Source organism: Oceanispirochaeta sp. M1 (assembly GCF_003346715.1).
GTDB lineage: Bacteria > Spirochaetota > Spirochaetia > DSM-2461 > DSM-2461 > Oceanispirochaeta.
The window spans coordinates 1-57,671 of sequence record NZ_QQPQ01000012.1 but is presented as its reverse complement, the minus strand read 5'-3'; the positions used below and the strand labels follow the sequence as shown (position 1 = coordinate 57,671).

General features: G+C 42.2%; 41 protein-coding genes (1 of these 41 running past the window's edge). 18 read left to right on the top strand and 23 right to left on the bottom strand.

From position 1 onward, the window contains the following. Positions 1-913: the start of a sensor domain-containing diguanylate cyclase gene (locus DV872_RS10240; protein ID WP_114629836.1), read on the bottom strand. 1,139 nt of this gene lie to the left of the window's left edge; the window shows 913 of its 2,052 coding nt (coding positions 1-913); its start codon is at positions 911-913; its stop codon lies beyond the left edge, outside the window. 231 nt (positions 914-1,144) lie between these two features. Between DV872_RS10240 and DV872_RS10235 the strand changes: the two genes are divergently transcribed. From DV872_RS10235 to DV872_RS10220, 4 genes are all read left to right on the top strand, one after another. Then, positions 1,145-2,866 (top strand): flavocytochrome c, encoded by a 1,722-nt coding sequence (locus tag DV872_RS10235; RefSeq protein WP_114629835.1) that lies wholly within the window; start codon positions 1,145-1,147, stop codon positions 2,864-2,866. A gap of 85 nt (positions 2,867-2,951) precedes the next feature. After that, positions 2,952-4,523 (top strand): ATP-binding protein, encoded by a 1,572-nt coding sequence (locus tag DV872_RS10230; RefSeq protein ID WP_114629834.1) that lies wholly within the window; start codon positions 2,952-2,954, stop codon positions 4,521-4,523. After that, entirely contained in the window at positions 4,523-5,206 is a 684-nt protein-coding gene (locus tag DV872_RS10225; RefSeq protein WP_114629833.1) for a response regulator, read from the top strand. The genes DV872_RS10230 and DV872_RS10225 overlap by 1 nt, the downstream gene beginning before the upstream one ends. Next, positions 5,203-6,588 carry a flavocytochrome c gene (locus DV872_RS10220; RefSeq protein ID WP_114629832.1) on the top strand — a complete coding sequence of 462 codons (1,386 nt, stop codon included), beginning with the start codon at positions 5,203-5,205 and terminating at the stop codon, positions 6,586-6,588. The genes DV872_RS10225 and DV872_RS10220 overlap by 4 nt, the downstream gene beginning before the upstream one ends. Positions 6,589-6,597: 9 nt before the next feature. Here the strand turns inward: DV872_RS10220 and DV872_RS10215 are convergent, their stop codons facing one another. The 3 genes from DV872_RS10215 to DV872_RS10205 are packed head-to-tail and all read right to left on the bottom strand — an operon-like array spanning position 6,598 to position 8,988. Continuing rightward, complete coding sequence (locus DV872_RS10215) at positions 6,598-7,338, bottom strand: ABC transporter permease (RefSeq protein WP_114629831.1); 741 nt, start codon at positions 7,336-7,338, stop codon at positions 6,598-6,600. Further along, entirely contained in the window at positions 7,335-8,045 is a 711-nt protein-coding gene (locus tag DV872_RS10210; RefSeq protein ID WP_114629830.1) for an ABC transporter ATP-binding protein, read from the bottom strand. Before DV872_RS10210 ends, DV872_RS10215 begins: the two co-directional genes overlap by 4 nt. Positions 8,046-8,055: 10 nt before the next feature. Then, on the bottom strand, positions 8,056-8,988 hold the full coding sequence (locus DV872_RS10205) for an ABC transporter substrate-binding protein (RefSeq protein ID WP_158546913.1): 933 nt from the start codon (positions 8,986-8,988) through the stop codon (positions 8,056-8,058). Between the two features lie 152 nt (positions 8,989-9,140). On the opposite strand from DV872_RS10205, the gene DV872_RS10200 reads away from it, so the two are divergent. Beyond that, complete coding sequence (locus DV872_RS10200; RefSeq protein WP_114629828.1) at positions 9,141-10,052, top strand: prenyltransferase; 912 nt, start codon at positions 9,141-9,143, stop codon at positions 10,050-10,052. 15 nt (positions 10,053-10,067) lie between these two features. Here DV872_RS10200 and rpsA read toward each other — a convergent pair whose 3' ends face one another. From rpsA to DV872_RS10175, 5 genes are all read right to left on the bottom strand, one after another. Then, positions 10,068-11,243: a 30S ribosomal protein S1 gene (gene rpsA, locus DV872_RS10195; RefSeq protein WP_114629827.1), complete on the bottom strand. Its 1,176-nt coding sequence runs from the start codon at positions 11,241-11,243 to the stop codon at positions 10,068-10,070. A gap of 309 nt (positions 11,244-11,552) precedes the next feature. Beyond that, on the bottom strand, positions 11,553-12,038 hold the full coding sequence (locus DV872_RS10190) for an HD domain-containing protein (RefSeq protein WP_114629826.1): 486 nt from the start codon (positions 12,036-12,038) through the stop codon (positions 11,553-11,555). Between the two features lie 81 nt (positions 12,039-12,119). Continuing rightward, the gene (pbpC, locus tag DV872_RS10185) at positions 12,120-14,423 is read right to left on the bottom strand and encodes a penicillin-binding protein 1C (RefSeq protein ID WP_147283148.1); all 2,304 of its coding nucleotides are present in this window, start codon (positions 14,421-14,423) and stop codon (positions 12,120-12,122) included. 20 nt (positions 14,424-14,443) lie between these two features. Further along, a complete protein-coding gene (locus DV872_RS10180) occupies positions 14,444-19,930 on the bottom strand; it encodes an alpha-2-macroglobulin (RefSeq protein WP_114629824.1) in 5,487 nt (1,828 codons plus the stop codon). Between the two features lie 166 nt (positions 19,931-20,096). Continuing rightward, entirely contained in the window at positions 20,097-21,017 is a 921-nt protein-coding gene (locus tag DV872_RS10175) for a sulfurtransferase (protein ID WP_114629823.1), read from the bottom strand. Between the two features lie 225 nt (positions 21,018-21,242). On the opposite strand from DV872_RS10175, the gene DV872_RS10170 reads away from it, so the two are divergent. From DV872_RS10170 to DV872_RS10145, 6 genes are all read left to right on the top strand, one after another. Beyond that, positions 21,243-22,943 carry an FAD-dependent oxidoreductase gene (locus DV872_RS10170; protein WP_114629822.1) on the top strand — a complete coding sequence of 567 codons (1,701 nt, stop codon included), beginning with the start codon at positions 21,243-21,245 and terminating at the stop codon, positions 22,941-22,943. A 10-nt stretch (positions 22,944-22,953) separates the two neighbouring features. Then, entirely contained in the window at positions 22,954-24,225 is a 1,272-nt protein-coding gene (locus tag DV872_RS10165; RefSeq protein ID WP_114629821.1) for a YeeE/YedE family protein, read from the top strand. An 89-nt stretch (positions 24,226-24,314) separates the two neighbouring features. Continuing rightward, complete coding sequence (locus tag DV872_RS10160; protein ID WP_114629820.1) at positions 24,315-25,100, top strand: ABC transporter permease; 786 nt, start codon at positions 24,315-24,317, stop codon at positions 25,098-25,100. A 15-nt stretch (positions 25,101-25,115) separates the two neighbouring features. After that, positions 25,116-26,141 (top strand): glycine betaine ABC transporter substrate-binding protein, encoded by a 1,026-nt coding sequence (locus DV872_RS10155; RefSeq protein WP_114629819.1) that lies wholly within the window; start codon positions 25,116-25,118, stop codon positions 26,139-26,141. Between the two features lie 6 nt (positions 26,142-26,147). Then, entirely contained in the window at positions 26,148-26,912 is a 765-nt protein-coding gene (locus DV872_RS10150) for an ABC transporter ATP-binding protein (protein ID WP_114629818.1), read from the top strand. Positions 26,913-26,953: 41 nt separating this feature from the next. Beyond that, entirely contained in the window at positions 26,954-28,504 is a 1,551-nt protein-coding gene (locus DV872_RS10145; protein WP_147283147.1) for a glycosyltransferase family 39 protein, read from the top strand. A gap of 58 nt (positions 28,505-28,562) precedes the next feature. Here DV872_RS10145 and DV872_RS10140 read toward each other — a convergent pair whose 3' ends face one another. The 6 genes from DV872_RS10140 to DV872_RS10115 all read right to left on the bottom strand — a co-directional run bounded on the left by DV872_RS10140 (position 28,563) and on the right by DV872_RS10115 (position 36,303). Then, positions 28,563-30,299: an ABC-ATPase domain-containing protein gene (locus DV872_RS10140; RefSeq protein ID WP_158546912.1), complete on the bottom strand. Its 1,737-nt coding sequence runs from the start codon at positions 30,297-30,299 to the stop codon at positions 28,563-28,565. 231 nt (positions 30,300-30,530) lie between these two features. After that, positions 30,531-31,499, bottom strand: a complete 969-nt coding sequence (locus tag DV872_RS10135; protein WP_114629815.1) for an ABC transporter permease — start codon at positions 31,497-31,499, stop codon at positions 30,531-30,533. A 17-nt stretch (positions 31,500-31,516) separates the two neighbouring features. Further along, complete coding sequence (locus tag DV872_RS10130; protein WP_114629814.1) at positions 31,517-33,007, bottom strand: sugar ABC transporter ATP-binding protein; 1,491 nt, start codon at positions 33,005-33,007, stop codon at positions 31,517-31,519. Between the two features lie 71 nt (positions 33,008-33,078). Next, positions 33,079-34,023: a sugar ABC transporter substrate-binding protein gene (locus DV872_RS10125; protein WP_114629813.1), complete on the bottom strand. Its 945-nt coding sequence runs from the start codon at positions 34,021-34,023 to the stop codon at positions 33,079-33,081. Positions 34,024-34,586: 563 nt separating this feature from the next. Continuing rightward, positions 34,587-35,276: a GDSL-type esterase/lipase family protein gene (locus DV872_RS10120; protein WP_114629812.1), complete on the bottom strand. Its 690-nt coding sequence runs from the start codon at positions 35,274-35,276 to the stop codon at positions 34,587-34,589. A gap of 85 nt (positions 35,277-35,361) precedes the next feature. Beyond that, a complete protein-coding gene (locus DV872_RS10115) occupies positions 35,362-36,303 on the bottom strand; it encodes a hypothetical protein (protein WP_114629811.1) in 942 nt (313 codons plus the stop codon). A 147-nt stretch (positions 36,304-36,450) separates the two neighbouring features. Here DV872_RS10115 and DV872_RS10110 point away from each other — a divergent pair, with 147 nt between their 5' ends. Beyond that, positions 36,451-37,164, top strand: coding sequence for a phosphatase (locus DV872_RS10110; RefSeq protein WP_114629810.1), 714 nt, complete (start codon positions 36,451-36,453; stop codon positions 37,162-37,164). Positions 37,165-37,328: 164 nt separating this feature from the next. Here the strand turns inward: DV872_RS10110 and DV872_RS10105 are convergent, their stop codons facing one another. Both DV872_RS10105 and ptsP read right to left on the bottom strand, forming a co-directional pair. Continuing rightward, positions 37,329-37,886: a GNAT family N-acetyltransferase gene (locus DV872_RS10105; protein ID WP_114629809.1), complete on the bottom strand. Its 558-nt coding sequence runs from the start codon at positions 37,884-37,886 to the stop codon at positions 37,329-37,331. Between the two features lie 84 nt (positions 37,887-37,970). Next, entirely contained in the window at positions 37,971-40,382 is a 2,412-nt protein-coding gene (gene ptsP, locus DV872_RS10100; protein WP_114629808.1) for a phosphoenolpyruvate--protein phosphotransferase, read from the bottom strand. A gap of 329 nt (positions 40,383-40,711) precedes the next feature. Here ptsP and DV872_RS10095 point away from each other — a divergent pair, with 329 nt between their 5' ends. Together DV872_RS10095 and DV872_RS10090 are read left to right on the top strand one after the other, a co-directional pair. Then, complete coding sequence (locus DV872_RS10095) at positions 40,712-41,425, top strand: DUF4386 domain-containing protein (protein WP_114629807.1); 714 nt, start codon at positions 40,712-40,714, stop codon at positions 41,423-41,425. A 55-nt stretch (positions 41,426-41,480) separates the two neighbouring features. Beyond that, entirely contained in the window at positions 41,481-42,146 is a 666-nt protein-coding gene (locus tag DV872_RS10090; protein ID WP_114629806.1) for a DUF4386 domain-containing protein, read from the top strand. 30 nt (positions 42,147-42,176) lie between these two features. Here DV872_RS10090 and DV872_RS10085 read toward each other — a convergent pair whose 3' ends face one another. The 6 genes from DV872_RS10085 to DV872_RS10060 form a co-directional block, all read right to left on the bottom strand. Next, a complete protein-coding gene (locus tag DV872_RS10085; RefSeq protein ID WP_147283146.1) occupies positions 42,177-42,806 on the bottom strand; it encodes a VWA domain-containing protein in 630 nt (209 codons plus the stop codon). Between the two features lie 140 nt (positions 42,807-42,946). Then, positions 42,947-44,185, bottom strand: coding sequence for an ATP-binding protein (locus DV872_RS10080; protein WP_230391522.1), 1,239 nt, complete (start codon positions 44,183-44,185; stop codon positions 42,947-42,949). 412 nt (positions 44,186-44,597) lie between these two features. Beyond that, positions 44,598-46,670 carry an ATP-binding protein gene (locus DV872_RS10075; RefSeq protein ID WP_114629804.1) on the bottom strand — a complete coding sequence of 691 codons (2,073 nt, stop codon included), beginning with the start codon at positions 46,668-46,670 and terminating at the stop codon, positions 44,598-44,600. Positions 46,671-47,053: 383 nt separating this feature from the next. Further along, a complete protein-coding gene (locus tag DV872_RS10070) occupies positions 47,054-49,327 on the bottom strand; it encodes an FAD-dependent oxidoreductase (RefSeq protein WP_230391521.1) in 2,274 nt (757 codons plus the stop codon). Between the two features lie 112 nt (positions 49,328-49,439). Beyond that, a complete protein-coding gene (locus DV872_RS10065; RefSeq protein ID WP_114629803.1) occupies positions 49,440-50,483 on the bottom strand; it encodes an AraC family transcriptional regulator in 1,044 nt (347 codons plus the stop codon). Positions 50,484-50,574: 91 nt separating this feature from the next. Then, positions 50,575-50,937, bottom strand: coding sequence for a helix-turn-helix transcriptional regulator (locus DV872_RS10060; RefSeq protein WP_114629802.1), 363 nt, complete (start codon positions 50,935-50,937; stop codon positions 50,575-50,577). A 140-nt stretch (positions 50,938-51,077) separates the two neighbouring features. Between DV872_RS10060 and DV872_RS10055 the strand changes: the two genes are divergently transcribed. The 4 genes from DV872_RS10055 to DV872_RS10040 all read left to right on the top strand — a co-directional run bounded on the left by DV872_RS10055 (position 51,078) and on the right by DV872_RS10040 (position 57,333). Then, the gene (locus DV872_RS10055) at positions 51,078-52,970 is read left to right on the top strand and encodes an alpha-glucosidase (protein ID WP_199563460.1); all 1,893 of its coding nucleotides are present in this window, start codon (positions 51,078-51,080) and stop codon (positions 52,968-52,970) included. 23 nt (positions 52,971-52,993) lie between these two features. Next, positions 52,994-54,379, top strand: coding sequence for an MFS transporter (locus DV872_RS10050; RefSeq protein ID WP_114629801.1), 1,386 nt, complete (start codon positions 52,994-52,996; stop codon positions 54,377-54,379). Next, positions 54,376-56,268 (top strand): glycoside hydrolase family 127 protein, encoded by a 1,893-nt coding sequence (locus tag DV872_RS10045; protein ID WP_114629800.1) that lies wholly within the window; start codon positions 54,376-54,378, stop codon positions 56,266-56,268. Before DV872_RS10050 ends, DV872_RS10045 begins: the two co-directional genes overlap by 4 nt. A gap of 141 nt (positions 56,269-56,409) precedes the next feature. Beyond that, positions 56,410-57,333 carry an NADP-dependent oxidoreductase gene (locus DV872_RS10040; RefSeq protein ID WP_114629799.1) on the top strand — a complete coding sequence of 308 codons (924 nt, stop codon included), beginning with the start codon at positions 56,410-56,412 and terminating at the stop codon, positions 57,331-57,333. The last annotated feature ends 338 nt before the right edge of the window (positions 57,334-57,671 follow it).

Sequence of the window (57,671 nt, the reverse complement as noted above, 5' to 3'; positions counted from 1 at the left end):
GCTTATATTGAGCCAGTGCTCCCGGGGCATTTCCTTTGAACTCTTCAAGCTGAGAAAGAAGTAAGTATATTTCTCTGTGACTGACTCTGTTTGAATCACTGATCAACTCATCAGCATTTTGAAGATTATCTTCTGCCATATGGTAATCTTTCAATTTTAAATACTGTTCGGCTATATGAATATATAGGTCGGGTCGCTGTCTTCTGTTACTTCCGGCACAGATATCAAGAGCACTTTGCAGTTTCAATATTCCCTGTTTATAATCATTCATCTGACCGTATGTCAGTCCCTGCTCTTCCAATATGGCAATCCTGGCATCCATCATCCCCTCTTCTCCAGCCTGATATAAAGCCTTATTGAGAAATTCCAGAGCCTTTTCATTCTGCCCCAGGGCACGGTATGTACAGCCAAGATTGTTTAAAACATTCACAGTCTTGTCTTCTGTTTTTAATTTAATAGAGTTCTGAAAGAATCGAAGGGCCTGATTGTATCTGCCTGATTTGTACTGAAGTATTCCCAGATAGTTCATTGCTGTATATTCCATGGATTTCAATGAATATATCTCGCAGTATTCCAGAGATTCCTGCAAATGTATAAATGCCTGCTTCATTTTACCAAGGCGAATATTTACAAGTCCGAGAGAATTAAGGACTGCAGCGTTCGCTCTGAAATCTGTTCCGATTTTATTAAAAATATGCTGTGCCTGTTTGAGTTTTTCAAGTGATTCTACAAGCTGTCCACGCTCCATATCAACAAGTCCGGAGTTCAACTGTCCCCAGGCGATACCGATGGTGTAATTTAAATCTGCAGCCAATAAAACTGCTTGTTCTGTCAGAGCTGCGGCCTTTTCAATATCACTGTAAATAATATCAAAGGCCTTTCTATTCAGCTTGTCTATTTGTAATTTATTCAAGTTTAACAATCCATTATTAAATATTGATTCACATTACCTTTACTGACTCATATTACCTTTAATAAGAGATCAGTAAAAGAGTTTCAGGGTATTCTCTAATCTAATATTTTCAATAATCTGTGAACAATAAGACCATAAAGCACTTAATGGATATAAACATTGTTTTAATATTCAACTCGTAGTATTTTCAATTCGTTATTTATTTATCTAATAAATCAGGAGATTGTTCAAATGAAATCATTTATCCGTTTAATGAGTGTGCTGCTGACAGCATCACTTCTTTTAATCAGCTGCGGAGGCAAAGACCTTTATACAGCTGGAACTTATACCGGTGAAGGACAGGGCCACGGTGGAACCATCGTGGTATCCGTAACCGTAGACAGCAAAGCTATCCAGTCAATCGAAGTTGTTGAGAACCCCGAATCAGAATTCAGCCTGAAACCAATTCAGACTCTCATCGAAAGAGCTGTTAAAGCCAACAGCGGCGATATTGACGCTGTAAGCGGTGCATCTGAAACTTCAGCAGGCATGCTTGCTGCAATTAACGGTGCTCTGGCAAAGGCTGCTACAGGAAATACTGCAGCAATATCAGATAATAAAGATGCAAAATCTACTGCAAAAGATGAGACAACAGATATCGTTATCATCGGAGCAGGTGGAGCAGGTTTATCCGCGGCAAAAATTGCAGGAGATGCGGGTGCCAGGGTTATTGTTCTTGAAAAAATGCCCTTTGTAGGTGGAAATACCAACTATGCAACCGGAGGCCTTAATGCCGCTGAAACCGAGCAGCAGGCTGCCCTGGGAATCGAAGACTCTGTAGAGCAGTTTTATGAGGACACTATGAAGGGTGGTAAAAACCTGAATAATCCTGAACTGGTAAAGGTTCTGACACAGAACTCTGCAGATACAGTTAAATGGCTGATCTCCCTGGGTGCAGATCTTACAGATGTAGGCCGCCTTGGTGGAGCCACAAACAATCGAACACATAGACCCACCGGTGGTGCCGGTGTAGGTGCACATATTGTAAGCGTACTTGATAAGGTTGCCGAAGAAGTATCTGATATCAGAACTAACAGTAAAGTAGTTGCCATCACTTCTGACGCAAACGGTGTAACCGGTGTTGATGTTGAGAGTGAAGATGGAAACTACCATATAACTGCTAAAGCAGTTATCGTAGCTACCGGTGGATTCGGAGCCAGTCAGGAAAAAGTTGTCCGTTTTAAACCTGAATTAAAAGGATTCGGAACTACAAACCATCCCGGTGCAACAGGTGATGCTTTTGACCTGGTAAGACCTCTTAATGTTGCACTTGTTGATATTGAGCAGATCCAGACTCACCCCACAGTTGTTCCTGTTAAAAACAAGATGATTACAGAAGCAGTCCGTGGTAACGGTGCAATTCTTGTAAACAGAGATGCTGTACGTTTCATATCTGAACTGCAAACAAGAGATGTTGTTTCTGCTGCAGAACTTGAGCAGACTGGAAAAACAGCCTTCCTGTTCTTTGATCAGGGAGTCAGGGAATCTCTTTCAGCCATCGAGAAGTATGCAAAAGCCGGATATCTTACAGAAGCTGCTTCCATTGCCGAATTGGCTGGAAAGATGGAACTGAATGCCGCTGCTCTTGAAGCAACTGTGAATCAGTACAACAGCTATGTAGACGGTGGATCTGATCCTGACTTTGACAGATCCGACCTTCCCAGAAAACTGGAAACCGGACCCTACTACATGGTAGAAGTCGGTCCTGCAGTTCATCACACAATGGGTGGTCTTAAAATTGATACTGAGACCCGTGTCTATACAGAAGACGGAGAATGGGTCAGTGGACTCTTTGCAGCCGGTGAAGTTACCGGTGGAGTTCACGGAGCCAACAGACTGGGTGGAAACGCCATGGCTGATATCACAACTTATGGACAAATTGCAGGAGCCCAGGCTGCCGCGTACATAAAATAATTTAAGTTATTCCTTCGGGGGGCGGCACAGCTCAGCTGAGCTGCCCCCTTTTTATTTACCGGCTCTATGCCTATACTTTAATACGATGAAATTGAATCAGAAAATATCCCTCTCTTCTGGAATTTACACAACCACCATGATCATTCTCATCGGTGTATTAGTATTCCTGCAGTGGTTCAGCACCCTTAAAAATCAGCTGGAATTATCAGCAAGTGATCTTGCAGTAACCATTTCAGAGATGGAATCCATACAATATAACCTCACCCGTTCCAACGGGAGTATTCCCATACAGAGGAAGACTGAAGAGCTTAAGCTCTCCACCAGAACCCAGTACATTCATGTACTCAATAAAAGTGGAATATACTATGCCCATACCTACCCGGTATTCCTGGGCAGTGCTGAATCAGATAAATTTCTCCTTGATAAACTCTCAGACCCTATGCAGGGCGTTTCCATCAGACAGACAGAATCATATCCCCTTCCCTCGGTTGAAGCCATTGCACCTGTCTACTATCAGGGTGAGCTTGTTGGACTGGTTATTACCGGGATGCTCAACGGCCGTGCCTATCAGGATATCAGGATGAATCAGGAGACCCTGATTCTGTTTCTGATCCTTGCCGTATTTATAAGTCTCTACTCTTCCGGACGACTCTCATCCAATATAAAGAAATCGATGCACGGAATGGAACCAAGTGAAATCTCTAGACTTCTCGGTCAGCGGGCCATGACTCTTGAGAATCTGAAGGAAGGGATCATCACCATTGACCAGGATGGCAGAATCATCTATTTCAATGATTCTGCCAGAAAGCTTGCCGGTATGACTGATGCGGATCTAAATCGTCCTGGGGAGCAGTATTTCTTCGGCAAGGAGTTTTTTGAATGTCTGGATCAGAAAAATCCACTGGATACTGAACTGATCACAGCAACAGGACTGACTCTTCAAAGCCATTTTGAACCCATATTGGGAGATCAAGGTTCTACTGTATTGGGTGCGACTGTATTGATTGAAGATCTGACAGAAGTAAGGGCCAGAGCAGAAGAACTGACCGGAATAAGACAGATCAATGAAGGACTTCGTGCACAGAATCATGAGTTTCTGAACAAACTCCACACCATATCAGGTTTGATCCAGCTGCAGGAATATGATGAGGCCATCGGGTTTATCAATGGAATAAGTCATAAAAGAAAAGAGATGACCGTGAAACTGGGCAGCAGAATTAAAGACCCCTCAGTGGCTGGTCTGCTTCTTGGAAAATATAATAAATCACAGGAACAGAAAACGGGTTTCTATGTGGATGATTCAAGTATTCTCAGAACCGGTAACGGAATGACTGATATGATCAATCTGATTATGGGTAATCTTATTGAGAACAGCCTGGAAGAACTGAGTAATGTCAGCGGAGGATCTATCAGAGTGAGGATTCATGAAGGTTCATCATGGCTTACACTACAGATCAGAGACACAGGTTCGGGAATAGAAGATCAGGAACAGGTCTTTCAGAAAGGATTCAGTACAAAGGGGCCTGACAGGGGAATTGGTCTCTACCTTATCAGGAAGAGGATTCTTCGTGCAGCCGGAACAATCGAAATTCAGTCAGTTCCGGGGGATACTCGTTTTACTGTAAGACTCCCCCTCGTTAACAGGAAGGAAATATAATGAATATTCTCATAGTCGAAGACGATCCCATGGTTGGACAGATCAATATGAAATTTGCAAGAAAACTCCCGTTTGTAATGGATTGTGATATTGCGATAGACCCGGAAGAAGCGAAAAAAATGCTTATTGAGAACTCATATGATCTTCTATTGCTTGATGTCTATTTCCCTTCAGGAAGAGGTCCCGATCTTCTGCAGTGGATACGCAATGAAGCAATTGCTATACAGGTTATCTTTATCACCGCTGACAACAGCCAGGAAACTGTGGAGCGTGCAACTCATCTGGGAGCCCTGGACTATCTTGTAAAACCTTTTACCTTTGAGCGCTTCAGTATTGCACTGGAGGAAGCACAGAATATTCTCCACTCTATCAGCAGCAGTGGAGAATTTAACCAGGAGAGCCTGGACAGGGTCTTTCAGAGAGATAGTGAACACTCTCCTGTGCAGAACAATGACCTGGATAAAGGAATGAGTTACAAAACCTATGAAATGGTTAGAGGAGAGATATCTCTGATGACTGACTTCTTTACCGCCGAAGAGATGGGAGAGAAGCTCGGGATGGCCAGAGTCACAATAAGACGCTATCTGGACTTTATGGAAAAACAGGATCTACTGGATGTCTCACTCCAATATGGAAAAGTGGGAAGACCCCAGCATTACTATAGATTAAAGAGGAAAAAATGAGGGGCCTTACTGCCGCATTCCTGATAATCCTCTCAGTATTTATTATTGTAATTTCTCCAGGGCATCTGCCGGAAAGGACAGATGTTGTGATTATCGGTGCAGGTGCAGCTGGAATGAGAGCCGCCATAGAGAGCAGAAAGTATACAGACAATATTATCCTGCTTGAAAAAATGTCCTATCCCGGTGGGAACAGCAATAAGGCCACTGCCGGATTCAATGCTGTAATGGATACAGATGATCTTGATGATTATATTCAGGATACCCGGGAGGCCGGGGGATATATAGGAAACAGCAGTCTTATAAAAATTCTGGGAGAAAAGAGTTCAGAAGCTCTGTCGGATCTTAAAGCCATGGGAGCTGATATGGAAGACCGGGGACTCCTTGCAGGGCACAGCAGCAGCAGAACCTACCGTCCATCAGGAGGTTCACCTGTAGGACGTGAAATCAGTTCTATTCTGTATAAAACTGTCAGAGAAAATGAGATTGATATACGTGTAGAAAATAGAGCTCTCTCCATAACCCGTTCAAAAAAGAAACTACAGGTACTGGTTAAAAACCAGACCGGCAGAGAATACAGGATTCTGGCGGATTCAGTAATAATTGCAACGGGAGGCTTCGGAGGAAGCCCTGAAATGGTTGCCCGATTCAATCCTGATCTCAAGACATTCCACACCACCAACAGTGCCGGTGCTACAGGAGACTTTATCACCCTGACACAAAACCTTCCGGTTCAGATGATAGATCTGGGGGAAATTCAGACTCATCCAACAGTCGAACCTGAGTTCAGTATCCTGATCACTGAAGCTCTCAGGGGAAACGGCGGGATACTCCTGAACAGCAGGGGCCAGCGCTTTACTGACGAAATGGATTTCAGGGAAGAGCTGAGTGCTAGTATTCTGAATCAGAAAGACAGATTTGCCTGGCTGATATTTGACCAGAGTGTCAGGGAGAGTCTCAAATCATCTGAATACTATATCAGCAACCAGCTGACCAGAGAGGGAGAGACAGTCGGGGAACTTGCAGAACAGATTGTCCTGCCTGCTTCGTTTCTAAGTTCCAGCCTTGAAAAATGGAATTTATCTGTTCTAAATGGAGAAGATAAAGACTTTCACAGAAGAGACCTCAGAGTCCCTCTTGAAACGCCTCCCTACTTTGCCATCAAGGTTACTCCGGGGATTCACTACTGCATGGGAGGCCTGGCAATTGATGAGAAGAGCAGAGTCCTTGATACAAATGGCACTCCTCTTGAAGGCCTCTATGCAGCCGGTGAAGCAACCGGCGGGATTCACGGAATGGACCGACTGGGAGGAAACTCCCTTACCGATGCCCTGGTCTTTGGGGAAATAGCCGGTTATGAAGCGGCCCATTATGCATTGAAATAGTGAAGCTGCCTAATCGTTCCAGGGGCATAGCCGTGTTTCAATCATATCAAGACAGCTTAGTAACAGATAAGATAAGAGTCCCAGAGCAAGAATCCCCGAAAACATCATTGGGTAATTGATCATAACCCAGCTGTTCATAATGAAATAACCAAGACCATAACTGGTAGCATAGTTCTCAGCAAAGAAGAGTACTGCCATCCCTATGCCTACAGAGATTCTCAAGGCACTGAATAGACTGGGAATGGTACTTGGTAAGTAAAGTTTCAAGAATTTTCTTCCAGGAGAAAGTCCGAGAGTATCTGCTGCAATATGATATTCCGCCGGAATGCTCTTTACCCCATCCCGTACAGCAATAAGAAGCTGAAAGACAATGACTGTCCAGAGCAGTAGAATTTTGGAAAGATCACCTAATCCGAAAAGGACCATAAAAATCGGCAGAAAAGCGATCTTGGGAAGTGGGAAAAGAAGATACACAACCGGAGACAGCAGACGGTCGGCACGGGGAAGAACTCCTGCTGCTATCCCAAGGGGAATGGCGGGCAGCAGAGCCAGAAGAATGGCGCATACAAACCTCATCAGACTATATAAAGCATGGAGTATAATGGTCCCCTTCATTACCAGAGAGCCGAATAGTATAAGCACTTCATGAGGAGGTGGAATGAGTCTCTGATCCACCGAATAGCTCAGGATATACCAGAGAACCAGGATAATGAACAAACCATAGAGATGAGCTGAAAGTTTCTTTTTCATACAGCAGCCACCTCTTTCAGAGACTCCCGCAGTTTCAGAACTTCGGAATAGAAACTCTTATGATCTCGAGCAGCAGTATCAGGATAGAACGGATTTTTGTGAACAGCATGAATTCTTCCCTCTCCCATGACCAGAATTTCCTGTCCCAGAAAGAGTGCTTCTTCCATACTATGGGTAACAAATAAAGTTGTCACAGGATTCCGGGTCTGAATACGAAGAAGAAGATTCTGCATAGCTTCTTTGGAAAACTCATCCAGTGATGCTGTCGGTTCATCCAGAAGAAGAAGATCAGGTCTTTGTATCAATGTTCTGGCCAGAGAAATCCTCTGCCTCTCACCGCCGCTCAATCGCGAAGGATAACGGGAAGCCGTCTCTGCCACTCCAAGCTCATCCATTAAATCCATCGCCTGAACCTCAGTCTCTCCGCTCTTTCGATCTACTCCCAGCAGGACATTATCGAGGGCCGTAAGCCAGGGATACAGAGCATCCTTCTGCTGCACCAGACCAATCCGGACTGTTTCACCACCGGTCTCAACTGAACCGCAATCGGGCTTAAGCAGCCCGGCCATGGTATGAAGAAGAGTGGTCTTTCCGCAACCTGATGGGCCGATAACTGCACGGGTCTCACCACGGGGAATGGTCAGATTAAGGTTAAAAATACCCCGGGAAGAACTGTACTGTGTGGTCAGATTGCGGATATATACCATGGTTATGAGTTTATTGCTTCACAAAGCTCCTGTCCACCATATCCGAGGGAGAGACATCAAGCTTCTGGTCCACAATTCCATTTGTCCAGCTGATAATTCTGTTCAGGTATGCATCATCGGGCAGTCTTGCTTCATGATATTCAGGCAGATTCATAAGATCCCGGAGTCCAGGCTTAAGATTAGGAATTGATTTAATAAGAATATCCCTTGCTGCATCTTCTGACCCGCGTATATCAGCAATAGCCATATTATAAGCCATATGAAAGCGCTGAACAGCTTCGGCCTTATTATTAATTGCATTACCCGTAAAAACCATAACATCAGGACTGAAGCCATCAACTGGTTCATAGATCAGTTTTTCAAGTCCCTTCATGGCTCCAACTGAAGCTATTGGTTCGGGAAAAAGCCCCATATCCAGCTGCCCGGAAGCAAGGGCTTCGAGTCTGGCGGGAATTGAGTTTATATAAACCTTTTCTATCTCATAATCAGATCCGATCCACTGATCAACAAGAAAGTTGGATACACTGATCTCCATCATTCCCACTTTCAATGCTTTCTTATCTGCTGCTCCGGGAACAGCTAAAAGTGGAAACATACCGTCTGTCAGCATGGTGGCTTTGAAATCAAAACCGCCTGAAACATTGACTGCCACCGCTACAAGATCTGTCATGGTTCCGTCAATTTCACCGCTCTGCAGGGCACTCTGCCTGTTCTGGGCATTGGTAAAAATAGTAATACTCAGATCAAGACCAAGTTCATCAAAGTAGCCTCTCTCCTTTGCAAGAAAAATCGGCGCCGTATCCACTGCGGGCATCAATCCGATACTCAGGGACAGAACTTCAGGTGCAGTATTACGATCCTCTACGACAGTAGAAGTTTTTTTTTCACAGGAGGCAAAAGCTAGTGCTGTTACCAGTAGTGGAATGATCCATAGTTTTTTCAAGGTTATCTCCATATTCAAATAATGTAATTTCAGTCGAAATATAACATTTTCATTTAGATCAGAACAGACATTTTCAGGAGATCAAAAAGATCAAAATTCTATAAAGGCATAACACTATTTACAGAAAGCTCCGGATTCCCTATTATCAGCCTATGTCAATTTCATATAATAATATAAGTACCTGGTTTAAAGAATTTATAACTGCTCTCAGAGTCCTCTCACTGACTCTCGCTCTTGGGGCTACCAATATCGGAATTATAGCGGCCTACCGGGATGGGACTATGAAAGATCCATCCTCACTGAGGACGATTATCCTTGTATTACTTATCACAATTGCCGGACTGGCATCCCAGGCGGGAGCGAATCTTATAAATGACTATTTTGAAGGTTCATTCAAATATAAAGATCCATCTATAAAGAAGTTTCGTTTTCTGGGACAGAACAGATCAGTCTTTGATATTTTCGTATTTATTTCCGGACTGGCGGCATTGGGCCTGGCCGCTCTGATCGGGATCTATCTGATATATATTACTGACTGGAAAATGCTTGCCATCGGTCTGACAGGAATAATCGGCTCATATGCGTATACAGGAGAGCCCTTTGTCTATAAGACCAAAGGACTGGGTGTCATACTCTCTTTTATTCTTATGGGCCCTCTTATGCTGCTGGGAGCCTACTACCCTTTTTCAGGTACTCTCAGCTGGTATCCCATAATTATAGGTATGCCCATCAGCATGCTGGTTCCGGCAATGATGCTCAGTAATGAAATGAGGGATTTCAAGAGAGATAAGAGATTGAGTATGGGAACTCTCAGCACCCTGATAGGGAGCAGAGCCAGTTTGAAACTTTTTGACATACTTGTATTTGGAAGTTTTGCGTTGACAGTTCTCTATACAGTGCTGCATATCTATCCGATTCAGACACTGATGATATTCCTGTTCTTTCCTATCGCAGTAAAGGCACACGGCCTTGTAGCACGCTTTGAAAGACTGAGCATTCCCTGGACCAACAGACTGCATCTGGCTTATCTGGGCCTTCTGACAGTAACTCTGCTGATCTTTTAGGGCGCTCTATCTTTTTTATTTCTTTTTAGTCTTCTTTGCCTTGTCCTTTAACAGATCTGCAAAGGGATTGTAGGTATCAGTTTCCGGTTCAAGATACTTCTTGTACTCAGCTGATTCCTCAGTCATAGAAACAGGTTTCAAAGAGATTCTCTTTCTCTCAACATCAACGCTGTTAATCTGTACTGAAAGGGTCTGTCCCTGTTTCAGAATATCCTCGGGATTATCATCTCTGGAATCTGTTTTAAGATCAGAAATATGAATAAGTCCGTCCAGACCTGGTTCCAGATTTACAAAAGCACCGAAATCGGTAATACGAACTACAGTTCCGCTATGTTTTGAGTCAGCTTTATATTTATTTTTTGCATCATCCCAGGGGTCGGAAAGAAGAGCCTTCATACTCAGAGTAATACGCTCGCTCTGCCAGTCCAGTTTTATAATAGAAGCTTCAACTTCCTGTCCCACAGTAATAACTTTATTAATATCATGCACTCGGCTTCTACTGATCTCAGAAATAGGCAGAAGAGCCTGAACGCCGTCAAGATCCACAAAGGCACCAAAATCCTGAACCCGTGTAACAGATCCTTTTATAACCATCTTCTCTTTTAATTTCTTTTTAAGTACTTCAACCTGTTTCTTATGCTCTTCTTCAAGAATCGCTCTGTTTGAAACAAGAATATTGCGGCCATTCTCACTATGTTCCATTATTTTGAAGGTCATATGTTTACCAACATATTCAGAAGCATTCTCAACACGTTTCTGACCCATCTGAGAATAAGGGCAGAAGGCTCTGGATTCACCGATTTTTACTGCAAATCCACCTTTAATTTCTTTTTCAACAACACCTTCAACGGGTATTCCGCTGTTGAAAGCATTCTCCAAAATGGCCTGTCCGGCCTTATTGCCGCTGATTTTAGTAGTGAACTGCATTTCACCGTTCTTTGCCTGAAGAAAGTAAACCTTGATCCGATCCCCTTCTTTAACAGAAAGAGTTCCGTCTTTATCGGTCAACTCCTCTTTTTCAAGGACACCTTCACTCTTTCCGCTTAACTGCAGAAAAATACTGTCACCTGAAATTGAAACAATGTCTGTTTCTATGGCCTGTCCGGGCTCCATTGATTCTATCGCGGAATAGCTGTCTTCAAAAAGTGCTGCGAAATCTTCCTCAGCAGCATCTGGTTTATCATTACTCATATCTTTATTTTCTCCATATATTTATTTAGAATTTAGTAGTATCTATTATATCAGTAAAACATAGGTACATTACAATATACCTTTACCTGTCTAAAGGACATGAATTGACATAGATTTAAGCTTTTTCCGTTTTATTGGACTTGAATGCATATTTGGAGAAGGAAAAAGGGATATCCTTCATTTATGATCCCACCCGGTAATTACAGCGAAACTCCCGGAAAATGACTTCGACTTCCAAAGTAAATTTCGAAAGGATTTCATAATCAGAATCTGTTCAGTATAGTGAAATAAGTAAAGCCTGACGATATTTTATCTATTTTTAAGATATTGAAGATAGTGAGGTATTTCGCCGATTGATACCAGTTTATCAATAATCATAACCAGCCAGCTTTCCGGATATCGGGGAGGAATAAGTGTCAGGGGAAACATATGGCGGCGTATTATATCCTGCTCTTTCCTGTTTAACTTGAATCTTTTCTCAGCATTATTGAGAGCTGTCAAGGGATGAGTAAAACCATGTCTCTTATGGATTTCGTAAAACTTTCGGTCCGGATAGATACAAACCTTATTCCAGTCATATAAAAAGAAATCATGAAGTAAGGCCCCTCTGGCCAGAGAGACAGCATCCATATTCAGACGACGTCCCCATTTCCATGAAACAAATGACACCTTAAGACTGTGGTGAAGAATACTCTGCCCATGATGATTGATATGACCCAGCTTCTGTACATCTTCATTTTTCATGATTTCCCTGGTGATACTATAAAATTCCGGATCTAATATTTTATTACTCATATGATTTCCCACTCAATTGCTCTCTAAACAATACTAAAATATAAACAATAAGGAATTATAAACCCAGGCTAATTACATACTTCACTCAGAAAATTCAAACAGCCTCTCTGCACTGTTTCCCTTCTCATCAACAATACTGACCCGGTGCGTACCTGGTTCAGACTGTATTCCCATCTGATGATTAAATCTTGTATATCCGATGTAATTTCCATCCAAATGCCAGTATAACAAGCTCTGATTGTCTCTAAGGGCAGCTTCAAAGACAACTTCTCCCATTTCACCATCAAAAAGCCTCGGTATTTTAACTACAGCAGCATCAGAGGGAGGATATATGAAAGAGATACCCCGACCCTGTTCCACATTCCCCTTAAACGGCGGTAGAGGAATATAATTGTTATGGATACGGCGATAATAATACTCCTGGACAGGTGGCAGCACAAACCAGTTCAGATGCGTCATATCACGTACAGAACTTGTACGGCTATCGACCCGATATACCCCCTCCTTATCCAGATGAATAAGAGTATGGTAGGGACAGGTTACTGTACTGACTCCCTTGATAGGTATAAGCCGTTCTTCAAAGGGACAGTTCGGACCGGCTTTATACCCGCTGACCGTACAAATTTTCTCCAGCTGCATTCCATCAAGAGATCTGTTGAACCAGTCCTGATCATTTGATGGATCAAAGGGTAATTGCCGAATCAGATCAAAGAGAAGAGGAGCTGCAGCCTTCAGACCATTTATGCCGGGCCGGCCTTCACCATCAGCATTTCCTACCCAGACACCTACCGCATACCTGGGAGTAACTCCTATTGCCCAGGCATCCCGTCCTCCCATACTGGTTCCCGTTTTCCAGGCTACATCCCGAGAGTTCTGAAAATATTCCCATGAAGCTTCCGGGCGCACAAGGTTTTTCATGGCTTCAAAGGTAAACCACAAAGAAGCGGCATCAGGAGAATCAAGCTCACGATGGACCGGTTCATTATCAGGATCATACCGCAGATCAAAAAAAGGTGCCTTGTCATCAGGGTTCTTCACCCTCCGTCCTAACCCGGCAAAGAGTGCGGTGAGCTCCCAGAGTGAAGATTCTGCTCCCCCTAGAATAAGAGCAAGCCCGTAATGATCTGCCGGCTGTGGAAGGGATAATCCCATAGCCTTCAATTCACTGTGAAAACGGTGATAATTATAGTCCTGCAGAAGATACACAAAAGGCACATTGAGGGAGCGGATCAGGGCATTTGATGCCGGAACAGCCCCATCAAAACTGTGATGAAAATTCTCAGGTGAATAGGTTCCGAAGGAGACTGGAGTGTCCTTTATCATCTGATCCGGAAGAATCAATCCGTCCTGCAGACTTAAGGCAAAAAGGATGGGTTTAAGAAGGCTCCCGGTACTTCTGGATGCAGTAATAATGTCAACAGAATGACCATGTATACTGCTGCCGTCATCAGGACTGTTTCCTGCATAGGCAAGAACATCTCCACTCTCCAGATCTGCTACCAGAACGGCTGCGTTGTAGATACCCCGGTAACTGAGACTCCTGCTATGACGCATGACCTCTTTCTGTACTGTGGCCTGAAGAGAACGATCCAGGGTGCTCTTCTGCAGCAGCCCTTCACCCTTCTCAAGGATAACTCTTTGAAGTAGATGGGGAGCCATAGATGGTAGTGGCAGCGGCTTTTCCGGTAAAGGTTCCTCAAGAGCCAAAGAGAGGCTCAGGTCATCAAGTTCTCCCCTGGAAGCCAGTGATTTTAAAAGATTATTCCTTTTTTCAATCAGAAGGTCTCGATTCTTTCCGGGATGCATAAGTGAGGGGGCATTGGGAAGAACTGCAAGGAGTGCAGATTCAGCCCAGGAGAGCTCCTCACTGTTTCTATTCCAGTAGCGCCATGCCGCAGCAGAGAGACCCACCGTATTCCCGCCATAGGGTGCGTTGGAAGCGTAATAGAGAAGGATGTCTTCCTTACTATTAAGGAGTTCCAGTTTCAGGGCCTGCATGGCTTCAAGAGCCTTGACAGGAACTGTCCGGGGACGCTCGGGGTGAGCAAGACGTATGACCTGCATGGAGATAGTGCTGGCTCCGCTTAATACTTCACCGGCCCTGATATTGATATAGAGGGAACGTAACACTGCCGGAAGATCCACACCCGGATGATAATAAAACCTTTTATCTTCAAAGCGGATAACACAACTCTTATACTTATCCGGAATATGAGATTCCGGCGGAAAGCGCCACTGTTCATCCGCTGCAATCCTGGCACCCATAAGTCCATCTTCCCGATCCAGCAATACCGTGGACCGGGGAGTATCAAACAAAGGCCGCGGCAGAGGAATCAGCAGGATCAGTATAAAAAGCCCCGGAACCGCGACAGCAGTATATCTCAAAAGCTTTTTAAACCTGTGGTTCACCTAACCTCAACTTTCCGGCCGGCCTTAACAGCTGATACCGTATCATCATACATGGCACTGCAACGGATAGAGGGTTGATAGTATGTTCCACGGTATGATGCATTTAGAAGAACACTGAAAACCTTTGTTTCTCCCCGGGCAAGATCAAAATAAGTGTAAATCCTGTCATCTCTGATATCCTGATAATCGAACTGACCTTTATTTCCTCCACTCTGTGATGTAAAGAGTCTTGGATTTATGATTTCCCATCCCGCAGGAAGGATCTGTTCCAAGGCAAGGTTTTCACGTTCAGGCTGACCATTGGGATTAGATATCTTAATTTCCATAATAAAATCAGTACCTGATGTAATGCTTTCTGATGAGAATGATTCTCCGCTATTCTTAGGTTTATAAGATACACGCAGATTCAGATTTGATTCTTCATCCCGGTCTTCTCCCTGAAGGGGTATTCCACTTGATACAAGGTTTATATACAGTAGATCTCCCCCTTTGTTCTCAAGATTCAGAGCCCCTTTCTTTGATGGCAATTCGACAAAAGAGTATTGTGATTCAGCTTGAACCCTTTCCTCAGAACCTGAATCAATGCTCCAGCTGAAAACAGGATGTTCCTTACCTGCATCTTCTCCCAGCCACTTACTGATACTCAGCAATGTATAAGCTGTGGTCTGTGTACTCATCCACTCATTTGATCCAAGTTTTGCAGCCAGTGAATTAAACAGTTCTTCACCTGCTTTCCTGTTATTCATCAAAGTCAGTGCTTCCAGAACAAGAGCCTGATCCCTCTGGGCTGTACCGAAACTGTCAGTTTCAAAACTGGTACTGATCCGGGTAGAAGCCCCTTTGGTCAGTTCCTTAGCGGCATCTGTACGACCAGCAAGAACATAGGCAGAGGCCAGTTTCCAACGGGCTGCATCGGTGAGGGCATCAGAATCTTTCAGACGGTTCATACCGGCCATATCAGCCTGACCGGCAAGGCCCAGAGTATAGAGTCTGTATGCCTGGTTCAAAGAACTCTCATTTCCTCCGGGACGCCAGAGATTTGATGCTGTTTTCTGGTAGGAAATGAAGTCTGTAATAATACCAGAGGGAACATGGTATCCCGCTTTCTGAGCCTCCAGCAGGAAGTGTCCGGCATAGCTTGTTCCCCAGGGGCTTGGATTCGATGATCCTGACCAATAGGAGAACGCACCATCTTTTAACTGAAAGCGTTTAAGCTTCTCAATTCCATCCCGAAGATTCTTCTCCAGATCTGTAAAACGGGTTTCTGATAGCTCAGCCAACTGAGGAAGGTATAGTTGAGGGAAGATAGAAGATACGGTCTGTTCAACACAGCCATGGGGATAGCGAATAAGGTAGTCCAGTCTTTTCTCAAGGTTGATAGGAGGGAGAGATGAGACTTCCAGAATTTGTGAAAATTGATTTTCCAGACCGAAAGGCTGGAGAGGAATAATCATATTCTTTCCGGGTTCAAGAACGACTGCGGTGATCCTTGTGGTGGGAGGATTTGAAGGGCGGACATTAAACTCAATCTTCTGTTCTGCTTTTTCACCGTCCATCTCTGCCATGAAATGAACCCGTACAGGACCAGTTTCACCCCTGGATCTGGCTTTAAAATATACATAGTCATCTGAAGGACTGTCAAAGACGATATCCTTACTGCTCTCTTCAAGAATTTCGAGAGGACCACTGACAGAAACACTTACCCTGGCGACTCCTCCTTTCTCAGAGAGAGAAAATACATTTACAGGTAATAAAATCTCTTCATCAGGTCCCAGAACCCGCGGCAATGTACCGAGAACCATAAGATCACTACGGACAGGAACTGTTTTTTCTGTATGCCCGTATGAGCCCTTTGCAGCTGCAACAGCCATTATTCTGACGGATCCCACATAGAGGGGCATCTCAAACTCATGTTCGGCAGTCTCCCCTTCTTCCAGTTCAAAGGGACCGAAGTATCGGACAACCGGTTCAAATCGGCTGGCTTTTTTGGGGGGCTCAGGATCTGCTCCTTCACCTCCCCCAATGGATAAAAGAGTTCCGAAACTACCCGCCCTTGCTGCAATAAGATCATCAAAAATATCCCATGTTTTTACACCAAGGGTCTCTTTGGCATAGAAAGTAGACCAGGGATCAGGAGTTTTATAATTAGTAAGATCCAGTAAACCATCGTCAACAACAGCAAGGGTATAGGCCATGGACCGTCCCTGTTTCTCTGAAACAGTAATTGAAACCTGCCCCTGAGGTTCAAACTGAGAAGCCGACTTCAATACAGGTTCTAATCTGGTAGCCGGATCGCTTACATTTAAAGGTATGATTCCATACATCCTGACAGGCAGATCATTTGAGCTCCCCCCATAGGGCTGCACATAACTTGCATGGACATAAACCGTAGGAGCCATAGAGGGCTCAATTGGAAATTCAACTTTCGTCTGGCCACTCAAAGAGGGCACCCACCAGGAATTAAGGACTCCCGTTGCATCTTCAAGACTGATTAGAATCCGTCCGCCCTCCTCACTGGGGATAGTGAAAACGGCCTGTTCTCCGGTTTTATAATCTTCCTTCTCTGCATAGAAACTCAAACGGGATATGGAACTTCCTCTTTGGGGAGAACCTGCCCAACCGGGCCAGTCAATATAAACAATTTTACCCGTTGAATGACCGGAAACAGGATCAATTACCCTGATTAGATAACGTCCCCATTCAGGATAGTTAATCTGGAATGACCAGCTTCCTTTTCCGGCATCAAGTTCTATCTTTTCTCTAACCAGGGCCTGCCGGTAATTCCTGGAAACAAACCGGGCCAGATCTTCTTCCGAACGATCCCACCACCACTTCCAGTCCAGTTTGTACATCTCAACATCCAGAGTTTCCCGCTCAGAGAAACTGCCGTCTCTATTCAGGCTGATAATATCCAGTTCGTGATCTTCATCTGTAAGAAGCATGCCCCGCTGTATATCTCCAGCAGGTGTTTTGATTCCGACATAAGTCTCATAGGGAGACAATGAAAGAATATTCCGCGTGATGCTGAAGTCACCACCTTCCTCAAAGACCTTGGTCTGAAGATCTACCTTCATAAATCCGGCACTTTTACCTTCAAAAGGGATGGGGAGACGAATATCCGCATGTCCCTGAGAATCAATCTGCCCTGAAAAAACAGTTTCTGCGGGAGAATAAAAAGATTTTCCCGGATCATCAAACTCAAATGAAGAATAACCTTTGAAACTTGTTTTTCGTGAACTGAGAATCATATCTGTCTCTGTTTTCATATTCCTGGCCACGGCTCCGTGTAGCCAGCGGACTTCCATGGGAATAAGAGTTAATTCTGAAACAAGGGGTTCTGCGGGACTGTCCAGAATAATTTTCAATCTATTGGGTTTTACAGTCTCAATCCGGATAACTTTTGTAAAGACACTCCCTCCGACAGTAACTTCAGCGGTCCAGAATCCTGTTGGCGCCTCTTTGTCTGTCTTAACCTGAAACCTGTACATTCCACCCACTGATGATGTGGAGATCTTCTTCTGGACTCTTTTACCATCGGGATCCAGGAGTTCAAAAACAACCGGATGATCTTCAGGAAGTTTACTAAGTTCATCCTGAAGAATAAATCCCATATAGATGTCATCACCGGGACGCCAAACTCCCCTCTCACCATAAATAAATCCCTTAAGACCTTCCTTGACATCACCGCCCTCAACCTCAAAATCACTAACAGACAGAGAGGAACCATCATCAACACGCATCCAGCTGCTCATACCATCACTTGATGCCTGCAGGGCAAAGGGTACTCCTTTGGGAGTTAGGTAGATATAACCTGCCGAATCACTGATCCCCCGGGCTATTTCCTGCTGTTGATAATCAAAAAGAACAACATCGGCACCGGCCACTGGCTCTGCACTGTTGAGATCTGTAACATAAACAGTCATACCGCTCACATCAGATTTCTTGGCAATAACACCAAGGTTGGATGAGAGAAAACTGACTTTATCAGTGCGTCTGGCATAATAAGTATTGGAACAGGGATCATCCCGGTTCTGCCAGTCTGAATAGTAATAATTATCCCAATTACTGCCATAGGAAGGACCTACCCACTCCGACTTATTCAGAGGAAGATCGTCCTCTTCACTGTGATTTCCCTCACAGGGATATAGAGATTGAGAGCGTCTGAATGATAAGCGAAGCTGGTAGAGAGCTCCCGGCTCCGGTGAAACCCAGGGTGAAAGATCCAGTTCAAATGTATTTATTACATTCAGGTTATCAACACCTCGCCCCTCAAGACTCACTGTTCGAAAGGCAATAGGCTGACCTACCCGGTTCATATTGTAGCCGCCCTTTATATCCATGTTATCCTGGAGAAACTGAACCATATTGTTTTCATACACTCTGATTATTTCGATATCAACGGCTTTGAGTGAGACAGCTTCCATGGGAATAAGAAACCCCTCTCCTGTGGGAAGCAGACCGCCCTTGGTAAGAAACTCCGCCATGGGTTTTTCCTGAGATGTTGGAATCTTAAAAGCTACATCACGCCCCAGGAGAGTTCCCTTCTCATCCTTCAGAGAGGAATTGATTATAAGCTCTTTATTATTGATACTCAGCCTTTCATAGAAGATGATGATACGGCTGTCCTGGATTTTTAGACTATGAATCTCCTGATTTCCGATTCTCACAAGACCTGTTGTTTCCTGCTGCGTATCAAGGGGCATCGAAAAATGGAGTTCAATTGTCTTTCCGGGATTGATTGTTTTTTTCCAGCTCATAAATCTGTATACATTTAATGCGGGGACTTCAATATTTTCTTCCCCTTCCCGGTCTACTCCGATACTCTTAGCTGACCATTTAATCTTATAAACAGATGCTTCCTCTTCACGGGGAATACCTGTAAGAACAAAGCTGTGATTCTCTCTGCTGTGTTCCCAGCTGACAGCGCTGTTTTCATTGTACCCGGTAAGGATTTTCTCAATATCACTGTCTTCTGCACTGTCTGCTGTTTTGATGCGTCCCAGGACTGTCATTGTGTCTGAATCATCCGGATCGATCCTGTCAATAAGCAGCTCCAGATCCTGGACTATGGTAGAAAAAGAAAAACTGAATTCTTTTTTATCTTCAGGAACATCCATGATTTTCCCCAGATTCAATCGGACAATATAAAACTGACCGCTTTTCATTGCAGTTTCAGGTTGAAACTGCAATGTTCCACCATCAATAAGGCTTGTGACGCCCTTTACAGCCGGTTCAAACTGAAAAAGATCCTTAAGCTGATTCTCTGATAAATCCTGTACCGGCTGCTCAGCAAGAACAACTTTGACTGTATTTTCACGGCTGAGAATACCTGCTGTATATGAAGAAATCAGCCCCGTATAATCTGCTGAATTAGAGACAATGACCTCTCCCTCAGGAAGATCGGAAACCTTAGGAATATCCCCCTTTTCACTGCAGGAAATCATTAACAAAGCAGTCATAAGTATAAGTACAGTTTTTTTCATGGGGTTATCCTTAAAAGGTTAATTATTGAGATATAACAATTGTAGCAATTATTTAATATAAATCAAACATGAGTATACTTATTGAAGATCAGGAGCGATAGGCTGGATTGGCAGGTATTAATATTTTCCTCTCATTTAGCTGAGAGGAAAATATATAAAAAACGGATTAAGAGTTATCCTCTGAAGCTGTGGTTGTATCAAGAGTTGTTTCAGGAATGAAAATAGGTAATTTTCCGGATTCCCATTCCAGCCAGGCTCCGTCATAAATCTTTAAATTACGATAACCCGCATTATAAAGTGCAGCATATGTATTTGCAGCTCTGACCGAACTCTTACAAAACATGACAATCTCACTTTCAGGCGTAATACCCAGTTCCTTATAAAGGATTCTATTGTGAGAGACAGGGCGGAAAGTACTTCCCTTATCATCATTTATAAAAAGATTTTTTTCATGGTTTATATGAATAGCCCCTGGAATGGTTCCTTCTGCGTATTCTTCATCAGAACGGACATCAATAAGTACAAAATTTTCATCGGGATCATCAATCATACTCCAGATTTTACCTTTACTTTCAATCATGGATTTATCCAGGGTCCCTGTTTTATATGTTGCAGGGCTTGGTTCTGTTGCTGTCCCGGTTTCATTAAGACCGGCATCCAGGAGACTGAAAAATCCACCGGAGACAATAACAATGTCTCCCTTGTGTCCCCAGATCTTCAATGTCCAGTAGAGACGAGAAGAATCCATATTCTTGTTATCATCATAAATTACAAGATCAGAGTTTTCGGTTAATCCGGCATTCCCCGCAGCTTTAGCAACTATATCTGCTGTAGCGAGAGTATTTGGAACAGGATCTGAAATCATAATCGCTTTCCGTTCAATATTGACTGCTGACTCAATATGACCCTTGGCATAAGACGTTGCTTTCTGCGCATCAACAAGGATATAACCCTTGTCCAGTAGTTTTACTGCATCTTTAGCACTGACAATCAAAGTATCAGATTCAGCATAATCCATAAATGTACATGAAGTAAAAAGCAGTAAAACACAAAGTGCTAAGCCCGAAAATAATCTATTTTTTCTCATTGGATGATATCCTTTTTAATATTTAGCTCTGTTAAAAAATTATCACTTAATCTCTTCAATTGTCAACAAAGTTCAAAAATTACTGAACATGGCATGTAATTTCAATAAAATACTGGACATGGCATGTATTTTACAGTTATATGAATGTATAAGGTTAAATAAATAAATATATATACATAAAAATGTATCAATTAAATTTTATAGATTCTTTCGAGGAGAGGTCATATGCCAAGAAAATTATTAGTAGTTGGTGGAGTTGCCGGTGGAGCATCAGCAGCAGCCAGATTAAGAAGACTCAGTGAAGAAGATCAGATTATCGTATTTGAAAAGGGACCTCATGTCTCTTTTTCAAACTGCTGCCTGCCCTATCATTTGAGCGGCACTATTGAGAAAGCAGAGGATCTGGTTTTAATGACTCCCGAACTCTTTAAATCACAGTATAATATCGACGTCAGAACTGATAACGAAGTGGTTTCCATCGACAGGCAGGCAAAAGAAGTTGTTGTAAAGAAACTGACCACTGGCGAGGAGTATAGAGAGTCCTATGACAAACTCGTTCTCTCTCCCGGAGGAAAACCCATTGTCCCCCCCATTCCAGGCATTGAAAAAGTAAAGTCTTACACCATCAGAAATGTTGTGGATATCGCCAAACTTGCAGAAGCAGTTAAAGGGGAGAATGTTAAGAATGTCTCCGTCATAGGCGGTGGTTTTATAGGAATTGAAACCGTTGAAAACCTTAAGGAAGCGGGATATAACGTAACTCTGGTCGAGGCAATGCCCCAGATCCTGAGAATCCTTGATTCCGACATGGTTCAGATCCTCCATAAAGAACTTTATGACCAGGGTGTAAATCTTATCGTTAACGATAAGGTCAGCGCCTTTGAAGAAAACAAGATCATTCTTGGTTCCGGTAGAAAAGTGGATGCTGATGTGGTTGTACTGGCTATCGGAGTATCTCCTGAAATTGATCTGGCTAAGGGTGCGGGTCTTGAGATCGGAAAAACCGGTGCTATTAAAGTTGATCAAAACTACAGAACAGTCGACAGGGACATCTACGCTGTGGGAGATGCCATTGAGGTATACAGTTATCTGTTCAACGACTACTTTAAACTGCCCCTTGCAGGTCCGGCACAGAAGCAGGCCAGAGGTGTTGCGGATCATATCAACGGTATGAAAATTGACAACAGAGGTTATATAGGATCCTCCATCCTGAAGGTCTTTGATTACAATGCAGCCTCAACTGGTATGACAGTTGATTTTATCAGAAATTTTAAACATAACATCGATTTTGACTGCGTCAGAGTTATCCCGGGTGACAAGGTCGGACTGATGCCCACAGCAAAAAACTTGCATTTTAAGCTGGTATATGAAGTACCCACAGGTAAGATTCTGGGAGCCCAGGCTATCGGTAAGGGAAATGTGGACAAGAGAATCGACGTTATCGCAACGGTTATCAAATTCGGAGGAACCATCAGAGACCTACAGGATCTGGAACTCTGCTATGCACCTCCCTTTGGAACTGCCAAGGATGTTGTTAACTTTGCCGGTTATGTAGCCACCAACCGTCTCCATGATGTCTTCAAACAGGTCAATGTCGACGATGTCAGAGATCTGGTTGAACACAGTGCGGCCATCTTTGATGTAAGAGAAGAGAATGAGTACGAACTGTCCCATATCAAGGGTGCCAAGAACATTCCTCTGAGCCAGCTCAGAGACAGAATTAACGAATTTCCCAAAGACAGGAATATTTACCTCCACTGCAGAAGTGGACAGAGAAGCTACAATGCCGTATTGGCTCTGCAGAACCTCGGTTTTAAAAGGGTTTACAATGTCTCCGGCGGTTTTATGGGAGTATCCTTCCATGAATTCTTCCATGATAAGATGTCCGGCAGAGATACAATTTTAACAGATTATAATTTCGACTAGGAGATTGTTGATGAACAACAAAGTAGAAAATATTATAGGATTTGCACTTGTTCTGCTTATCCTTATATTTGGAGGGGCATTTCTGGGATCCCAGATGCTTCTCCTCAGACTTATGGCTGGTATCGGGTTTGGATACGCCCTGACCAGAGCCTTTATGGGTTTTGCAGGAAGTGTAAACAGACCCTATAGAACAGGATCATCAAAGTTGATGAGAATCCTTATGTGGATGTTCCTGGGAACAGCGGCATTATCTGTTGCTCTCCTTTATGGCAGGGATGCGACTACTTACAATCTGTGGGTGAACCCTATTAACCTGGGACTGATCCTGGGTGGATTATTTTTCGGTTTTGGTATGACATTTTCATCATGCTGTGCATCCGGTGTTCTTACAGACCTTGTTACAGGCCTGCCGAGAGCAATAACTACACTTATATTCTTCGGCCTTGGTGTTTTTATCGGATTTCCCGTTCAGAAAACAGCGTCCTGGGTTACGGACTCATGGTTTTCCTCAGTAACAGGAGAACAGCTCTCCGGAGGTGTTTATATGCCGGACTGGTTCATGTGGGATGGAATGAACGGTTACCTGGGAGCTACCCTGCTGACCGCTTTCTTTGCAGCTATAGTCATATACCTGTCCAGACGATTCGAAGACAGCCGTAAGGCAAGCGGTAAATTTTCCGGTGTGGGTTCAGAAATTGAACAGGACAAAGAGATTGAGAAAAAACCCTTTAAATTGTTCAGTAAAGAAACATATGAAATGGTATTTGTCACTCCCTGGAAAATGAGAACCGGCGCTGTAGTTATAGCAATTGTATTCACTCTCCTAATGGGTGTAACAAAAGCCGGTTGGGGAGCCTCAACAGTATACGGTTTCTGGTTTGGTAAAGTACTTATGGTATTCGGAGTCTCATCTAAGGCTCTGGCATCATTCACACATTTCCCGGCATCATTCTTTCAGACATCTATTTTTGCCAATCCTGTATCTGTACAGAACTTCGGTATTATTCTTGGAACCATTATAACCCTCTTACTGGCAGGAAGCTTCAAAGCAACATTTCTGTCAGAAATCAAGGTCAGGTTCAAGGATATTCTATTGTTTGCCATGGGTGGACTCTTTATGGGATTTGGCACAAGGCTTGCCAATGGTTGTAATGTGGGAGCACTCTACACACCAATAGCTAACTTCTCTCTTTCAGGATGGATCTTCCTGATCTTCCTTGTTGGTGGTGGTATTATCGGTAACCGCGTTGCTAAAATGACCAGCTCCAGCTGTGTAAACTGATTCTTAATCAAACATTTTATATTGTTCAGACAGTCGTATTTCCATACGACTTGTCTGGATAATTTATTTATAACTATAATTAAAGCAAAATGAACAAATATACCAAGAGAAAAATAATTGAATTGTCTATTTCTTCAGCTACTGTTCTCGCAATTTTCATTTTGTGGTTCATCGTTGCAGAATTAAAAATATTTCCCGAATACTTCATCCCGGCACCATCAAGCGTTCTTGATGCCTTTCTTGAAATTTCTGTTTCAGGTTACAGAGGTGGAACACTGCTTCAGCATCTGGGAGACAGCCTGTTCAGGGTTGTATCCGGCTTTATATTTGCCTGTTTTATCGCCGTACCTCTGGGTATGTTTATGGGATACAACTGGAAAGTAAAAGCAATATTTGACCCCATTGTTGAATTCTATCGTCCCCTCCCCCCCCTGGCCTATTACACTATTCTGGTTATATGGCTGGGAATCGGGAATGAATCAAAAATAACGCTTCTTTTCCTGGCAGCTTTCCCACCTTTATCCATTAGTGCCATGTCTGCAGTAGCCGCTGTGCCGATGGAAAGGATTCAGACTGCCCAGTCACTGGGAGCCAGTAAGCTGAAGATTTTCAGCCATGTGGTTTTCCCCTCATGTATGCCGGGAATATTTACCGGAATGAGAGTCAGCATAGGTTTCACTTATACAACTCTTGTCTCATCTGAAATTGTTGCGGCTACCTCCGGTATAGGCTGGATGGTTCTCGATGCGGGAAAATTCCTGAGAGGAGATGTTATGTTTATGGGAATTTTCGTAATGGGTATCACGGGCATAATATTAGACCGCCTTATAAGAATTGCAGAAAGATTAATAATCCCCTGGAAGGGAAAAGGATAAAAGAGGTTCTTATCAATGAAAAAGAAAAGCGTACTACTTTGTTCAATGCTTTTAAGCATAGCTGTAATCGGTGTTTCAGCTATGGGAGAAAGTGATTCGACAGGATTGCCTGACAAAATTGTAATTGGTTACCAGGCCATCCCCAACGGTCAGATCATCTCAAAAGATTTCGGCTGGTTTGAAGAATCTGCGGGAATCCCCGTCGAATGGGTACAGATAAACTCGGGTTCTGAGCTTAATACAGGCCTCGCAGCAGGCAGTATCGATATCGGTTTATCCGGGAGCAGCGGCATTGCAGCGGGCATAGCTAATAAGGTTCCTTTTGATGTTATCTGGGTTCACGATATTATTGGTGACAATGAGGCACTGGTTGTAAAGAAAGATGCGGGCATCACAGATATAAAGAGCCTTGCCGGGAAAAAAGTTGCTGTACCTTTCGGTGCAACTACACATTATCATCTCCTGGCTGCCCTGGAGCTTGAAGGTGTTGATCCCGAAACCGTTGAAATCTACGACATGCAGCCGCCAGACGCTCTTGCCGCATGGCACAGAGGAGACATTGACGGTAGCTTTATCTGGGAGCCTACTCTTGCAAAAATGCTTGAGAGTGACGGAGAAGTACTTATCTATTCCAGAAAGCTCTCTGAAAATGGGTATTTGACAGGTGATATTACTGTGGCAAGAAAGGGTTTTTCTGAAAAGTACCCCGAACTTGTGGTTAAATATATCGCTTCAGAAATCAAGGCCGTTGATTTTTACAACAGTGATAAAGAAGCTGCGGCAGATGCTGTGAGCCGTCAGTTTGATATTCCTCAGACAGAAGCCCTCAGGCAGATGAAAAGTCTTGTACTTCTTACAGGAAATGAACAAATCTCTTCAAAATACATGGGAACAGCTGGAAATATCGGTGATCTTGCGTCTGTCCTGAAAGCTACTGCTGACTTTCTTGTCAGTCAGAACACAATCAAATCGGCTCCGGATTTAGATGCTTTCAAGGCTGCCCTGCGTCCTGATTTTATCCAACAGGCACTGGAGCAGTAAAAGCTGATGAATCTTCTTGAACTGAATGATATATCAGTTGATTTTACAACTAAAAAAGTCACTCTTTCCGCAGTCAAAGATGTATCTTTGACCATCGGAAAGGGTGACTTTATCAGTATTGTCGGTCCTTCTGGTTGTGGAAAATCCACCCTGCTCAATGTTCTTGGAGGATTTCTTCCTCCCTCTGGCGGAACTATTTTCCAAAAGGGAGAGGCTCTTAAAGGACCTGGCAGAAACAGAGGCGTAGTTTTTCAGAAACCTGCCCTCTATCCATGGCTCAATGTCGAACAGAATGTGGGTTTCGGCCTGAAGATGAGAGGCATCGGAAAAAAAGAGAAACTGAAGATTGTCGAAGAGAACCTGAAAAGAGTTCAGCTCTCAGATTTCTCTCACATGAATACATATGAATTATCCGGCGGAATGCAGCAGAGAGTGGCCATCGCAAGGATTCTTGCCAATGATCCCGAAATACTCCTGATGGATGAACCTTTCGGTGCCCTCGACGTCCTTACAAGAGAACACCTGCAGGATGAACTCCTGAAGATCTGGCGTGAAACACATAAAACAGTTGTTCTGATCACACACAGTGTAGAAGAGGCCATTTATCTATCAACCTCGGTTTATGTCATGTCTGAACTTCCGGGACAGCTGATAAAAAAAGTTGAAACACCTTTCAGCACTGAATATTCAGAGATGAACAGTCGAAAGATTAAATCTTTGCCGGAATTTGTGGCACTGCGTGAAGAAGTTCTCAGCTATATATGGTCATAAAGGACTTAAAAAATTGCAGTACCCCTGTTAAAGTCTAATCAGTGAAATTGAAAATACGAAAGAATCATTTCATTCTTATCTATCTCTCTCTCTGGCTGTTTATTAATCTCTTTTTTCTGACGGATTACCCTTTCGTCCACAGCGACGAACCCTGGTTAAGCGGCTTAAGCCGCAGCATGATTGAAAACTCTTCACTGAGCAGTACTGAAGATTTCTTCGACTTATATGAAAGAAATCCTCATGCCATAAAACTTCTCTTCCACCTGATTCAGATTCCGGTTATAAAAACATTGGGTTATTCTATTTTATCAGTCAGGCTCATATCTCTTCTGACCGGATTCCTCTCTCTTTTTCTGTTCTATAACCTGATATTAAAACTTTACCGATTTGACAATAAGCACTGGGTTGCTCTTTTCACCACCATCTGGCTCTCTATAGATATTCAGTTTGTATATATCTCTCATCTGGCGAGACAGGAGATCATTCTGATTTTTATCCTCCTATCCATGCTGAATCTGCTCAGTACTGAAAATATGCCGATATTGAAAAGAGGAGCTCTCACAGGATTAATGGCAGGGCTGGCTGTTGGATTCCATCCCAATAGTTTTATCATAGCCTGGCCTATAGGACTTTTTCTGATACTGGAAATTATAAGAGGAAAAAGAAAATGGACCGAGGGTCTCTCATTTCTGCTGGCAGCAGGAATGATTGCTGCACTTTTTATTGCCCTTTCTTTTCACTTCAATCCTGATTTCATAAGAGATTACAGTACTTATGGCGAACCCCTGGGAGTTCTCGATTCACCGGATATGAAAATTATAAAGCTCCCGGGATTCTACTCAAAACTCTTTCATCAGATCAGTGGTACTTATCATACTCCCAATATAAAAATGCAGATGATCTTATTCCCTCTGCTTCTGATTATCAGTTTTCTGAAAAAGGATAAAAGAATAGGTAATTACAGCCTGATAGGGTTTATCGGATTCAATATCGGCCTGCTGATAATCGGTAAATATAGCCAGCCATCGATCAGCTTCCTCCTCCCTTTCTACTATCTATCTGCTTCTGTTCTTATTCATTTTCTGATCTCCGGCAAAAAGAAGAGATTTCTGAGAGCTCTCCTGATCATTCTTCTTACAGCTACTTTATTCTTTACAATAACTGAAATCAATAAAGAGAAAGAGAATTACAAAGACTATCTGTCTCAGATACAAAACAAAATCCCACAGGACTCTGTTGTACTCGGCGGTCTGTATATGGATTTTGCGATTCCCGATGGTCAGTTCTATGACTGGCGGAATCTTTATTTTCTTAAAGAGAACAATCTGTCCCTGGAAGAATACATAGAGAAACGGGAAATTCAATATATCGTAGTACCCGAAGAACTGTCATTTATCTATAAAAACCGCCCCTATTGGAATGTCCTCTACGGGAATATTGCTCACTGGTATCCACAACTGATTGAATTTACAGAAAATGAATGCAGCCTTTTAGAAGAAATCAACAGCAGTGCCTACGGAATAAGAATCGCAGCATACCGATACAGCAAGCCATGGTATGTCAGAATATACAAAGTAGACGGTACAGAATAGATAGGAATGGATCTCAATTCTATCCATTGTTAGACTGTATATATTTTATCTATGAATGTTATTTTCCAGGGTTTATTTCTCTTTGAATGACCTTAAAACCTCTGAGACGATTTAATGCAAAAGCTAACTCGAGAGATCTAAAACAGGCAAAATGTCCAGAAATCTTATGGCTGATAACATCAATACCATGCTCATCAATATCCTGTGTTATTTGATTAACCACCTCACGTAACGTCATTTCTTCATTCATGATTTTTTTTGCGTATTCAATTGCAAAACCTAATGCTTTTGTTTGCGATAATTCTATAAGCTGCTCTAAATCGCTGAGATCAATGACCTGATTTCCAAAGTTCAAACGATGAGTCTCTTTTGCATAGATAGCAAATTTACCATAATCGTTGTAAGGATCAATACTCTCAGAGATTGGAATCCTCTCACGAATAGTAAATGTAGACCCTTCATCTTCATTTTTACGTTTCCCTGGAAACATTTTCACAATTTCCCGGGACCTGGAAGTCACATCTGTCGGCTGATATTTCTTCATCTGTATAACCAGATCAGAAATATCAAAATAATCTCCAACGCCTCCTAAAACAATTACAGTTGAAATATTCATTTCAGAATAAAGCTGCTGAGCTTTATCTATAAATGTTGTTATGGGTTCATCCTCTTTATTCACCAATTGCTGCATTTTACTGTCACGAATCATGAAATTGGTAGCACATGTATCCTCATCCATTAAGAGCAGCTCAGCACCGACTTCAACAGCTTCTATAATACTCGCGGCCTGCGAAGTACTTCCACTGGCATTTTCAGTACAGAATAATGTTGTATCGTTTTGATAGGGAAGATTCTTAATAAAAGGAGAAATGTCCGTTTTCTCAACAGATCTTCCGCTATAGGCTCTTATTTTCACTGATTTTTTGTTAGATACACAACGTTCTCTACCATCCCCGGGAATATGATTGTAAATACCGACTTCCATGGCCTTAAGAAGTGTAGATTTGCCGTGATAACCTCCTCCGGTAATCAATGTGATCCCTTTAGGAATCCCCATACCACCTATCTTCCCGGCATGTGGAAGCACTATCTCCTTCATAAGACTCTGAGGCGAGAAACAGGGGATTGCAGATAGATCTGTCATTGGTTTATCACTTGTACCGCTTTCACGCGCCAGGATCGAATTGTCTGCAATAAAGGCAATTAAACCGAGTGACTTTAGTTTATTGCGAAGATATTCAGCATCCTCGGCTACAGCAATATGCTTTTCCAGTGTCTTCTGATCAAGTCTTGCCTGGAGTAAAGATTTCTCTACTATACTCGTGAGTTCATCAATCAACATGCTTTCGGCTATTTGAGAAGTGATTTTTCTCCCTTTAGCAGGCAAACCCAAAAAGCAACGTATTTCGATCATATCATTTGTAATGAGCACACTATTTCTCTCCAGAATAGCTTGTCCCGGTTGATTAATTGTTATGATTCCACTGAATCCCGTTCCTCGAATACCCTTGGATATTTGTCGGCTGGCTTCGAAAAAACGTCTTGCTAAAAAATCAGAGCATGCAATATTCTGATTTTTATTTTCTGTTGTCAGCCGGATAATCCGATTATCATTTCGAGGAATCTGAATCCGATAGATGCCGGTGTGTGGTGGAGCGTATGGGTCTTTAGGTATCTGCTGAATGATTAGAGTAAATAGATTGAAATTATATGTTCCAATCAATGATTGATAGGCTGCATAATCCTTACCGTCAATAGCAGCTAGTTTATTCCTGATGATAATTTTATCTAACATAATCATCTCCTCCTATACAGTACCTTGATTCGTATCAATCGGAGGAATCATCATACAAAATTAAGAGCATTTCTCATCCCGACATAAGATAAAGATAAATTCTGCTGAACCATATATATTATATACCAACAACTATCGTTAAATTTCAAATAAATATATTGATCTGAGTCTGAGATAGGAAAATAAAAAACCGGACCATAAGATGATCCGGTCGATTGATAACAGATTTATTTATGCGGTCTGTTTAGTACTGTGTTTCATGGTTTTACCCAACTGATCCACACCAACGGCCAGGAGCAGGACAAGACCCTGAACAACCATTTGCCAGTAGGAGTCAATACCCAATAGAATCATACCATTGCTTAGTATTCCGATGATCAAGACACCTGCCACAACACCGCCTAGTTTACCTTCTCCTCCGGCTATGCTGATTCCACCAAGAACGACAGCTGTAATTACATTCATCTCAAATCCGGCACCAGTGGTAGGCTGAGCACTGAAGAGTCTTGAAAGCATTACAATTCCGGCAATTCCTGCACACAGAGCTGAGAACATATAGGTCAGGTATTTAATACCACGCACATTAACACCAGACAGTCTGGTGGCTTCTTCATTACCACCCAGACCGTAGATATATCTGCCGTATCTGGAGCGGTTCAGAAAAAGATGACCCACTATAAAGATGACAATCATTATAATAACAGGAACCGGAACAACACCTAAATATCCCTGTCCAATGACCTTGAATGCTTTTGAAAAACCGTAAACTGGTAATCCTCCACAGAGGATATACAGAATTCCCCGAAGGGTTCCCATCAGTCCCAGGGTTGCAATCAGCGGTGGGATACGGACGGTGGTTATCAAAAAAGCACTGAGCGCACCGCAAAGGCAGGCTGAGAGCAGGGCTAAAACAACAGCCAGTACGGGATGTAATCCGCCTTCTACCATCAGTTTGGCACAAATTGTTCCAGTGAGTCCCATTATGGAACCTACGGTCAGATCGATTCCCGATGTTATAATGACACAGGTCATTCCCACTGCACAGATCCCAAGCATGGAGACCTGTCTGATAACATTCACCAGATTATTCTTAGACAGGAATGCATCAGAAGCTATGGAAAAGAATAGAAACACGAGAACACAGACATAAAATATCCCGTGTTTCTGGATTGATTTTTTAAAACTAAATTTATTAAGCACTTATTCCTCCCGGATGATTACTTACTTCCTGATGCAAGATCAAGAATTTTTTCCTGAGTTACATCTTCAGATGTCAACTCTCCCTCAATTACACCCTCATGCATAACAATGATCCGTTCGGACATTCCAATCAGTTCCGGCATTTCAGAGGAGATAAGTATTATTCCTTTACCTGACTCGGCAAGCTCCCTGATAAGGTTGTAGATCTCCTGCTTGGCACCTACATCGATTCCCCTGGTGGGTTCATCGAAAATCAGTACATCACAATCACCGGCAAGCCATTTTGCCAGGACTACTTTCTGCTGATTCCCACCACTTAGATTGGATACCCGCTGTTCTACTGAGGAACACTTGATGGCCAGTCTCTTTGTAAAGTCATCAACCAGCTTTTTTTCTTTTCTTCTGTTGATAAAGATTCCATCGGAGATCTTTTGTATGAAGGTATAGCCAATATTTTCACGGATCGACAGATTGAGCAGGACTCCCTGATCCTTCCGGTCTTCAGGAATCAGACCAATCCCATTTGCAATAGCAGCTCCGGGGTTTTTGTTTGTGACCTTGCTGCCATTCAGGAGAATCTCTCCGGATTCCAGACGGTCAAGTCCGAAAAGCGCCCGGGCAATCTCAGTCCGTCCCGCACCCACAAGACCACCGAATCCAAGGATTTCACCTTTTTTCAGTTTGAAATTAATATCTTTCAGAAAGCCCCGTGTATTCATGTTTCTGACTTCCAGAACGGTATCACCCGTTGATTCAGGCGGTTTTGGAAAGTCTACTCCCAGATCCCGGCCGACCATGAGACTGATAAGTCCTGCACGGTCTATATCTTTTATATTTACTGTATCGATATATTGCCCGTCACGTAATACTGTGATTCTGTCGGCAATTATCTGAAGTTCTTCAAGCCGGTGTGAAATATATATGATAGATACACCCTCGTTTTGAAGCTTCTTGATCAGTTTGAATAAATTTTCAGTTTCACTATTTGTAAGAGCGGCAGTAGGTTCATCAAAAATCAGAATACGTGAATTCTGACTGACCGCTTTAGCAATTTCTACAAGTTGTTTATAGGCAACGCTGAGTTCGGATACCTGTGTTCCAGGATCAATATCAACACCCATAGATGCAAATATTTCAGATGCCGACTTATTCATTTTTTCCATATCAAGAAAGCATGATTTTGTGAATTCTCTTCCAAAATACATATTTTCTGCAACAGTCAGGTAGGGAATAAGATTGAACTCCTGATAAATTGCAGAAATTCCGCAGGACATGGCTTGATGGGGATTCATATCGGAGAGTTTTTCTCCTTCCAGAATAATCTCACCACCATCGGGCTGATGTGCTCCGGTCAATATTTTAATTAAAGTTGATTTGCCTGCGCCATTTTCGCCGATCAGCGCATGAACTTCTCCCTTGTGGAGACTGAACCCGACATTTTTCAATGCCTGTACACCAGGAAATCCTTTACTGATATTTCTGGTCTCAAGAATTATATTTTCAGCCAAAATGAACTCCTTTTTAAATATGCAGCCACAGCAAAACGCCGTGGCTGCATTAGAATCAGAAAAGAACTGTTCTATTTTGTTGAAAGGTATTCGTCCAGGTTTTTCCAGGTTACTCTTTCAAAGTCAATATTATGATCTTCAACTTCTTCACCATTGATAAGTTTCACCATCATTTCAATATCATTTCCTGCTTCAGCAAAAGGCATCATATCAACAGTTGCTCTGAAAATCCCTTTCTCCTTCATTTTATCAAGTGCAGGAGGAGTGGCATCAATTCCACCGATGAAGAAGCGTTCACTTCCACGGTCTGCTGCCATTACAGCTTCCAGGGCTCCAAGAGCTACCGCATCACTGTGACAGATGATAACTTCAAGTTCTTTGTTAGCCTGCAGGAGGATTTCAGTACATTTCATTCCGTCTGCGGTGTTGTTGGCAGACTGGTTGTCAGAAACAATATTTGCAGCAGGGGCGATAGACAGCAGTCCGGCTTTCATACCGTCAATTCTGTATTTATTCTGAGGCATCTCAGGATATCCGAGAATAGCGCAGTCTGCCGCTCCTCCCAGTTCCTCTTTTACCCACTCACCGGCATTGATTCCAGCCTGAAAACCATATTCATATTCATCAAGAATACATTTGGCGGAAGACCCTTCAACAAGAGTAATCACCGAGATTACAGGGATTCCTGCTTCTGTTGCCTGACGAACAACATCTGTCATGGCGGTAACATCAACTGTAATCATAACAATACCGTCTACACCCTGAGCAATATAATTCTCAATGGATGAAACCTGTTTAGCTACATTACACTGTGAATCATCAACAATCAGTTTGATACCCAGTTCTTCAGCTTTGGCTTTTGCTCCTTCCATTCTCGCTATGAAAAAGGGATTTACAAGATCAATTTGTGAATAAACAATTTTAAGCTGACCATCATCCTTCTGACCCTCCGCAGTAAGGTTGAATGACGTTAATGTGAATACAGCAGCGATTAAAAATAATACAATTCTTCTCATTTGAATTTATCCTCCGTTTTTTTGATATCAATAATGTTTAATTAATATCTTTCTATTCTTTCGCCTGCTATATTATCACTAATTCATCCCTTGTCAATATTAAAATTAACATATAGATCATATTTCCATTACGACTTATATTTAAAAGTTAATAGCTTACTATATAGCTAATAAATAGCATTAATAGAGTATTTCGATTGGATTGTTTGATAATTTATTTATTTGTATGGTCGAATCAGGAGAGTTGTGTCTTTGGAACATAATACAGAACCATGTCCCCAGAGAGTACAATTACCACAAAGAGGACAGCATTCAGGTTTTTTCCAGAAATCTTCATTTTGTTATACTTGAAGGACAGCTAAAACTCTACGAATATAAGTTATGAACGTGTTTGAAATCGCTGTACTGACAGGTACATCCGGTCACCCGTTTATTGTTTTTAATTCAATACATTATATAGAGTTATTAAATATTTAATTTTGGGATAGATTTACTTTTCTATGAGAATTTATAAAGTGAATTAATATCAATATCCTGGATACTTATCACCGTAAATCCACCATTTATCTGACTTTCGGATAATCGGGCAGCTCTTTTATTTTGGAAAAAATAGTTTCGGCTATAATACTGGCACCATCGGCATTGGGATGAATAGTATCAGGAAATAATTCCGGTTTATTGCTCAAGGGAGTATACAAGTCAATAATCTCAACTCCTGTCACCAGTGAAATTTGATCGATAAAATCGGGAAGTTCTCCTTTTATCACTTTTTCACTGATTCTCCATCGATCGGAATAAGCCTGAATGGGATAACAGATGTATACCAAAGGACGGCTTTCCAGTACCTGAAAACTATTTATCAATTCAACATAATCCGATACAAATTGATCCTTATATTGCCAGTTCTGTTGTTTTGAATCATTTGTTCCCAATTTGATGATCACCAGATCAGGTTGAAATTCATAGGCATCTATCAACTGTCTTTTTTTCCAATAGGATGAATCTCCTTTTCTCAGTAAAGTAGCGCCGTTTACACCAAAATTAAGAACAGACCAACCGTCCCCTAACATGGCTTGAAGCTGTGCGGGATATGATTCCTCAGCTCTGTTCTTAATAAATGCGCCATAGGTGATGCTGTCTCCCACTGCAGCGACACGAATAGTATCAATATCCCTGTAATCCTTCAGATTATATGTTGCACAGGAAAAAACCATACTTATGAAGAGCGTTATAATAACTATTCTTTTTTTCATTAAATTTTCCTCAGGTACTTTCTGTATCTGTCATCAGGACTTTTGCCTTAATCATTAACTCATTCATCACTTTCAAGTCTTTAAACTATCCATTATTGAAATGCTCAAATACTCGTAAAGCCCTCAATGTATTCCATCTGCTTGGTTTTCCAGCTTTTTCCATAGTGAAGTGTACTTGTCCGGGATGTGCTGTATTTACCACCCAGGTTCCATCATTATTTCTTTTATCTTGTATAATGCCTATTGCTTTATTCATTCTAAAATCCAAACTTTTACCAGTGTACTGAAAGTAATCTAACGCTCTAAGAATGTCGTATTTCCATCTACAGGGATACGGAATTTTAATGAATGCTTTGTTTATGATCTCACCAGTTCTATCTGATAAATATAGTTGATGCAGGAGGATGAATTCTTCAGCCATATCTATGTTGTTCTTTATCTCTTCTTTCCGATATTTAAAACCACTCTTTTGAAACTCATATAAACCTTCGAGTACTGAGATCGTTGTATGTAAGGAACTATGGGTTGCACCACTCCTTGTGGTTCTGCAATTAAAACCACCGTCAGGCATTACTTCATTTAAAATACTATCAACAATTGAATACAACTTTCTTTCTTCGGACTTGAAATAGGAAGCATAATTTAAAAACATTCCGTTTACACAAACATCACTGTAATGAGATGTTGAAGGTCCCAGCTTAATACCGCCATCAAGAGCAATGTTAGATTTAAGTATATTATTTATAGTTTCTTTAACAGCAGTTTGATCGGGTCTGATATTAAGATTTCTTAAGTCCAGTAATGTATAGTGGGTAGATATCCATTTGGGTTGATAGAATTGATCTCCCCAATGAAGGTTGGATTTTCTTTTTGATAAATAGTGTTGACCCCAACCTTCTTTTTCTATTCTATCCTGGAGCTCTGTTCCATTAATATCTAATAAATCTCTATATACTTGATACTGTACTGAAACATCACCTTCAAGTAACCAGTTTATTATTTGTTTATTACGTATCTCATTAGACATGCTTCAATTATATGTAATTTGAATTAAAGATCCCATGAAATTTAAATTATATAAGTACTTAAATCGTTTCACTGTTTAATAAATGGAAAACAAAATAATTATCATCGCGTATTGTACTTTCAGAGTAATAAATGATAACAACAAGATATGATAGCTATAGATACTCACACCCATTCCACTGCCTCCGGTCATGCCTATTCAACCCTGGAGGAAATGGCCCGTGCTTCACATGAAAAAGGTCTGACCGGTTTTGTTTTAACAGATCACTCACCGGGAATGCCCGGTGGAGCCCATCTTTTCCATTTTTACAATTTACGGGTTCTTCCCAGAGAGATTCATGGTTCTTTGATCTTTCGGGGAGCCGAAGCTAATATCATCAACTTTGATGGAGATATTGATCTCGATGAAGAAGTTATGAATCACTTAGAGGTTGTAATTGCATCATTCCACGTTCAAACCTGTTCTATCGGAACAAGAGATGACCATACCAACGCTTTGCTGGGTGCAATGAATAATCCTTATGTGAAAATTCTGGGGCATCCAGATGACAGCAGATTTCCCTATGACATCCCTGCTGTGGTCAAAGCCGCGGGAGAAACAGCTACCCTGATAGAGATGAATAACACCAGCTTAAGTCCTCATGGATTCCGGGTCGGCGCCCTGGAGAACTACAAAATGATCCTCTCGGAATGCCGCAAACAGGGTGTAATGATCACCCTTGGGAGTGATGCCCATTTCAGCACACGGGTGGGTGAAACAAATTACTGTGAACCCCTTCTAGAAGAGCTCCATTTCCCACAGGAACTGATTGCCAACACAAGTCTGGAAAAGTTTCTGTCTGCAATGAAGATAAGTCTCTAGTTTACAGTCAGTTAAATATTTATTTAAATTAGCCTGCTTTTTTTGAAAAAAATCACTTTTCCATTTCCGCACAATAATGTCTTTGTTGAATTCGGTTTACCCTGCTTATTCAGAATCGGGGTAAACATGGGGTAGAATTGGCTATAACAAAGCCATGTGATCTTTCATTTATAATTTCGTTCATTATTAAGATATTGAGCTTTACTCATATTGTAATAACAGGTAACAACTTTCTTATCATTCAATAATGTAAGTGTTCGTTCCTTCTTAAATTTATAATGAAATCCGCACTTCTCATTAACTCTTTTTGATTTATGATTCTCTTCAAAATGACCACACCATATTAAATCAAGATTCATTTTCTGGAAACCAATTTCCAATAAGCCATTAACCGCTTCAGGGATATATCCATTTCCCCAATATGATGGATTTAACACATACCCTATCTCTCTTTGATCTAATCCATCCACGCCTTCATCTGGAATTCTTTTATGTAGACCTATTCCACCAATTACTTTATTTTTGGATTTCAATACAACAGCTAGTACATCATCATCTTTAATAAACATTTTGATGATTTCCTTACTATCCTCTTCCGATTTATGTGGAGGCCAACCAGCATTTGGCCCAACTAAATCACTTTTGCCATACTGATAAACGTCTTTATTATCCGAAAGTTTCCAATTTCTAAGTAATAATCTATCGGTTTCAATTTCAAACATTTTCTTTCCCGGTATTTATTTTTTGTTTTCTATCATTGCAGTTTCTCCAGGGTGGAGGCCTCCCTGGAAAAACGGCAATAAAATTCAACAATGATCCAGAATGGCCTGTCTTACAACAGGGATCACTGTAGATGTAACAGAAAAGTTCCGGCAGCCCAATTCCAGAAGATCTTTTGTATAACTTGTGTTCTGAGCCAGTTCACCGCAGAGATAACATGGTTTGCCGGCCTCTCCTGCCAGAGAGCAGATTATCCTGATATACTCTTGAATGGCGACATTGCCCTGTTCAAAGTACTGACTCACATTCATCTTTTCCCTGTCTGCCGCCATGGTGTACTGAATCAAATCATTTGTCCCTATACTGACAAAATCCGACTGTTCTATAATAGCCCGAGCAGCTAGAACAGCAGCAGGTGTTTCTATCATAGTCCCCAGAGGAATACTCTTCTTAATATTTAAACTTTTCATCATACGGTGAAGCATCTCTTTAACATGAATGACATCCTCCACAACTGTGACCATGGGAATAAGAATCTTTATTTTGAATTTCAAACTCAATTTAAGACATACCCTCAGTTGAGATTCCAAAAGCTGGGGATACTTGATCAGTAGTCTTATGCCCCGAACTCCCAGGCTGGAATTGTAGCGTTCCGAAATGTCCAGATAGGAGAGGGTCTTATCACCACCGATATCCAGAAGCCTGATAATTATTTCTTTATCCTTAAAGGGCTCCAGTATTTTGTCCAGTTTCTCAAATAGAAAGTCTTCACCAGGCATGGAATCACGGGTCAGGTATAATACTTCCATTCTGAAAAGACCGATTCCATCGGCTGCGAAAGATATTCCTTCAACAGATTCATCCAGGCTGGCCACCACCGTATACAGTTTTACTTCTTCTCCCTTGTAAATGAGATCCTTATGATCCTTATGCACAGCCTGCAAACGGGAATACTCTGTGGTGTAACTCAAAATTTGTGATTTCAACCCCCCTATTTCCTGAAGGTTTGGATAAATAATAGCAGCACCCGTACTACCGTCAATAAATACAGTGGTTCCATTGCTGATTAAAGTCAAATCCATATTCTCCAGAATAATCATGGGAATATTCATGGCTTTGGCAATGATCGCCGTATGGGAAAAACGGCTCCCCTCTTTGGTAACAATGGCCTTTACATTCTTTTTGTTTATATGAACCGTGTCAGAGGGAAGTAAGCGTATGGAAAAAATAACAGAATTCTCAGGTACCGACTCGAGTATATGACTTTCAATTCCCTGCAGCTCTGTCAGAACCCTCCGGGAGATATCTGCAATATCCTGAGATTTATTTCTGAAAACCTCGTCATCAAAGGCCAGGAACCGCATTTCCCATCTTTTAAAGACATCACGAATGACTTCTTCCGCATTGACCCTTCTTTCAAAAAGCTGTGTTTTAATCTCATCCAGAATCTGCCTGTCATTCAATATCAGTCTGTGAGCCTGGAATATGACAGAATGCTCCCTACTCAGTTCATGATTAACCTCTTCTTCCATTTCCAACAGGTCTTTCTCAACCTCATGAATAGCCTGTTCTATCCTGGTGTACTCATCCTCCAGATTTTCTTCTCTGATATCATAACTCTCCATCTCGTGAGAGAGCAGATCATTATAAACAAAGATCGTTCCCAAAGCAGTACCCGGGTGTATGGGAACACCCGTAATCTCCATTCGCTTCTGTATCTTATCTGTGATGACAACGGGAATGCCTTCATCATTGACCTCCAGAATATCCTTACCATGATATAGATAAATGAGTCCCTTTCCGGTATTCCCTGCCTCATCCAGGGCTTTATCGGCTGCAGTGAGTAATTTATGATCTGTATCAATGTGAAAAAGTCCGTATGAGGCAATTCCAATATTAAGATAAAAAGGGGATTTTGATATCTTCTGAGGAAGGGAGAATACATTCTGAATATTTATGGAAGTCTGGATGGCGGCATTGGTATTAGTCTCCCCCAGTAACAAAACAAAGCGACTGCGATTATAGAGATATACAGTATCTGTCAGCCGTATATGATAACTGAAATCTGTTGTAAGACTGTTGATGATACTGTCCCGGACACTATCATCCTCCAAAATAACATCAATCAACAGTATTGAAAAAGGAGACCCGTATCTGTGGGCCCTTTCAATTTCCACCTGTATGTCTCTTGATAGGACAGAGGCATCATAAGCTTTTAAACTGCTATGTGCTGAGTTTGAATGGGCAATACGTCTAATGTCAGCACTATTTAAAATATCAGGTGTTCGTACCCTCTGATTGATATTTTTCATATAGTCTACAAGGGCGACTTCAATACCTACATCACGTCCCAGCTCTTTATCCAGCTTCTCTTTATGAGAAACGATATCACTGCAGATATTATACTCATCATCCTCGTCATCAAAGCAGACATTGGATAGAATATACTGACAATAACTGTCATAATTTTCATTTGAATTCAGATATCCTTCTTTCACAATGGAGCCTCCATTGCTTTTAATTGTAATCAATTTGAGTATTAAATAAAATTTGATTCTTTTTTAGAATATGCTTTCTCTTCGTTTCAATACAGCAATCTGCCAGGTTCTGAAAGATTCAAATTTTGAGTCAACATAACTCTCAAACCACCTGCATTCCGGCCTGTCCAAAGGACAGGAATTATCACCCTTAATGAGAAGCAGTTATTTATTATTGATTGATAATCTCAGTTAGAAGTGCGACAATTGGAATTCAGATACATTTTATCTTACGTGGCCCATGGCAAGGTTGTGCTGTAATATCAGATAGTTTTGAGGAGCAGATTCAAATGAAAAGCTACAGAATGAATGCATTGATGGCTGGTTTACTTTACTTTTCAGGGACAGCCTTTGGGGTTTCAAGTGCAGTCGTCGGCGGTGAAGTGATTTCTTCCAGCGTAACCAATAAACCAATTCCAAGTATAGATTTATTGAATATGGTTGCCGCCGATTCGTCCCGGATAACTGCTGCTTCATTTTTAATACTCCTGATGGGCATTTCACTGGTTGCAATGACGGTGTTCCTATACCCCATCTTCAGAAAAGACAGCAAAGAACTTGCGGCGGGTATGTTACTTTTTCGTGGGGCACTTGAGGGGACCTATTATTTTATTTCAACTATGGGATTTTTAGCACTTGTTTTAATTGGTAATGAGTATGCGGCTACAGGGGCTGATTCGACTGCATTACAATCTATGGGCAATGTCTTCTATCAATTTCAAAGCCTCCTCGGTCCGGTTGGTACCATAATATTTCTCATTGGGGCTACATGTTTATACATTTCTTTTTATCGAACAAGATTGATTCCCCGCTGGCTGTCCGTCTGGGGTCTGATCGGTGTGGTTCCATATATGGCTTATGCCCTGTTGCATTTTTTTCACATGGATAATGGCATTGGATTTTATCTGCAAATGGTGTTGGCACCACAGGAATTGGTGATGGGATTTTGGCTGATAATCAAAGGATTTGATCATACTGCAATTGACAAGCTTATGACTGATTAGCCATTAAAGAGAAGATTTACAGCTGCAATAGAATCAATATTCTGGAGGAAATATTATGAACCCGAAGAAAACTACCAGGATTCTTGGAATCGCTTTTATTCTGCAGTTTATTACTTCATTTTCAAACGGAGTTTTTATTAAACCCTTATGGTTCGTTCCTGATAATATGGAACAGACTCTTATAAAAATAGCTGAAAACAGCGGTATTTACCGCCTGGGAATATTTCTTGATATTTTAACTGCCCTGGGAGTTATTTTTCTTGGCGCCGTTTTATTCATTACTCTCAAGCCAATCAAAAAATACCTATCCACAACAGCATTTGCATTCTATATATTCGAAGGAACATTGCTTGCAGCTAGTAAAATTGAGTCATATAAACTACTTCTAATCAGTCAGGATTTTATTTTGAATCCGAAATATGCCGAATTATTGAAAATGGCAGCTTACTCATATGGTTCAATGGATTATGTTGGAAATACATTACATATGCTCATCTTCTGTATCGGTGCAATGATGTTTTATTATCTACTACTTATATCAGCAAAGATCCCGAAATGGATCTCTTATTGGGGTTTGATTTCTCTTATACCTTTATTCATCGGGACCATTGCTCAAATCTTTTCTTTTTCAATCCCTTTTTTCCTCTATATCCCATATGTTCCTTTTGAATTATTTATCGGTATCTGGATAATAGTAAAAGGGATTGCTGAATCTGAATAAATCGTTATGCTGTCGCTTTTCAGCGAATGCCTATACATGAATCACATCCGTCAGCTTGCGAAGCCGTGCTTTCAGATGTGAGGCAATCTCCCTGAGAAGCTCACCGGGTTCTGCGGTAGCCAGAACAATTGCCGGTATATTCCGGGCTGGAAACTGATCGGCCAGGGACAGGACCTCCTCTCTGATATTTACTGTCGGATCCAGGGAGACAGAGGGTCTTCCGTCGGTAAGCAGTATCATCTGCTGTTGATCATTCGGATGGCGGACACGCTCAGAATGAACTGTCTGGAGTACGATCTGAAGACCATGGGCCAGAGGTGTACCCCCGCCGGAAGCCATAGCCTGCAATGCATGACGAGCCCGGGCAATGCTGCTTGTCGGTGGCAGGACAACTTTAGCTTTCCAATCATGAAAAACAATGACACCTACACGGTATCTTTTTTGATAGGCTTGAGTCAGCAGCCCCAGAACTGCTCCCTTTGCGAGTTTCATCTGCTCTTCAACCAGCATAGAATCAGAGGCATCCACCAGAAAGAGTATTGTCTTTTTGACAGGTTGCACACGCAAACGGCAACGTAAATCCTGAGGACTGATGCCGTCCTCCGCAAGAGCTGACACTCCCGGCGCCCGGCGCATAGCCGCGGCCAGACAAGTCGCCAAAGGATCAAGCTCATTGATCTGATCCCCGTCCTTAACCTTGATAGAAGCGATATGTCGTCCGTTGCGGGAAACACAGAACTGTTTCCGCCCCGGTAAAATGTCCTGCTCGTCCAGTGAAATACGAAGAGGGGTTTCGTCTCCTAAAAGGATAATGTTGGATGCTTTTTTTTTAGATATGAAAACACCGGCATACCACCTGCAAAGGAACCGGGAAAAATATCTTCGTCGGGATTATAAGCAGGAAACTTGTCATCATCCTGTTCTTCTTCCCCATGAAAAAAGGGAAACTCTCCAAACTCTCCGAACACTTCGATCAAGGGATCCTTCAATTCTTTCGGCAAATCGACTCCGCCCATTTCGAGATACCTGTCTAGGCGATGCGGAAGTGCCATTATGGCGGCTTCTATGATGTCCTCATAGCTGACGGAATCACGCTCTAAAAAGGCTGCAATTGCGGTCGCAACTTTAATAATTGTGATTTCAGCGCGATGCCCCTGGGCGCCGACCTTAACGGCAAGAGTTGATGCCGCATCAAAGATATCATCTGAAACTGTGACCTGCGAGAGCTGCTGTTTAGCCTGTGTGATTTTCTGCTGCAGCACTTTCTGGTGTGTTTCCCAAGTATCGGAAAAGGCTTTCGGATTCTTCTCAAACGCAAGGCGCCGGCGGATAAGTTCGCTTCTTTTTTTCACAGCCCTTTCCCCAGTCACGTTGATGCAAAGACCAAAACGATCGAGAAACTGCGGGCGAAGTTCGCCTTCTTCCGGATTCATAGTCCCAATAAGGATGAATTTGGACGGATGGATCTCCGAGAGTCCTTCACGTTCCACACGATTTACACCGGAAGCGGCAGCATCAAGCAGAAGATCGACCAGATGATCATCCAGCAGATTTACTTCATCAACATAGAGGATGCCACGATTGGCGGCGGCAAGAAGACCGGGCTCGAAAACCCTCTCTCCTGTGTTGATAACCCGCTCCAGATGCAGAGATCCGATAAGCCTGTCTTCTGTTGCACCGAGGGGCAGCTCCACAAGCGGAACAGGACACTCAGAGACAGGGATGGGGTCTCCGCTCAGGGCATTCTGACGGCAGGTCTCATGCACAAAGGTCTCTGCCTTGGGATCACAATGATAGGGACAGCCCTCAACGACTTGAAGCGGAAGAAGGAGGTCGGCCAATGCACGAACGGCCGTACTCTTTGCAGTCCCTTTATGTCCGCGGATCAAAACACCACCGATGGATGGATCAACTGCATGCAGAATCAGGGCCGTCTTCATGGCCTCCTGGCCGACGATGGCGGAAAATGGATATATAATCATGATGATAAAAGACCTCATCTTATAGTTTTTTAAATCGGCAGGTACCTGTGTTCCCATACCACCGGCGAAAATTTCATGGATTGAAATCCCCGGATATTGATTTAGATATTATGAAAAGTCGGACACCCAGGTCAAGTGTCATTGAGAGGAATGTTTCCAAATCGAGGAGCTAGGTGTTAAAGCAATGGTTCTATACGAGGGAGTTCTGTCTCAAACCTTTTTTTTAAGTTTCAATTGACGGTTTTAATCTTGTCTCGTCTTTTCTTTATCTTTCATAATCCATATAGGTTAACCATCTCAATATCTTTTAAAGAAAAGGCTCTGGAACTAGTCTCCCTCTATAACAGGAAGAACTCTCTGTAATTAGTGAGACGTAACAAGGTTTTTATTACAGGATTTTTTAAGAATGATCGGTCTAAAACAGCCCCCTCCATCTGGTTATTTCGCGGTTTCTCGAATCAGCAGCTAGTTAATCAACCAAAATTGGAAGAGATATATAAAAAGTCGTACCAACCCCTACTTCGGTATTAATCTCCATCAGCCCCTGATGCTGTTCTATTATGTTCTTAACCATTGCAAGACCAAGCCCTGTCCCTTCATTGTTCTCTTTTGTTGTAAAAAAGGGTTTAAACAGATCATCCATATATTCCGGATTAATACCGATACCTGAATCCTTTATAGAAATGACCCAATAGTTTTTATTAACATAAGACTGTTGAGATCCTGGAAAAAGACTGTCATCAGAGCGTTTTTTCACTGAAACCGAAAGTTGTCCACCAGAATTCCCATCGGTTCTCATAATGGTCATAGCATGTGAAGCATTGATACATAGATTAAGAATAACCTGTTCTATCTGAGTAGGATCACCTTTGGTTAAGGCGGGAGTCTCACAGTAATTTGTTACAATCTCAATACTCCTGTCAAAAGTAGTCCGGCAGATACTGGTAACATTTTTTATTGATTCATTCAGATCAACGGGTACAGATTTAAACTCATTTTTCCTGGAGAGAGACAATAATTGATGAATCAAATCTTCTGATCTTTTAATTGATATTTCTATTCTGCTTATAAATTTTTTCAACTCTTCATTAGAGATGTTATTATTTTTCTCAAGTATAAATTTCACCAAAGCGATATTACCGGAAATACCACCGACCATATTATTGAAATCATGTGCCAGTCCTGCAGCCAGTGTTCCCATAAGCTGCATTTTCTGTGCCTGACGGAGTAGCTGTTCCTTTTCCTCTATTTCAGTTATATCCATTATTATTGTTTCAATACATTCCATATCATTGTAATCGATCAATGCAAATGAGTTTAATGTCTTAATCACCTTATCAAGTGAGTCTTTCATATCCAGAGGATAGTTCCTGACTTTTCTTTTTTTTATCAATTCCTCCAGCAAAGGCACCCTGTCTTTATCCGGATTTGCATAAAGTTGATCTATTCTCATTGTTTTAAGTTTCTCTGGAGGATATTTGAAAATACCTGAAAACGAATCATTAAAAGAGAGTATTTCTCCGTTAATACCGGAAATACAGATCCCGTCAGGTGCGAGTGAAAAGAGTGTTTGATACGTTTCTTTACTTTTTCTAAGGGCGATTTCCCCCTCTTTTATGATCATTATATTTCTGATAAGGAAGAAAATTGCACACAATAGAAAAAAGATAAAAGCACAGACTGAAAGGACGGTGTTTCTATTAAACAGATATTTCACCCTTAAACTTTGAAAAACAACGATCTCCCAGCCTGAATCGAAGAATGTCTCCTTCTGGATTTTATATTCGTTCCCCTTATAATCTATTTTATTCTTGTCCAGGAAAAAAGGCATCGGTTTGATAATTTTATCAGCGAACTGTTTGCTCTCATGAATAGAGACTAATTGCTCATCTGAAAGAGGATAAGCAAAATGGTAGATAAACTCTTCAAAATTTGAAGCAAACACTACACCCTTCGGTGTTATCAATACTACCGGTTCTTCATACTCATTAAGAACATTGTCTATCTGTTCCAGCCCTATTTTTATTACTACAGCACCGATAATATTTTGATTATCTTCAGAATATACAGGGGAACTGAAATAAAGCCCCCGTTCCAGAGTTGTTATCCCAAGGGCTGGATAAACTGTATTTTTTCCTGATATCGCAGATTGGACATATGGCCGAAAGAAATAGTTATTCCCGGTAAGGGTCTGATCATCATTAAAAGGGGTACAGGCAATCACATTTCCCCTGAGATCTACAATATAAACTAACGAGGAATTAAAAATTCTGTTTGCAGTATCCAGAGTATTTAAACCTATTGGATTATCAACAGCTGTCCCTCCTGTTGCAAGATCAATAACAGCTTTTGATGTTGTCAATGATTCAATCCCTGATTGCATTGTTGAAAATACTGCATCATCAAGTTTAGAGGAAAGATTATTATGAATGCTTTGCGGCTGTGAAGGAATAAAGATCACTGCAGCCAGTATAAGAAATAGAACAAAAAAACCAGAGGAATATATAGTAAACATTCCTGGCCGGTTGAGTAAATATTTCATAAATACTTCCCTTAACTTTAATTATCTAAATGATTGTAAGCTCACAAAAAGTAGAATGTCAAATGTAAAGCTCCTAGTTATTTGACACTATCAATTGAAAATTTTAGATGATGATTGATAAAGTCTTTCTTTATTAGATTATTTATTTCATTCCAGCCATCCTACTACCAGTGTCTGCAATAAGAACGATGAAATAAACTTTATCTACTTTTTTGAAGTATAAGCTCAAGAGCCATATTTTTGACAGAGAAAAATATGGCGGAGACCGGAGTGAAAATGAAATTATTATAACCTGCATCTACCATCACCTAATGTGCTCATTCAAATAAAAAAGGACAGAACGGAATGGTGACCGCAGCTGTCCCTGATTTTATTTGAATGGATTACAAGCTTTTGCCGATGGCATGTCCGGCCTTGGTGGCCTCATGAACCTTGCCGTTCATCATCGAATCTCCGATGTTATGAATCTCAGCGGCGGTATTGTTTTTCAGACATTCTTCGAAGAGCGTCTGATTTGGTCTGGCACCGGTACAAACAATAACCAGATCTGCGAACAGGATCTTTTCATGAGTATCCATTTTAATATTCGCAGCAAAAGGATTGATAATGTTTTCAGGTAAAACGGGAGTCCATGTCACAAAGGGATCCGGAACGGTTTTTGATACATTCTGGTCCAGTATGACATTTTTATCCGAGAGTTTTTTCAGGCGGGTACAGTTCATCACTTTTACTCCGGCCTTCTCCAGATTATGGATAATAAAACCCCGGTTTGCCGTACAGGATTTCTGCATCAGCTGACCAAGCATTTCCACTATTGTAATATCCTTCTTTCCCATTTCCAGAGACAGCATATAGGCAATTTCACAGCCTACATCAGCCCCGCCCACGATGACAATCTTCTCTGCATCTGCTGCTAATGACGGATTTTTAAGAATATCGATTCCCTGATAAACATGGGGCAGATCAATTCCCTCAACCGGAGGTAATAATGGAGTAGAGCCGGTACATGTCACAATAGAATCAAAGCCATCTGCTTTCAGCATCTCTTCATTGACATCTGTATCCAATTTAACTGTAAGTGAGGATTTTTCGCTTTGAATACGCAAAACCTCTTCAAGGTGTTCAATGTAATTGCGGATTTCAAATTTAATCTTTGGAACTGAACCAACGAGGAGCATTCCGCCTATTCTGGGATTTTTATCGTACAGAACGACTTCATGACCCCGGAGAGAGGCCTGGAGGGCACAACTGACTCCTGCAGGACCGGCACCGACAACGGCTACCTTCTTTTTATTCAGAGCGGGAGCCTTATCATCCAGCATGATGTGTTCAAATGAGGTTCGTGGATTGACCGCACATTGAGGGTGACCTCCATGAATCAGCTGATTCAGACAACCTTCCTGGTCTCCGATACAGGGAATAATCTCCTTTACCCGGCCGGCATAAGCCTTGTTGGCCCAATTCGGATCCGCAAGAAGGGGACGAGCCAACATAACCATGTCGCATTTACCATCTCTCAAGGCTTTTTCTGCAAGATCCGGAAATCCCAGTTTGCCCACACCGACGACAGGAACGGGATATCCTGCATTGGATATGATGTTATTGTTCTTGAAAAAATCTTTAACAATCCGGGAGATTTCCAGAAAACATCCGGGAGGCATGGCCATGGGAGGATGGGGCAGCCACCAGTTATCATAACAGCCCAGATCCACATCAAACATATCCACTCCGGCGGCGACCAGGTTTTTCATGAAATCAAGGGTCATCTCTACGCTTCGGTCTTTACGGAAGCTTTTTAATCGTTTTTCACTAAGCATCCTGGCGCCGTAGGTTTCATTCAGAGCCAGGGACAGATCGATCCTGTACATAATGGGATAATCTTTTCCGCATCTTGTTCTTATCTCTTTTACCATATCCAGACCGAAATTCTGCCAGTTGGCAAATCGACCCAGTTTCCTCCGGTTAAAAGCAGGATTGGTCATCTGATCCAGAAGGTAACCCTCATGACCATGCAGATACACTCCGTCAATTTCGATTGCTCTGGCATCGGAAGCACACTGCCCTGCCCCTTTTATGATCTTCCGGCATTCTCTGTCTGTTAAAGGACGGCAGGGAAGCTGAGGGATGTAGAAATTCCTGTTCCAGGAAGCTGAAACCGGTAGTTTTTTCTTTTTCAGCATACATTCAGGATTACCTACCCGGCCGAACCCCGGTGTTATCTGCAGAAAGATTTTAGAACCGTAGGAGTGAACACCCTTTGCCAGATTGATCCAGCCCGAAAATGGTGTCCTGTGGCCGTCTATACGGGGAAGCATTCCGACATTATCAACATCTTCCACAGTGGGATCTACCTTGAAAGTGGCTGGAACAAGTCCGGTCGTTAACAAGCCTGTCCCCCCCTTGGCTCTTTCAAGAAAGTATTCAATCATCTTGGTGCTGGGCTTTCCCATTTCATCGGCCATGTCAATATTACCCATGGGTCCCATAACAAGACGATTTTTAATCCTTGTTTTGTTAACCTGAATGGGTGAGAAAAGTTCATTGTATGGGTGCAGGTCCCCTGTCATCCGGTAGTTCTCCGCCGGATCTTTTTCGTTAAACCAGGTACCCAGGCCATCGATTAATTCTTTTACTTCTTTCTGGAGATTTTCCGCCATAAGATGCTCCTCATGTAATATTTATTAAGTATGTCAATAATGAATATTACATGGGGTTTCGGATTCTCTCGTCCCGATCTATAAATCGGAACTCGAATTATCCATTAATTTATCAATTTTCCAGAGAGGAGCGGTATTTATTGGGGGTGGAACCGGTAATCCGTGAGAAGGCATTATAAAAAGCCGTTTTAGAATTGAATCCTACCCCATAGGCAATGGACAGGATGGTTTGTTCTTCTGATGACCGAAGAAGTTGTTTGGCTTCTTTTATCCGGTATGAGTTAATGAAAGTATTGAAGTTCATCCGGTAGGTATCATTAATCAGCTGAGATAACTGGTGTGTAGAAAGATTAAGGCGCTGTGACAAATCAAGGAGAGAGAGATTTTCATCCAGGTATAGGCGGCTTTCCTCCATATAACTCTCCAATTTTATAATCATCTGTGATGCATCAACACCTTTGAAGAGAGTGAATTTGTTTTTTTCCTTATTTGCCTCGATGATCAAAAGATGTCGGAATTTTCCATTCCGCAGATCCATCAGGTAATTTCCTGCCAGCAGAACTGTGACAATGGTCCCCCCTGCCTGAAGCAGACTGGTTATATCCAGTATCCAGCCGAAGATCACCAGAGAATAGGCTGCCCCTGTCAGAACAAGGTAGGCCATGGTGATTCTTATGATGAAAAAATATTCCTTTTTATTATAGAGAACAGACAATTTTATCCCCAGGCTAATAAGAAGGGCTATTGCCTGAATAAGAGCCCCTGCCATGATTATTCCGTTTAAGATTTCATTTTCAGGTACAGGAAAGATAACAGTACTCAAATCATAGAGAAAGACCAGCAGAGAGGGAGTCAGAACACATAGTTTTATGACAGACAGTTTATCATCAAATGTTACGGCCCGGCAGTACCCGAAATACAACAGGGGTACGGGAAAATAAGGAATAGAGAGAAAAAAAAGCCAGGATGAGTGCTGTTCTGCCGGGCTGTTCCCGATGACGGAATAGATTTTGAACAGCAGAAGGCTGAAACATATAAAAGCCAGAGAATGATAGATATTTTCATTACGGGTTTTTCTTAACAGAATATAACCTGTGAAAATCAATATTGAAAGATAAGCGCCAAAGAGGATAAAACCATTGATGAATCCAGCCATGAAGTCTCCCCGAAGACTATAACATAGAATTCTAAAGGATAGAGATCCAATCCGGTGTTACCTATGACTTTTCTCTTTTCTGATCCCCCTCCTATAATTCCCTGAAAGATGAGAAAATATCCAGACGGGAATGGACATTCATTTTCTTATACATCTTGTATAAATGGGCACTGACAGTTCTGATAGAAATATCAAGGTCATCGGCCATCTCATCATTTGAAAGGCCGTCCAGCAGGAGGTTGAGAATTTCGTATTCCCGTTTAGAGAGATCATAAGAGTGCATGAAACTCTCTTTTCTTGAGGTAAAAGAGAGTTTTTCATTGGCATCCTTCAGTTCTGATGTCCGTTTATAGACTTTCTGCTCCAGTTCGATATTAAGAATCTCCGCCTCATTCCTATCACGCACAAAATCAAGTACCAGGACCATATTGTGCCGTAGATCTCTGTTGTGCATGAAAATATCAAGCCCTAAAGTATTTATACTTAGGTCGTAAGTATCTTTTTCAACTTGACAGATTCCGGAACTGCCCTTGAGTATAACCTAAAGAATGTCTTTGAATTATTACTGCAGCATCGAAAATAGGAGTCCGAATCTTGTATACACTTGAAAGCACAATCGGGGAGGTTCTGTCGAATCCCCTGGGAGCGGATTTAATTGAAATTTTCCGAAATGAATTGAAACTCAATAGACTCCTTATTTATAATGGATTGTCCAGAAAAATAAAATTGAAGACCTTGCACAAGCTGAGCAGAGGTGAATTAAGTATCGATTTTTTAGAAATGATTGTATCGAAACTCAATCATTTCAGAACATTGGAACTCCCCGATCACAGTGAGGAAATAAAACCTCTGTGGTGGAAAGAGTCGGTGGCCTATCAGATTTATCCCCGAAGTTTTAAAGACAGCAATGGTGATGGAATCGGGGATCTGGGGGGAATCATTGAGAAACTGGATTATCTGAAAGAGTTGGGAATTGACCTGATCTGGTTAAGCCCGGTTTATGACTCTCCCAACGATGATAACGGTTATGACATCAGGGATTATAAGAAGATCATGGCTGAATTCGGTACCATGGATGACTTCGATTCTCTTCTATCCGCCTGTCATCAACGGGGAATGAGGTTGATTATGGATCTGGTTATCAATCACACTTCTGATGAGCACCAATGGTATGTTGAATCCTCCAGGGGGAAAGATAATCCCTATCGCCCCTATTACATCTGGAAAGAGGGCCGGGAGGATGAGCCTCCCAATAACTGGACCTCACTATTTTCCGGGCCTGCATGGAATTATGATAAGAAGAGCGGAGAATGGTCCATGCACATCTGGTCTAAAAAACAGATGGATCTGAACTGGGACCATGAGCCTCTCAGGCAGGATATATATAAAATGGTGAACTGGTGGCTGGATAAAGGAATTGACGGCTTCAGACTCGATGTGATCAATTTCATTTCAAAGGACGAGGGTTATCCCGATGGTGATCCCACAATCGCCGAGATGATGGGTGTATGTGGTGTGGAGCATTATGCCTTTGGAAAAAATGTCCACAAATACCTGCAGGAACTCCATAAAGAGACATTCAGTAAATATGATATTGTCACAGTGGGGGAAACGCCGGGACTGGGGCTCTATTCCAGCCAGTTTTTCACCCATGAGAAACGGAAGGAGTTGGACCTGATTTTCAATTTTGACCACATTGATAATCCCGGGAATGATCGTTTTGATGATTATTGCTTTGACTTGAATATTCTGAAAAATCAAATGCTATTCTGGCAGCAAAAATACGGAAACAGCTGCTGGAACAGCCTGTTTCTTGAGAACCATGATTACCCGCGAATGATATCCAAAATAAATAATGATCCGTCGGTGAGGAATCCTCTGGCAAAAATGCTCGCAGCCCTGATCCTGACCATGAAAGGCACCCCCTTTATCTATCAGGGACAGGAAATGGCTATGGTTAATGTCAATTTTGAATCTATTGATGATTATCGGGATGTTGAAAGCCTGAATCTGTACAAAAAATTACTCGTTGATGGTATGAGCCCGGAATCGGCACTGGCAAAGGTTAAATGCGGTTCAAGGGATCACTCCCGGACCCCCATGCAGTGGACTTCCGGTAAAAATGCCGGTTTTTCTTCCGGCAAGCCCTGGTTAGATCCAAGTATGGATTCTATGGAAAATAATATTGAAATCCAGATGGCGGATAATGAATCTGTCTTCCATTTTTACAGGGACTTAATTGCTCTGAGAAAAAAATATAAAACACTTGTGTACGGAGACTTTCTATCCTTGAGGAGTTCAAGGAAAGACATGTTTTCCTATTACAGAAAAGACAGGGATGAATCATTTTATATAGAGATGAATCTATCCGCTAAGATGAAGAATAGAAATAAGAAGATGTCCGAAAATAAGCTCCTCCTGAGTAGTTACAGGAATTTCAATCCCAGGCACCTGGCCCCCTACGAAGTGAATATTTTCAAACTTTAAAGTAAAACTGACAGGAGTCATAGATGAAACCAGGATATGTTGTCCCCATGCGGGAGAAGCTTGCCTTTGGAGTCGGTGATCTGGCAATAAATATTGCCTTCACCACCATAGGATTTTATTTTATATTTTTCATAGTCAATGTTGCCGGCCTGAGAGCCGAGTGGGCGGGCATTATCTTTGCCTGTGCCAAACTATGGGATGCAATTACAGACTATTATATGGGGATTCTATCGGACAGAACAAAGTCCCGCTTCGGCAGACGTCGGCCCTATATCCTTGCAGGGAGTATTCCCCTGGCAATCAGTTTTGCTTTGCTTTGGATTGTCCCCTTTCAGAATCCAGTGGCCCTTTTTATCTATTACATGATTATCATCCTTATATTTAATACAGCTTTTACTGTTGTTTCGGTTCCTTATAACGCCCTTTTGCCTGAACTATCGAGCAATTACAACGAAAGGACCAATATTACCGGATTCAGGATGAGCTTCGCTTTTATAGGGAATCTTATTGCGGCGGCGGGAGTGGCTCTGATTGTCGATGTAATCTTCGGAGGAGCTGAGAATTACGACAAGGGTTATCCTGCCATGGGAGTTATATTGGGTGTGATCATTCTTGTTATCCTGATCATCACCTTTCTAGGGACTAAAGAGAGGAAAAAAGAAGTCTCAGAAAATAAAGATGGATTTCTCGGAACCATAAAGGCTCTCCTATCCATGAAAGAGTTCAGAATGATGCTGGGTATGTTTCTATTCAGCATGATTGCCATTGATATTTTTATGGCAGTTGTTCTGTTTTTTCTGAAAGATGTTGTTCATATTTCTGATGATATTATGTTTCTCCTTATGGGAGTTCCTCTGGTTCTTGCCGTTGTGGCGGCTCCTCTGTGGGTTTACCTGGGAGAGAAACTGGGAAAAAGGAACGCTTATGCCATTTCAGCGGTCCTATTTGCACTCATCCTCCTGCTTTTCTTTGTTGCCCCCGTAGGTAATGTGGTTTATGTCACCATTATTGCAATGCTGGCCGGCCTGGGGATCTCGGCATCACAGATTATCCCCTGGTCAATCATGCCTGACATCAATGAGATTGATGAGCACCGAAATGGAGTCAGAAGGGAAGGAGCTGTTTACGGCATCACCATCTTCCTGTATAAATCCGCCTCGGCCATAGCCATTCTCCTTGTATCCAGTGTTCTCGGCATCTTCGGCTATATAGAAGGGACCGGAGCCGTTCAGCCGGAATCCGCTGTAAAAGCCATACGGATACTGATCGGAATTGCCCCGGGAATCTGCTCGCTCATCGCTGCCTTCTTTGCTCTTAAATTACCCCTGTCAAAAGATCAGTTTGATCAGATGCGTCTGGAAATTGAAGAGAGAAAAGCTGTCAGGAAAGCTGTGGTAGTCTCATCATGATCAAAATAAAGGATCAGTTCTGGTCTCCCAGGCGGGATATAAACAGGACAGAGGCTCTTATTAACCAATGGGAGCAGTACTGCCGCTGCGGCACCCTTGAAAACTTCAGACTCATTGCCGAGGGGAGGCCGGGGAAACGGGAGGGATTTTTTTACACCGATTCCGACGCCCATAAATGGGCTGACGCGGCCTCAAGGGTTCTGGCTTCGGATCCCGATGAAAAACTGGAAGGACTGCTGGATGAATACATTGATCTTATGGCGAGATCCCAGGAGGAAGACGGCTATCTCTTTACCTGGAACCAGCTCTACTTTCCAGGTACCCGTTGGGTCAATATGCAGGTGGAACATGAGCTGTATACAGCCGGACATTTTATTGAAGCGGGGATCTCTCATCTGGCGGCGATGGGGAAGAAGGATCTTTTTAATCTGGCCCTGAACTCAGCAGACCTTGTGGTAAAAGACTTTACCCGGATCTCATCGGCCTCTGCCCCGGGACATCAGGAGATCGAAATAGCCCTTCTCAAGCTGTATCGCCTTACAGGGAAGAAGGACTATCTTAATACGGCCGAGCAGTTCCTCTTGAAAAGAGGACATAATAAACTCTTCGGGTTTATCATGCTCCGTGATTTTCTTTCTCATACCTTCAGAAGCCGAAAGGTCAGGAAGCTGGATAAAACACAGGGATCAAAAGAGCTTGGATTCGAGTTCGGCGAAAACATTCAGTCCCGGGAACCCAGATTTCTGATGGTCCGCTCTTTTTTTTCCTTTCTTGACGGGAGCTATCAGCAGCAGCATCAACCGTTGCTGAAACAGACTGAAGCGAAAGGTCATTCCGTCAGATGGGCCTATATGATGTATGCCGCCGCCATTCTGGCAAGTGAAAAAGACGGAGACGAGGTATGCAATTTTCTGGAAAAATGCTGGGAGAACCTGGTAACAAAGAAGATGTATATCACCGGCGGGATCGGGTCTCTCCCTGTGATTGAAGGTTTCGGCAGGGACTATGAACTTAATAATGAGTTTTCCTACAGTGAAACATGCGCCGCCATAGGATCAATTTTCTGGAATAATGAGATGCTCCGCCTCTCTCCTCAGGCGCGCTTTGCCGACCTTGTGGAGAGACAGCTCTATAATGCCGCCTCTGTGGGGATATCTCAGGACGGGAAGAAATACTTTTATAGAAATCCTCTGGAATCCAATGGGGAATTGGAACGACATGCCTGGTTTGAGACGGCCTGCTGTCCCTCAAATATCTCCCGGCTCTGGGCAGATATTCATAATCTCATCTACCTCGAGACAGAAGAAACCATCACGATCAACCAGTACATCGGAAGCTCAACCGAATTTGAGAAGAAAGAGATAAACATCGAGATGGAATCCGGTTTTCCCTGGGAAGGAAAGGTCAGGATTAAGGTCTCAAATACGAGGCCCATAAGCCTTCAACTCCGTATCCCCGGATGGGCTGATTCCTGGGAAATCAGGCTTAATAACGAGCTCTATACCGGGGGAGAACAGATCCGGGACTCCCCCATCTATACACAAATTATGCAGAATGCCCATTATGAAACTGTGATGCTCTCTCCCGGTTCCAGGAATCTCATTGAACTCGATATTCCCATGGAAATTCTTGCCAACAGATCGGATTCCCGGGTCAGGGAAAATCGGGGAAAGAGAGCTATTTCAAGGGGTCCTCTGATTTACTGTGTTGAATCTGAGAATGATATAGATTCAGCTGTTGATATCTCCCGACTCCGCTTTGAGATGGACCATAGCTCATTTACCGGCAGCACGGGAGTTATTCTGAATGATGACGTCAGTTTTATTCCCTATTTCCTGTGGGGAAATCGGGGTAAACGGAAGATGAAGGTCTGGGTGGATTTTCTATAGATTCATAATCTGACCCATCACGTATCAGCCGATTTAAAAATGCTCAAACCATTTTATCTTGACTTCCCTCTTGAAGATACTAACATTAGATCTATAGTTAGTCTTGACTAACTGAAAAGAATGATGAATTGAGGTAATAAGATGAAAGCAGCCATAATAAGAGAATACGGTCAAGAAGTTGAAATAACTGATATCCCCAAACCAGAACTTTTAGCAGATGCTGTCCTGGTAGAAGTTCATAGCGCCAGTATTAATCCCGTTGATAATATTATCAGGGCTGGTTATATGAAAGAATATATACCCATAAAATTCCCTTTCATCATGGGATTCGATGTTTCCGGTGTAGTTGTTGAAGTCGGTTCAGATGTGAGCAATTTCAAGAAGGGAGACGAGGTGTATGCCCGTCCCTCTGGACAACTCGGAGGCACCATTGCTGAATACGCCGTTATTAATGAAAAAGAATTAGCCCTTAAACCGGTAAATATAAGCCATCAGGAAGCCGCATCCATCCCATTGGCAGGATTAACTGCCTGGCAGGCTCTTGTAGCAAAGGGCAAGCTCCAAAAGGGTCAGAAGGTATTGATTCATGCAGGTTCTGGTGGAGTGGGAACTCTTGCTATTCAGATGGCAAAACAAGTAGGCGCCTATGTTGCCAGTACAACAAGTACAAGCAATGTTGAAATGGTAAAAAAACTGGGAGCCGATGAGGTCATCGATTATAAAAATAAAAATTTTGAAGAGCTTCTATCTGACTATGACCTGGTCATCGATATGATGGGAGGAGAGATTCTGGAGAAATCCTTCAAGGTTCTTAAAAAGGGTGGAACTCTCGTCTCCATTAAGGGACAAGATACAAATGACCTTGCCAAACAATATGGTGTTCAATTCGAATCATTTTTTATGTGGCCCAGTGGTGAGATGTTAAGCGAACTTGCCCAGTTTATTGGTGATGGAGTTCTAAAACCTGTCATTGATCGCAGCTACTCAATTGATGAAACTCAGAAAGCCTATGACTACCTGCAAACAGGACGGGTCAAAGGAAAAGTGGTTATTGCTGTAAAATAGGATTTTTCCCTATCATGCCCCCCTTGTTTCCAACGGGGGGGATTTTTTTACTATAGTGATCAATGATACTCGTGTTACATTAATCTGCAACAAGTAATAAGGGAGCTTCATTGGCCATGATAGAACTAAGCCTTACACGTAACAAAGGAAAACAACTGCTGCTGTTTTCGGTACTATTTTACTTTTTTATTCAAATGCTTTCAGCACTGATTGGATAGGCTACACTGTTTCAGACAGTAATTACTCGGACACATTATAATTTCCAGATATAATAGATGTGAGGGTTTAGATGATAGAGAATAATGAGAAGTCCAATATGTCGAAACGATATACAGAGG

What these genes read in the sequence shown, in the direction of transcription:
- DV872_RS10235 (WP_114629835.1), top strand. Translation starts at nt 1,145, where the DNA reads ATGAAATCATTTATCCGTTTAATGAGTGTGCTGCTGACAGCATCACTT.
- DV872_RS10230 (WP_114629834.1), top strand. Translation starts at nt 2,952, where the DNA reads ATGAAATTGAATCAGAAAATATCCCTCTCTTCTGGAATTTACACAACC.
- DV872_RS10225 (WP_114629833.1), top strand. Translation starts at nt 4,523, where the DNA reads ATGAATATTCTCATAGTCGAAGACGATCCCATGGTTGGACAGATCAAT.
- DV872_RS10220 (WP_114629832.1), top strand. Translation starts at nt 5,203, where the DNA reads ATGAGGGGCCTTACTGCCGCATTCCTGATAATCCTCTCAGTATTTATT.
- DV872_RS10215 (WP_114629831.1), bottom strand. Translation starts at nt 7,338, where the DNA reads ATGAAAAAGAAACTTTCAGCTCATCTCTATGGTTTGTTCATTATCCTG.
- DV872_RS10210 (WP_114629830.1), bottom strand. Translation starts at nt 8,045, where the DNA reads ATGGTATATATCCGCAATCTGACCACACAGTACAGTTCTTCCCGGGGT.
- DV872_RS10200 (WP_114629828.1), top strand. Translation starts at nt 9,141, where the DNA reads ATGTCAATTTCATATAATAATATAAGTACCTGGTTTAAAGAATTTATA.
- rpsA (WP_114629827.1), bottom strand. Translation starts at nt 11,243, where the DNA reads ATGAGTAATGATAAACCAGATGCTGCTGAGGAAGATTTCGCAGCACTT.
- DV872_RS10190 (WP_114629826.1), bottom strand. Translation starts at nt 12,038, where the DNA reads ATGAGTAATAAAATATTAGATCCGGAATTTTATAGTATCACCAGGGAA.
- DV872_RS10180 (WP_114629824.1), bottom strand. Translation starts at nt 19,930, where the DNA reads ATGAAAAAAACTGTACTTATACTTATGACTGCTTTGTTAATGATTTCC.
- DV872_RS10175 (WP_114629823.1), bottom strand. Translation starts at nt 21,017, where the DNA reads ATGAGAAAAAATAGATTATTTTCGGGCTTAGCACTTTGTGTTTTACTG.
- DV872_RS10170 (WP_114629822.1), top strand. Translation starts at nt 21,243, where the DNA reads ATGCCAAGAAAATTATTAGTAGTTGGTGGAGTTGCCGGTGGAGCATCA.
- DV872_RS10165 (WP_114629821.1), top strand. Translation starts at nt 22,954, where the DNA reads ATGAACAACAAAGTAGAAAATATTATAGGATTTGCACTTGTTCTGCTT.
- DV872_RS10160 (WP_114629820.1), top strand. Translation starts at nt 24,315, where the DNA reads ATGAACAAATATACCAAGAGAAAAATAATTGAATTGTCTATTTCTTCA.
- DV872_RS10155 (WP_114629819.1), top strand. Translation starts at nt 25,116, where the DNA reads ATGAAAAAGAAAAGCGTACTACTTTGTTCAATGCTTTTAAGCATAGCT.
- DV872_RS10150 (WP_114629818.1), top strand. Translation starts at nt 26,148, where the DNA reads ATGAATCTTCTTGAACTGAATGATATATCAGTTGATTTTACAACTAAA.
- DV872_RS10140 (WP_158546912.1), bottom strand. Translation starts at nt 30,299, where the DNA reads ATGTTAGATAAAATTATCATCAGGAATAAACTAGCTGCTATTGACGGT.
- DV872_RS10125 (WP_114629813.1), bottom strand. Translation starts at nt 34,023, where the DNA reads ATGAGAAGAATTGTATTATTTTTAATCGCTGCTGTATTCACATTAACG.
- DV872_RS10120 (WP_114629812.1), bottom strand. Translation starts at nt 35,276, where the DNA reads ATGAAAAAAAGAATAGTTATTATAACGCTCTTCATAAGTATGGTTTTT.
- DV872_RS10115 (WP_114629811.1), bottom strand. Translation starts at nt 36,303, where the DNA reads ATGTCTAATGAGATACGTAATAAACAAATAATAAACTGGTTACTTGAA.
- DV872_RS10110 (WP_114629810.1), top strand. Translation starts at nt 36,451, where the DNA reads ATGATAGCTATAGATACTCACACCCATTCCACTGCCTCCGGTCATGCC.
- DV872_RS10105 (WP_114629809.1), bottom strand. Translation starts at nt 37,886, where the DNA reads ATGTTTGAAATTGAAACCGATAGATTATTACTTAGAAATTGGAAACTT.
- DV872_RS10095 (WP_114629807.1), top strand. Translation starts at nt 40,712, where the DNA reads ATGAAAAGCTACAGAATGAATGCATTGATGGCTGGTTTACTTTACTTT.
- DV872_RS10090 (WP_114629806.1), top strand. Translation starts at nt 41,481, where the DNA reads ATGAACCCGAAGAAAACTACCAGGATTCTTGGAATCGCTTTTATTCTG.
- DV872_RS10080 (WP_230391522.1), bottom strand. Translation starts at nt 44,185, where the DNA reads ATGGGAACACAGGTACCTGCCGATTTAAAAAACTATAAGATGAGGTCT.
- DV872_RS10075 (WP_114629804.1), bottom strand. Translation starts at nt 46,670, where the DNA reads ATGAAATATTTACTCAACCGGCCAGGAATGTTTACTATATATTCCTCT.
- DV872_RS10070 (WP_230391521.1), bottom strand. Translation starts at nt 49,327, where the DNA reads ATGGCGGAAAATCTCCAGAAAGAAGTAAAAGAATTAATCGATGGCCTG.
- DV872_RS10065 (WP_114629803.1), bottom strand. Translation starts at nt 50,483, where the DNA reads ATGGCTGGATTCATCAATGGTTTTATCCTCTTTGGCGCTTATCTTTCA.
- DV872_RS10060 (WP_114629802.1), bottom strand. Translation starts at nt 50,937, where the DNA reads ATGCACAACAGAGATCTACGGCACAATATGGTCCTGGTACTTGATTTT.
- DV872_RS10050 (WP_114629801.1), top strand. Translation starts at nt 52,994, where the DNA reads ATGAAACCAGGATATGTTGTCCCCATGCGGGAGAAGCTTGCCTTTGGA.
- DV872_RS10045 (WP_114629800.1), top strand. Translation starts at nt 54,376, where the DNA reads ATGATCAAAATAAAGGATCAGTTCTGGTCTCCCAGGCGGGATATAAAC.
- DV872_RS10040 (WP_114629799.1), top strand. Translation starts at nt 56,410, where the DNA reads ATGAAAGCAGCCATAATAAGAGAATACGGTCAAGAAGTTGAAATAACT.